Here is a 57,671-nt window from a genome sequence, read left to right as displayed (position 1 = left end):
CGGAGATCGCCAAGCGCACCGGCCTGTCCCATCCGATGGTCAACCGCCTCGTCAAGGAAGGGCATGAGCGCGGCTATGTCAGGATCGAGGTGAAGTCGCCGCGCCAGGACCTGTTCGAGCTCGAACAGGCCTTGGCCGAGGCGAGCGGCCTCGCTGAGGCGATCGTAGTGCCCTCCGCCTCCGACCAGGACGGCGTCAACCTCCAGGCCGCCGGGCGTTCGGTTGCCGACCACATCCTCACCGTGCTCCGGGACGGCGATACCATCTGTGTCTCCGGCGGGGTCGGCGTCAGCGCCGTGATCCAGGCCCTGGCGCCCACTCGCGCCTATGACGTCACCGTGGTGCCGGCCACCGGCGGCGTGCAGGGCAAGCATTTCGTCGACGTCAACCACCTCGCCGCCCAGCTCGCCTCCAAGCTGCAGGGACGCGCCTTCCAGATCCATGCGCCGATCTTCGCGGCCTCGCGCGCCGAGCGGGATGTGCTGATGTCGCTACAATCGGTCGGCGAAGTGCTGGACCGGGCGCGCGGCGCCCGCATCGCCTTGGTCGGCATCGGCTCGGTGCTGTCGGAAAGCTCGACCTATTTCAGCCTGCATGCCCCGGGCGCCGATGGGCTCGACGGCCTCAGGCAGAGCCGGGCGGCCGGGGAGCTGATCGCCCATCTCATCGATGCCGACGGCCGCCCCTGCCACTACCCCCTCAACGAGCGCGTCGTCGCGCTCAGCCCCGAGGAACTCAGGGCCATCCCGATGACCATCGGCATCGCCACCGGCGCGCACAAGGCCGAGCCGATCGCCGGCATCCTGCGCGGCGGCTATCTCGACATCCTCGCCACCGACGAAGCCACCGGCACCCACGTACTCGACATTCTCAAGAGGCCGACATGACCCCTCCGATTCCCTTGCGCCCACTCGGCCATTCCGACATCGCAGCCAGCGCCATCGCACTCGGCACCTGGGCCATGGGCGGCTGGATGTGGGGCGGCCATGACGACGAGTCCTCGATCGCCGCGATCCGCGCCTCCATCGACAAGGGCGTCACGCTGATCGACACCGCCCCGGCCTATGGGCTCGGCCGGGCCGAGGCGCTGGTCGGGCAGGCCGTCAAGGGCCGCCGCCACGAAGTCGTCATCGCCACCAAATGCGGGCTCAACTGGCATCACAGTAAGGGCAATCACTTCTTCGACGAGATGGACCACAAGGTGCATCGCTATCTCGGACGCGACGGCATCCTGCACGAGATCGAGCAGAGCCTGACGCGCCTCCAGACCGACTATATCGACCTCTACATCACCCATTGGCAGGACCCGACTACTCCGATCGCCGAGACCATGGACACGCTGCTCGAGCTGAAGCGCGCCGGCAAGATCCGCGCCATCGGCGTCAGCAACGTCAGCGCCGACGACCTCACGGCCTATCTCGCCGCCGGGCCGGTCGATGCCATCCAGGAACGCTATTCGATGCTCGACCGCGAGATCGAAACCAGCCTCCTGCCTGTCAGCACGGCCCACGGCGTCTCCACGCTCAGCTATTCCTCGCTGGCGCTGGGCCTGCTCACCGGCAAGATCGGGCCGGAGCGTGACTTCGCCGGCGATGACCTGCGTAAGGACAATCCGCGCTTTTCGCGCGACAACCGCGCCCGCGTCGCCGATTTCGCCGCCGCGGTGGCCCCGATCGCCTCCACCCACGGCGCGACGATCGCCCAGCTCGTGATCGCCTGGACCATCGCCCAGCCAGGCATCACCTATGCCCTGTGCGGCGCACGCGACGAAAAGCAGGCCAGCGAGAATGCCGCGGCCGGACGGCTCGCTTTGTCGGCCGACGACCTCGCCGCCATCGACCGCGCCATCGCGGCGCATCTCGCCGCCGTCACGGCCTGACAGGGTGGAGTTGGTGGCATGACGCCTAAACCAGGCCATGGCGACGCCAGCTGGCGAGGCTCTTCGGGGGGCGGGTCTTCAGACCCGGCTGCAAACACCACGCTCGCAGGCGGGTCTGAAGACCCGCCCCCCAGGGTCGGTACGAGCCGGGCGGAACGGCTCGACAGGCTGCGCGCGAAAGGCCGCATTGCGGTCCTCGTGGTCGGCGGCGGCATCAACGGCATCAGCACCTTTCGCGAACTCGCTTTGCAGGGGATCGACGTCGTGCTCGTCGAGCGCGGGGATTTCATGAGCGGGGCCAGCGCAGCGCCATCCCGCATGATCCATGGCGGGCTGCGCTACCTGGAGAATGGCGAGTTCGGACTGGTGAAGGAGTCCCTGCTGGAGCGCAACCGCCTCCTGCGCAACGCGCCCCATTACGTCAGCGCGCTGCCGACCCTGATCCCGCTGGCCGATCGTTTCTCCGGCACGCTGTCGGCGGCGCGCCGCTTTCTCGGCGGGCGGCCGAAGCCGGGACCGCGCGGCGCCCTGATCGTGCGGCTGGGGCTCGCCCTCTACGATTTCTATGCCCGCCGCGAACGCCAATTGCCGAAGAGCCGTTTCTTCGGCCGCCGCGCCACCCGCTTTAACTGGCCCGACTTCCATCCCTACATCAACTATGCCGCCCTTTATCACGATGCCAAGATCAGCCGGCCGGAGCAGCTCGGCCTCGAACTGATCGCCGATGCCGAGTCGGCCTGCCCCCAGGCGCTGGCGCTCAACCATCTCGGCCTCGCCAGGCTGGACGGCACCATCGCCGAACTCACCGACAGCCTGACCGGCGAGCGCATCACCCTCACCGCCGAGGTGATCGTCAATGCCAGCGGGGCCTGGATCGACCAGACCAACGCCCTGATCTCAGGCCGGCAGACCGTGCTGATAGGCGGCACCAAGGGCTCCCATCTCGTCCTCGACAGCCCCGCCCTCCTCGAGGCCATCGGCGAGCGCATGGTCTATTTCGCCAATCGCGAAGGGCGCGTGTGCATCCTGTTCGCCCATTTCGGCCATATCCTCGCCGGCTCGACCGACATCCGCGTCGACACGCCCGATGGCGTGCGCTGCGAGGCCAGCGAAGCCGCCTATATCCTGGAGTCGATCCGCGAGGTCTTCCCCGGCATCGCTTTGTCGGAAGTCGACATCCTGTTCCGCTTCGCCGGCGTGCGTCCTTTGCCGCGGGCCGATGCGAATGTGAATGCCGAGATCTCGCGCGATCATAGCTGCGAATGGTCGACGCCTCCCGGGCCGGTTCCCGTCCTCAACCTCGTCGGCGGCAAGTGGACGACCTTCCGTGCCTTCGGTGCCCAGGCCGCGGATACGGTGCTGGCCCGCCTCGGGACAGACCGCACGCGTTCGAGCGAGGCCCTGGCGATCGGCGGCGGCAAGGGCTTCCCGCAAGGCGAGGCCGAACGCCGGGACTGGCTGCGCCAGGTTGCCACCTCGACAGGGACTTCGGAAGAGCGCTGCGCCGCCTTGTTCGAGCGCTACGGCACGCGCATGCTCGATTTCATGCCCGGCGCCGACGATGCCCTCCTCGCCTCGCTACCAAGCTACAGCCGCGACGAGGTCCGTTGGATCCTCGCCACCGGTCAGGTCGCCACCCTGGCCGACCTGGTGCTGCGGCGCATGACCATCGCCTTCAGCGGCGAGCTGTCGCTCGACACCATCCACGAATTGGCCGCGCTGGCGGCTTCCCCTCTGGGCTGGAGCCAGGCGCAGACCCAAGCCGAGATCGACCGGCTGCTCACCCATCTCGATCACCATCACGGCCTCGCGGCGACGACGCTCGTGGCCCGCAACTCTTCACTTCCGGCCCCTCTTTTACCCTCCCCTGTAGGGGGAGGGTCGACGCGAAGCGTCGGGGTGGGGTGATTTCTTGGCGAGGAAGTTTCTCCTCCCTGCCCCTTTGCCGATTCCACCCCACCCCGGCCCTATGGGCCGACCCTCCCCCTCCAGGAGAGGGTAAAGAAAACCACAGGGAAGGCCCATGTATCTCACCAAGAAAGTCCGGATGAACCGCCTGTTCGGCGCCGGCAAATGTCTTGACGTCGCCATCGACCACGGCGTGTGCAATGAGCCGTCCTTCCTCGACGGGCTGGAGGACATGGACAAGGTCGTGCGCATGCTGGCCGATGCCGGCCCCGATGCCATCCAGATGAATTACGGCCAGGCCGACCTGCTGCAGGAGATCCCGGGCAAGCACAAGCCTGCTTTGGTGATGCGCATCGACATGGGCAATCCCTATAACCGCCAGCGCCATCGCGAGATGTGGGCCCTCTTGCAGAACGCGCAGGATCCGATCGCCCCGGCGCTGCGCATGGATGCGGCCTGCGTGGTGGTCAATCTCTTCATGCTGCCGGACGAGCCCGGCCTGTTCCGGCAATGCATCGAGAACATTTCGCGCGTGGCCCAGGATTGCGAGAAATACGGCATGCCGCTGATGATCGAGCCTTTGGTCATGCAGCCTGCCAGCGAACGCGGTGGCTATCTCGTCGATGGCGACGCCGAAAAGATCGTGACATTGGTGCGCCTTGCCCGCGAACTCGGCGCCGATATCGTCAAGGCCGACCCGACCAGCGATCCCGCCGATTTCCATCGCGTGGTCGAGGCCGCCCGCTGCCCCGTGCTGGTGCGCGGCGGCGGCAAGGCGGATCTACGCCAGGTCTTCGCCAATTCCCACGCTTTGATGCGCCAGGGCGCGCATGGCATGGTCTATGGCCGCAACATCTACCAGCACGACAACCCGGCCCGCGTGGTCAAGGCCCTGATGGCGATGATCCATCAGGGCGCCGACGATGGTGAGGCCTGGGCCATCTACGAGGCCGCAGCGTGACGCGCCATCTCCTCGGCATCGATGCCGGCAATACCGTGGTCAAGGCCGTCCTGTTCGACCTCGAAGGGCGTGTTCTGGCGCGGGCAGCGCTCGACGGCCAGTCGCGACAGCCCCAGCCCGGCTATGTCGAGCGCGACGTCACCGAACTCTGGGCCAATGCCGCCACGGTGATCCGGCGCTGCCTCGAGGAGGCCGGCGTCGAGGGCAGGGACGTCATCGGCATCGGCACGGCCGGCCACGGCAACGGCCTTTATCTCATCGACCGGGACGACCAGCCCCTCATCGGCATCCAGTCGATCGACAACCGGGCTGCCAGCCTCGCCGCCGAACTGCGCGCCTCGCCGGCTGCCGACGCCCTCTATCCGCTCTGCCTGCAGCGGCCCTGGCCGGCGCAGACGGCGACACTGTTGCTCTGGCTGAAGCAGAACCGCCCCGATCTCTATGCCCGGGCCGGCACCGCCTTCCTGTGCAAGGATGCGCTGACGCTGCTGCTCACCGGCAGGCGCAGCTCCGATTTTTCGGATATGAGCGGCGCGGGTCTGCTGCGGCTGCCCGAGCGGCGCTATGACGAAGCCCTGCTCGCGGCCTATGGCCTCGGCGATGCCGCCGGACTGCTGCCGGAGCTTGTCGAATCCGAAGCCTCGGCCGGCGGCGTCACCGCCAGCGCCGCGGCGGCCACCGGGCTCGCCGAGGGAACGCCGGTCGCCGCCGGCTTCTTCGACATCATCGCCTCGATGATCGGCTCCGGCGTCAACACGCCCGGCGAGGCGGCGATCGTGGCCGGCACCTGGAGCATCAACCAGGTGGTGCGCGAGACGCCGCTGATCGACAACACCATCTTCCACGCCTCGACCTGGCGCCCGGACCGCTATGTCGCGGTCGAATCCAGCGCCACCTCGGCCGTCAATCTCGAATGGTTCGTGCGCGAGTTCGGCGGCGGGCACGGCCCGGCCGCGTTCGAGGACTGCAATGGGCTGGTGGCATCGGTTGCCCCGCATCCGGAGCTGCCGCTGTTCCTGCCCTTCCTGTTCGGCGCGTCCACCCATCCCGACGCGCGCGGCGCCTTCATCGGCCTCGCCGGCTGGCACGGCAAAGCGGAGATGCTCCACGCGCTCTATGAGGGCGTGGTGTTCGAACATCGCCGCCATATCGAGCGCCTGCGCCGCGCCGGTGCCGAAATCACCCGCGCCTCGCTATCCGGCGGCGGCTCGCGCAGTCCCGTCTGGTGCCAGATGTTTGCCGACATCCTCGACCTGCCCGTTACCGTGGCCGAGTGCCAGGAAACCGGTGCCTTGGGGGCAGCGATCGCGGCGGGCGTCGCAGCCGGAACCTTTGCGACGCTCGAAGACGGCATCGCCGCCATGGTGCGCCAGGCCGCGCAGTACCAGCCCCGTACTTCGGACAGGGCGCTGGTGGAGGCGCGCTACCGCCTCTATTGCGGCCTCGCGGAGACCATGCCCGAACACTGGAAACGCTATCGCGAGGGCGCATGAACGAACGTCACGATAGCGAACGTATCGATCTCGGTGCCTATGACTATGTCGTCGTCGGCGCCGGCTCCGGCGGCTGCGTGCTGGCCAACCGGCTCTCCGCCGATCCCAAGGTCCGGGTGCTGCTGCTCGAAGCAGGCGGCTCGGACCGCTATCACTGGATCCATATCCCGGTCGGCTATCTCTATTGCATGGGCAATCCCCGCACCGACTGGGGCTACAGGACCGTGGCCGAACCGGGCCTGAACGGGCGCTCACTCGCCTATCCGCGCGGGCGGGTGATGGGCGGCTGCTCCTCGATCAACGGCATGATCTATATGCGCGGCCAGGCCGCCGACTATGACCAATGGCAGCAGCTCGGCAATGCCGGCTGGGGCTGGGACGACGTGCTGCCGCTGTTCCGGCGCTCGGAGAACCACCATGCCGGGAGCACACCCTTCCATGGCACAGATGGCGAACTGCGCGTCGAGCGCCAGCGCCTGTCCTGGCCGATCCTGGACTCGGTGCGCGAGGCGGCCGAGGAACTCGGCGTGCCCCAGATCGACGACTTCAATGCCGGCGACAACACCGGCTCGGCCTATTTCGAGGTCAACCAGAAGGCCGGCTTTCGCTTCAATGCCGTGAGGGCCTTCATCAATCCCGTCCGGCATCGCAAGAACCTCACCATCCTCACCGAGGCGATGGCCGAGCGCATCCGCTTCGCGAACGGACGTGCCGAGGGCCTCGAATTGAGGCTTGATGGCAAGCCCGCCCACGTCTCGATCAGGCGCGAGCTGGTGCTGGCGGCCGGCGCCATCGGCACGCCGCAGCTCCTGCAGCTTTCCGGCGTCGGCCCGGCGGCGCTGCTGGCCAGGCACGGCATCCCGCTCGTGCTGGAGGCGCCCGGGGTCGGCGAGAACCTGCAGGACCATCTGCAGATCCGCACCGTGTTCAGGATCAGCGGCGCACACACCTTGAACGAATGGCAGGCCTCGCTGCTGGGCAAGGCCGAGATCGCCCTCACCTATGCGCTCAAACGCTCCGGACCGATGGCGATGGCGCCGAGCCAGCTCGGCATCTTCATGAAGTCTGATGCGCGCTTTGCCAGCGCCAATATCGAGTTTCACGTCCAGCCCCTGTCGCTCGACGCCTTCGGTTCGCCGCTGCATCCTTTTCCGGCCATCACCGTCTCGGTCTGCAATCTCCGGCCGGAGGCACGCGGCCATGTCCGCATCGTCTCGCCGGATGCCCGGACCCATCCCGAAATCGCCCCGAACTACCTCTCCACCGAGGGGGACCGCGCCGTCGCGGCCGATTCGATCCGCGCAGCCCGCCGCCTGATGGCGACGAAGCGTATGCAGGCCTTCCGGCCGGAAGAACTGAAGCCCGGGCCGGCGATCCAATCGGCCGAGGATCTCGCCAAGGCCGCCGGCGACATCGCCACCACCATCTTCCATCCAGTCGGCACGGCCCGGATGGGCAGCGATGCGGCGGCCGTGGTCGATCCCGAGCTGCGCCTGCGCGGTATGTCCGGCCTGCGCATCGCCGATGCCTCTGTTATGCCGACCATCGTCTCCGGCAACACCCACGCACCCGTGGTGATGATCGCCGAGAAGGCCTCCGAAATGATCGCGGCGGCCTGGCGGGGGTGATCCAGCATAGATATGACGTCCGCGCTCCCAGGGAGAGCCGAACTTAATGCAGCTAGCAGGACTCTGACGGGACAAGCTTGGTCAGGAGGCCACGTTCAATCGACCAGGCAGCATTTCTTGAATTTCTTGCCGCTGCCGCAAGGGCAAGGATCGTTGCGACCGACATGACGGAAGGGATTGTTAGCCGACTCGAAAGGCGGAAATTCTGCGAACTCGCGAGACATTTCGTCGTCGGCCTCTTCGTGTGACCATCCGCTCAGCTCATCGAGCACGTCTTCGATATAGCCGAGACCGAATTTCTTGAAGCGCGCGGCATCGTCGGGCGCCTTTTCGGCAGCTCGCAGATCCTCTTGGAAATGCTTATAGGACAGGAAAGTGTTATCGAGCAGCTTGCGATCCCACAGCGACTTGGCGAGCGGCGCCATCTCGCTGAGACCGAGCAACGCAACGGCCTGTTGCCAGGAAACCCAGAGAATCGTGCGGGCCGGAGCAGCTTCTTCGTCATAGAAGCGCTGCAGCAGACCGCGCATGTCCACCAGGGGGATGCGCCCCTGTGACGTCAAAAAGACGGCGGCATCCAACAAAGCGTCGCGCACGAATTCACCGATGGAATCGTCGCGGATCGCCTCAAACAAGCTGGCCTGATCGCCATCGAAACAGCCCGCCACGATGCGCTGCAGCGTCTCCGTCACGGCATCTCCAAGAAGCCGCTCAATTTCCTCGGGTGGCAGGCGCAGCAGTCGCAACAAGGGCGCAAAGGCACGTTCCTCGCGGGCGCCGCCAAGGATATGCAGGCCGCGAAACAGCAGAAGGTCGTCTTGTTCAGATAGAGTCTCACCTGCCGCAGCACGCTCGACCAGATTGATCAGGATGGGGGCAACATCGTCGATGCGCACCACGCAGGCGCCTACCGCGACAGCGGGCAGAGTTCTTTCGGTCGCGATCCGGTGCAGCCAAGGCTCCACGGGCAGATTCGCAATCCCCAGCGCTTCGGCAGCCTCGATGTGTCGGGATCCCGTCATGTCATCCTCCTCATCGATGTGCGTCGCACGATAGCCGCCGTTCCGGCTAAGGCAAGCGCCAGGCCAGGGATGGCGCAATTATCCCTGGACCTTGCCGGCATCAACATCTAACCTTGGAATCGTTCCGAGGGGTGTCCTGCGCAAGCGGGGCTGAGATGGCCTAGAGCCGAACCCTTCGAACCTGATCCGGGTCATGCCGGCGAAGGGACGGGAACAGGGCTTTGGCGCTAGAAATTGGCTCCAGATCCCGGAATTGGCTGAGATGCCGGTTCTGCCCAGACAATCGTCGCCCCGGATCTCCATGACTCGCAACGAGGAGGAGATCCATGAATATCCAAAACCCAAAGAACAAGATCGCCGCGCCGCAAAGCGTGACCACGGGGCCGATCGCCGGCTCCCGCAAGGTCTATGCTGCCCCCGCTTCGCATCCTGAGATGCGGGTGCCCTTCCGCGAGATCGCGCTGAGCGACGCTTCGCTCGCCCCCATCCGCGTCTACGATCCGTCCGGCCCCTATACCGAGGACGGCGCCAGCATCGATCTGAAGCAGGGCCTGCCGACCCTGCGCGAGGACTGGATCGCCGGCCGCGGCTTCGCTGCGATCGAGGGTCGTACCGTTAGACCTGAGGACAATGGCAATGTCTCCGCCGACCGGCTGGTGGCGCCCTGCCCCGCCGAACGCAAGCTGCGTCGCGGCGCCGACGGCCAGCTTGTCACCCAATATGAGTTCGCCAAGGCCGGCATCGTCACGCAGGAGATGGTCTACGCCGCCTTCCGCGAGAACCTCGCCCGCGAGAAGGCCCTCGAAGGCGCGGCCGGGCGCCGGGCAGACGGCGAGGATTTCGGTGCGGCCATTCCCGAGTTCGTCACGCCGGAATTCGTGCGCGACGAAATCGCCCTGGGCCGGGCCATCCTACCCGCCAACATCAACCATCTCGAACTCGAGCCGATGGTGATCGGCCGCAACTTCCTGGTGAAGGTCAACGCCAATATCGGCAACTCGGCCGTCACCTCCGGCGCCGCCGAGGAAGTGGAGAAGCTGGTCTGGGCCACGCGCTGGGGCGCCGATACGGTGATGGACCTCTCCACCGGACGCAACATCCACAACATCCGCTCCTGGATCCTGCGCAACTCGCCGGTGCCGATCGGCACGGTGCCGATCTACCAGGCGCTGGAGAAGGTCGACGGCGATCCCTTGAAGCTCGACTGGGAAGTCTTCAAGGATACGCTGATCGAGCAGGCCGAGCAGGGCGTCGACTATTTCACCATCCATGCCGGCGTTCGCCTCGCCCATGTGCCGCTCACCGCCAGCCGCGTCACCGGCATCGTCTCGCGCGGCGGCTCGATCATGGCGCGCTGGTGCCTGGCCGGGCATCGCGAGAGCTTCCTCTATGAGCATTTCGGCGACATCTGCGACATCATGCGCCGCTATGACGTCTCCTTCTCGCTCGGCGACGGCTTGCGTCCCGGCTCGATCGCCGATGCCAACGACGCCGCCCAGTTCGCCGAACTGGAGACGCTGGGCGAACTGACCAAGATCGCCTGGGACAGGGGCTGCCAGGTGATGATCGAGGGGCCGGGCCATGTGCCTATGCACAAGATCAAGCAGAACATGGACAAGCAGCTTGCCGCCTGCGGCGAGGCTCCCTTCTACACGCTCGGGCCGCTGACGACCGACATTGCGCCGGGCTATGATCACATCACCTCCGGCATCGGCGCGGCGATGATCGGCTGGTTCGGCACGGCGATGCTCTGCTACGTCACGCCCAAGGAGCATCTCGGCCTGCCCAACCGCGACGACGTCAAGACCGGCGTGATCACCTATCGCATCGCCGCCCATGCCGCCGATCTCGCCAAGGGCCATCCCGCCGCCAAGGTCCGCGACGACGCCCTGTCGCAGGCCCGCTTCGACTTCCGCTGGGAGGACCAGTTCAACCTCTCCCTCGATCCGGATACGGCGCGCGCCTATCACGACGAGACCTTGCCCAAGGATGTGCACAAGGTCGCGCATTTCTGCTCGATGTGCGGGCCGAAATTCTGCTCGATGAAGATCACGCAGGATCTTCGCGACGAGGTGCGGGCGATGGAGGAAGCCGCGCGGCAGGGCATGGCGGAAAAATCGCGCGAATTCCTCGAACAGGGCGGGGCCCTCTATGTCCCGGCCGAATGACGTCAAGCGCGTCACCGTGGTGGGGGCCGGCGTCGCCGGCCTCGTCACGGCGATGGAATGCGCGGCGCGAGGCGCCGAGGTCGAGATCCTGGAGCGCAGCGAGGTCCTGGGTGTCCAGGCCTGTTCCTGGCTGGCCGGCGGTATGCTGGCGCCCTGGTGCGAACGAGAAAGCGCCGAGATCGAGGTCGAGCGGCGCGGCGAACTCGCGCTCGCCTGGTGGCCGCGCCATGTGCGGGAAACCGTGCAGCGCGGCACGCTGGTGGTCGCTCCCGCCCGCGACGGCAGCGAGATTGCCCGTTTCGCCCGCCGTACGAAGGCGCATGTCCCGGTAGACGTATCAGGCATCGCCACGCTCGAGCCGGACCTTGCCGGCCGCTTCCACCAGGGCCTGTTCTTTCCGCGCGAAGCCCATCTCGACCCGAGACGGGCGCTGCAGGTGCTGGCCGGGCGCCTCGCCGACCTCGGCGTCGCCATCCGCTTCGGGATCGAAGCCGAGCCGCACGCCCTCGATGCGGATGCCGTGATCGACTGCCGCGGCTTTGCTGCGCGCGCCGAACTGCCCGATCTGCGCGGTGTCCGGGGCGAGGCCATCGTGGTCCACGCGCCGGGCGTCACCCTCTCCCGGCCCGTGCGTTTCCTGCACCCGCGTTTTCCGCTCTATATCGTGCCGCGCGCCGACCATCGCTTCATGATCGGCGCCACCATGATCGAGAGCGAGCATAGGGGGCCGCCGACCCTGCGCTCGACCATGGAACTGATTGCAGCCGCCTTCAGCCTGCATCCGGCCTTCGGCGAGGCCGAAATCCTCGAGCTCGAAGCCGGACTGCGCCCCGCCTTTCCCGACAATCTGCCGCGCCTCACCGTGGTCGGGCGCGTCATCTCGCTCAACGGCCTGTTCCGCCACGGTTTCCTGCTCTCGCCGGCCCTGGCCCAGGAAGCCGCCGACCGAATCCTGCCCGTGCGGACAGCCCAGCAAGGAGTTTGCGCATGACCTTGACCGTCAACGGCGAACGCCAGGAAACCGAGGCCGCCACCCTCGCCCGCCTGCTCGAGGCGCTCGAACTCGGCGACAGCGTGGTGGCCACCGCCCTGAATGGCCGCTTCGTCAGGGCCGTCGATCGCGATCGGACCGCCCTCAAGGACGGCGATGCAGTCGAGATTCTCGCGCCCCGGCAGGGAGGGTGACGGAGCGCGGACATCACAGCGACATGCAGACATGTCGCGATGTCCGCTCTTCCCTTTTCACGACGCGTTGCGGTTCAAGAGCGGACGAGACGTCCGCGCACCCGGAAATGACACCATGACCGACACCCTCATTTTCTACGACACCCCCTTCACCTCCCGCCTGCTGCTCGGCACGGCGCAATATCCCTCGCCCGCCATTCTCGCCGAGGCCGTGCGCGCGTCCGGGGCCGGCATCGTCACCGTCTCGTTGCGCCGGGAGTCCGGCGGGGAGCGCAGCGGCCAGAGCTTCTGGGGCCTGATCCGCGAGCTCGGCGTCAAGGTGCTGCCCAACACCGCCGGCTGCCATAGCGTGAAGGAAGCGGTGACGACGGCGCAGATGGCACGCGAAGTCTTCGGCACGAGCTGGATCAAGCTGGAGGTGATCGGCGACGCCGATACCTTGCAGCCCGATGTCTTCGGCCTGGTGGAGGCGGCCCGCATCCTCGTCTCCGAAGGCTTCGAGGTATTCCCCTACACCACCGAGGACCTGGTGGTGGCCGAACGCCTGGTCGACGCCGGCTGCCGGGTGCTGATGCCCTGGGGCGCACCGATCGGCTCGGGGCGCGGTCTCAACAATGTCTATGGGCTGCGCAGCATGCGGGCGCATTTCCCCGGCATTCCGCTGGTGGTCGATGCCGGCATCGGCACGCCATCGCACGCGGCGCATGCCATGGAACTCGGCTATGACGCGGTGCTGCTCAACACCGCCGTCGCCAAGGCGGGCGATCCCGCCGGCATGGCGCGGGCCTTTGCGCTGGGCATCGAGGCCGGGCGCCTCGCCTTCCTTGCCGACCCCATGTTGCCGCGCGACATGGCAGCCCCCTCGACACCAGTCTTCGGCCAGGCAAATCTGGATTCGGCGGTGCTGGCATGAGCATCATCGACACTATCTGGCGGCTCGATCCCTTCTATCCCGTGGTCGACAGCGTCGACTGGGTCGAGCGACTGGTAAAGCAGGGCACGAAACTGGTGCAGCTGCGCATCAAGGATCGCGACGACGAGACTGTTATGCCCGAGATCCGCGCAGCCTTGACGGTCTGCCGCGCCTATGGCGCCGATCTGGTGGTCAACGATTATTGGCGGGCGGCCATCGCGGCCGGTGCCGATTTCCTCCATCTCGGCCAGGGCGACCTCGACACTGCCGACCTCGCCGCCATCCGCGCTGCAGGGCTGAAGCTCGGCATCTCGACGCATGACCACGCCGAGCTCGCGCGCGCGCTCGCGCGCGATCCTGATTATGTGGCGCTGGGGCCGATCTATCCCACCACGCTCAAGGTGATGCCTTTCGCTCCGCAGGGGCTGGAGCGCATCGGCGAATGGAAAAAGCTGATCGGCGACCTGCCGCTGGTCGCCATCGGCGGCATCACCCTCGAACGGGCGCCGGCCTGCCTCGCCGCCGGGGCCGACGTCATCGCCATGGTCAGCGACGTTGTCAGGCATCCCGATCCGGACGCTCGTACCCAAGCCTGGTTGGCCGCGACCCGGCCGGCTTCGGTCAGGACATGACGGCAATCGCGCTCAGCATTGCCGGTTCCGATTCGGGCGGCGGAGCCGGTATCCAGGCCGACCTTGCCGCCTTTCGCGCCTTCGGCGTGTTCGGCACCACTGTTATCACCGCCGTGACGGCGCAGAACACCCGCGGCATCAGCGCCATCCATGCAGTCCCGCCGGACGTGCTCGCAGCGCAGCTCGATGCCGTGCTCGACGATTTCGAGGTCAGAGCCATCAAGATCGGCATGGTGCCGAGCGCCGGGCACGCGCGCGCCATCGCCGAAAGGCTGACAGGCTTGGGATTGCCCATCGTGCTCGATCCGGTGATGTCGGCGAGCACCGGCCGGCTGCTGGGCGAGACGGGGACGCTCGCGGCCCTCAAGGCCGATCTCCTGCCGCTCGCCACCTGCCTGACGCCAAATCTGCCGGAAGCGGCAATCCTGTTGAACGAGGCATTGGCGGAGAGCGAAGCGCAAATGATCGAGCAAGCCCAGGCCCTTCTCGAGTTCGGTCCGCGGGCAGTCCTGCTGAAGGGGGGACATGGCCATCTCGGCGAGGCGGTCGACATTCTCGCTACCCGCGATGATACCCGGCGCTTTGCCGGAGCCTGGGTCAGAACCCCAAACCTGCATGGGACGGGCTGCGCGCTCTCTTCGGCCATTGCCGCCAACCTCGCGGGCGGCCGCACACTCGCCGCCTCGGTTGGACGCGCCAAGGAATGGCTGGCGGATTGCCTGAAAGCCGGAATCAAGCTCCAAATCGGGTGTGGCTGTGGCCCTGCCGTGCCTTTTTGAGAGAAAATCGAGCAGCCATGCAAAAGATGCAGTCCTGCCCCCTCATTGCAGCAAAGCAATCCCACGCCACATTCCGCCCCACAATGTGGCGCAAATGGGGCAGGTTCTTTGCACAATTGCCAAGCGGCTCGACTTGGTCCGGACCGTGCTGCAGAGCAGCATGAAGCGTCTCACAAGCATAGATCCCCCCTCATCGCCACCGACAGCGGTGATACCCTACGGCTAATTCGCTGACGTTCAATTCAAACAACACGTATAGTTCTTGGAATTTTTATTAATTACCCCGAAACTCAAATTCTATTGGGAAAACTTTTGCGACCGCGAAAGTCATTTAATTGCATTTTAACTGTATGATGCCATCGCATCTGTCTTATTTTTGCCTTGAAATCTGCGCGGGCCTGTCACCAGTTCGAAGGCCGGTGTGGCGAAAACGCTACAGACTCCGTCAACGCTTTCTGCTTATATCCAGCCACTGTGATTTTCCGGTTTTTGGAGTATCGAACTATGAAAATGCGTTTGGCCCTCGCGGCTCTCCTCCTCACCTCGACCTCGGCTTTCGCTGCCGACCTGGCTCCCCAGGCTGTCGAGCCGGTCGCTCCGGTCGTCGCTCCCGTCTACAACTGGACCGGCTTCTACGCTGGTATCCATGCTGGCGCTGCCATCGGCCAGGGCAAGATTGACCACGCCAAGCTCAATGGCACCGGTTTCCTCGGCGGCGTGCATGCCGGCTACAATGCCCAGTTCGACGGCGGCTGGGTCGTTGGTCTCGAGACCGACATCGACTATTCGAGCGTCAAGAAGTCCAAGGCTGTCACCGATGGCGACATCGTCACTCGCGCCACCCTCAAGAACGAGTGGCAGGGTTCGACCCGCGCTCGCTTCGGCTATGCCTTCGACAACATCCTGCCCTACGTGACGGGCGGTGTTGCCTACGGCAACGTCAAGACCAGCATTGCCGGCGTTGGTTCCAAGACCGACACCCGCGTGGGTTGGACCGCTGGCGCTGGCGTCGAATACGCCATCGACCAGAACTGGATCGTTCGCGGCGAAGCCCGCTATGTCGACCTCGGAGACAAGAGCAGCACCTTCGGCGGCACTCGCCACAAGGTGAAGTTCAACTCCACCGACCTGACCCTCGGCGTGAGCTACAAGTTCTGATCCGCGTATCTGGATCATTGCGTAAGGAAGAGCCCGGCGGAAGCCGGGCTTTTTCTTTTGCCGGTATCGGGTTGCAAAACAGCCACGCCGAAACGCTGGCTATCGTTATGGCACGGCGCCGCACGCCACGGTCAGCTCCCAGGGCGGCTCGAAGCAAGTTCCGGGACAAAATTCGTTCTGACCGAGCCATTCCTTCGACTGCGCTCGCCGCTCACCAGAACATTTTGCGATTCCTGGCGATTCGTTCCGTTCCGACCGTGGGACGTTCCAGTTCCCTCTCGCCCCTACGCCGGGGTGTACTGGTGCCGAACCAACCTTCGGCAAGACCGGCCTCTGTCGCGCAACGGCCGATGCAAAGCACAACTCGACACTATACTTGGCTTGAAGATGGCACAATTGTCACGGATCGGCGCCACCCCATTGCAACGCGGCCGTACATCTGAATTTAATTTCAAATTTCTTCGAATTTAATTATTACATTCATAAATCTAATACAATTTTAACCTTATCTCAATGGGTCCGTTTTTGGATTTTCGAAACAAGCACGACTCCAGCTTCGTTCGTTTGTCTAGCACTGTGACCGGAATGCTACAGACTCCCAGGACGGTTTCTGTTTATATGCTCCCACACTGAATTTCCGGCCCTGGAGTCCTAGTAATGAAAATGCGTTTGGCCCTCGCGGCTCTCCTCCTCACCTCGACCTCGGCTTTCGCTGCCGACCTGGCTCCCCAGGCTGTCGAGCCGGTCGCTCCGGTCGTCGCTCCCGTCTACAACTGGACCGGCTTCTACGCTGGTGTCCACGCCGGTGCACTGATCGGCCAGGGCAAGGTTGACCATGCCAAGTTCGACGGTGCAGGCTTCCTCGGCGGCGTGCATGCCGGCTATAATGCGCAGTTCGACGGCGGCTGGGTCGTTGGTCTTGAGACCGACATCGACTATTCGAGCTTCAAGAAGTCGAAGTCGATCACCGATGGCGAAGTCGTTGCCCGCGGCACCCTCAAGAACGAGTGGATGGGCTCGACCCGCGCTCGCTTCGGCTATGCCTTCGACAATATCCTGCCCTACGTGACGGGCGGTGTTGCTTACGGCAACGTCAAGACCAGCATTGCCGGCGTGGGTTCCAAGACCGACACCCGCGTGGGTTGGACCGCTGGCGCCGGCGTCGAATACGCCATCGACCCGAACTGGATCGTTCGTGGCGAAGCCCGCTATATCGACCTCGGCGACAAGAGCGTCACCATTGCCGGCGACCGCACGAAGGTGAAGTTCGACGCCGTCGACCTGAATCTCGGCGTGAGCTACAAGTTCTGATCCGCGTATCTGGATCAATGTGCAGGAAAAGCCCGGCGAAAGCCGGGCTTTTTCTTTTCCGGACCATGAACCGAATATCGCCACATGTCTGGGTACAGCTGGCGGGAATATTGGCAAGGACATCTCCTGCGGCGACCTCGCTTCGATGCCTAGTCCTGCAGTCATTATTTTCTTCGTCTCATCAAGTCATATTGAAAGCCCTTCATGTCCGCCGTTCAGGACACGCCCTCCCTTCTTCGCCATAGCGACTTCGGACTGTTCTGGACAGCCCGCGTGTTTTCCACCGGCTGTTTCCAGATCATCTCCGTGGTGATCGGCTGGCAGATCTATGATCTCACCCGTTCAGCCCTTCATCTCGGCCTCGTCGGCCTCTGCCAATTCCTGCCGATGCTGGTGCTGTTCATTCCAGCCGGCCATATCGCAGACCGCTTCGACCGTCGTACCGTCGTGCGTTGCTGCCAGATGGTGGCGGGATTGACGGGGGCAGGACTCGCTTTTGCTTCCTGGCAAGGCATGATCAGCCCAGCGATCATTTTCGCCGCCGCCGTCGTGATCGGCGCCTGTCGCACTTTCGAGATGCCGACGACGGCCGCCCTGCTCCCGATGATCGTCAGCCCCCGCCAATTGCCGCGCGCGCTGGCCCTGTCGGCCTCAGCCATTCAGACCGCCACCATCATCGGTCCCGCTTTGGGAGGCCTGCTCTACATCGTCGGCCCCGGCCCAGCCTATCTTTTCGTCGCGTGCTTCTACGGCTTGGCCTCGATCCTGGTTTCACGGCTCCGGATCCTCGTGCCGCCCGCCGCACGCGAACCGGCGACCCTCAAATCGGTGTTTTCGGGCTTCTCCTTCATCAGGAGCCGGCCGATCATCCTTGGAGCGATCTCGCTCGACATGGTCGCGGTGCTGCTCGGTGGCGCCACGGCCCTGCTGCCGATCTATGCCCGCGACATTCTCCACACCAATGCCTTCGGTCTCGGCGTGCTCAGGGCATCCCCGGCCCTCGGCGCCCTGTCCATGTCCCTGATCCTGGCGCGTTGGCCGCTGGAGCGGCGGGTTGGCCTGAAGATGTTCGGGGCCGTCGCGGTGTTCGGCCTCGCCACCATCGTCTTCGGCCTGTCGTCCTGGTTTGCACTTTCGCTGCCGGCGCTGGTGGTGATGGGTGCCGCCGACGTCGTCAGCGTGGTGGTGCGTTCAACCCTGGTCCAGCTCGGCACGCCCGACGCAATGCGGGGGCGGGTCAGTGCCGTCAACGCCATGTTCGTCGGCACCTCCAACCAGTTGGGAGAGTTCGAATCGGGCCTTACCGCTGCCCTGTTCGGCCCGGTGGAGGCCGTGGTGCTCGGCGGCCTGGGCACGATCCTCGTTGCCCTGGCCTGGTCGCGCCTGTTCAAGTCGCTGCGCGATGCCGATCGTTTCCCAAGCAGGAGTGCGTGAAGGGGAGGCTCTCCCCTCCTCCACGATCGGCGCAAGCACCTCACACGACATGCCTCGACAAGTCGCCCCGGCCTGCCCATGGTGCTGGCATGCGCACGTCCTCCTTCAAACGCGATTCGAAGCCGACTCCTCCCGGTGAAGTGCCTCCGGATCTGACGATCTCCGGCATTATCGACCGGGTGACCTATCACAATGCCGAAAACGGCTTCGCCGTGCTCCGCGTCAAGGTGAAGGGGCGCAAGGACCTGGCCACCGTGATCGGTCGCACCGCGGCCATCGCTCCCGGCGAAAAACTCGAGGCGGAAGGGCGCTGGAGCGTCGATCCCGAGCGAGGCCTGCAGTTCCGTGCCGATGTCATCCGCACCACGCCGCCCGGCTCCGCATCCGGTATCGAGCGCTACCTTGCCTCCGGCCTGGTCCGCGGCATCGGCCAGGAAACCGCCAAGAAGCTGGTGACAGCCTTCGGCAAGGACACGCTCAAGGTCCTCGACAGCGAACCGGACCGGCTGAGCGAGGTGGCGGGCCTGTCGCCCCAGCGCATCCGCCTGATCCGAGAAGGCTGGAGCGCCCAGCAGGAGTTCCGTGACGTCCTGGTCTTTCTTACCGAGCACGGGCTCGGGGCGACGCGTGCCGCCAGCGTGCAGAAGGCGCTCGGCACCAATGCGGTCGAACTGATCAAGGCCGATCCCTACCGGCTGTCACGCGAAGTCAAGGGGTTCGACTTCCGCACCGCCGACCAGTTTGCCCTCAGTCTCGGGCATGAACGCGAGGATCCCTCGCGCCTCACCGCCGGCCTGCTCTGGGCGCTGGGCGAGGGCGCCACCAACGGCCATTGCGGCGTACCGCGCGAAGCCCTGTTCGAACGGGCCGGCCGTGTGCTGGAGGTGGACGACTATCTCTTCAACGATGCCGCCACCCGCCTGCTGCAGACCCGCTTGATCATCGGCGACACCATCGAGGGGGCCCCGTCCTACTTCCTGCCGGCGCTGTGGAACGCCGAGGAGGCCGTTGCCACCAGGCTGAAGCAGATGGCCGGCGGCAGCCCGCCCTGGCGTCAGGAGGGCCTGCACCAGGCGGTGCTGGATACCGAAGCTCGCACCCGCAAGCGTCTCGCCCCCGCCCAGGCGCTCGCGGTGGAGACGGCCCTCGCTTCCAAGCTGCTGGTGATCACTGGTGGCCCGGGCGTCGGCAAGACCACCATCATCGACACCATCATCAAGGCGCTCGAGCGCAAGGATGTGACGATCGCCCTGTGCGCGCCGACCGGCCGCGCCGCCAAGCGCATGGCCGAAAGCACCGGCCAGGAGGCCAAGACCATCCATCGCCTGCTGGAAATCGATCCGGTCTCGGGCACGTTCCGCCGACAGCGGGCCTATCCGCTCGATGCCGACCTCGTCATCGCCGACGAGGCCAGCATGATCGACATCGAGCTGATGCGCGCCTTGCTCGATGCCCTTTCACCGCGTGCCGCGCTGGTTCTGGTGGGCGATGCCGACCAGTTGCCCTCGGTCGGCCCCGGCCAGGTTCTGGCCGATATCATCGCCTCCCAAGTCATTCCCGTGGTGCGGCTCACCGAAGTGTTCCGCCAGGCCGAAACCAGCCGCATCATTGCCGCGGCCCATGCCGTCAATCACGGCGAGGTGCCGGAAGGCGCCAAAAGTCCCGATGACGGCGATTTCTTCGTCGTCGACATGGCGACGGCTGAGGATGGCGCCAACAAGGTGATCGACATCGTCACCAACCGCCTGCCGCGCCGCTTTGGCCTCGATCCTGTCAGGGACATCCATGTGCTGACACCGATGAACAAGGGGCCACTGGGTTCGCAGACGCTGACGCAAGCGCTGCGCGAGGTCCTCAATCCGGCCCGCGAAGGCGCGATCGTGCGCGAATTCGGTACCTTCGCCCCGCATGACAAGGTCATGCAGATCGACAATGACTATGATCGTGAAATCTTCAACGGCGATATCGGCTTCGTCACCCGCACGGATGTGAAGGCGGGGCAGCTCACCGTCACCTTCGACGGACGCGACGTCCACTACACCACCGCGCAGCTCGACAGCCTGGTGCCGGCCTATGCCACCACCATCCACAAGGCCCAGGGCTCGGAATATCCGGCGGTGGTGGTGGTGATCTCCAACGCCCATTATCCGATGCTGGCGCGCAACCTGCTCTATACGGCGATTACCCGCGGCAAGCGGCTGGTGGTGGTGGTCGCCGAAAGACGCGCCCTGAGGCTGGCGGCGGAAAATGCCATGGGGCGTCGGCGCTGGACCCGGCTCCGCGAAAAATTGGCTGCGCCCGCGCCGGATGTTTCCTGAAGAACCCTTGCCGTCATGGTACGGCGCTATACAAACATCTTGCAGAGATCGGCAAAGATGGGGGCGGGAATGTTGCGGCGAGCCATGATTGGCGCCTGGGTGCTGGCGGCTTCGGCCGTTCCGATCGGTTCGGCTTCCGCCCAGACGAAACCGGCGCCCGCCGCGCCGGCACCGGCCGCTCCCCTCGATGCCGCTTTCGAAGCTGCCAAGGCGGCGGCTGCAGCGATGGGAGCGGGAGATTTCGCCTCCATCCAGCAGGACCTGATCTGGACCGGCGATCTCAACTCCCTGCCATCGGGCGAGATGGGCAAGCGCAGCTATGAGGCGATCCGCGCCTTCCAGAAGCGCATCAAGGCCAAGGAAACCGGCATATTCACGCCGCCCCAACGCATCACCCTCGCCCAGCACGCCGCCAAATTCACGGCGCGCTACGGCTTTACGACAATCACCGAACGCGGCATCACCCTGGGCTATCCGGCCAAGCTCACCACCGAGCGCACGGAAGGCAAGAACGGCCCCCATTTCGCCACCCCCAAGAACGACACCAAGGGGAACGACGTCACCCTCGACATCCTCGCCATCCCGGCCGAGAAGGAGAGCTTCGAGGCCCTGTTCACCCGCCTCAAGACGGAGCGGCCCGGGCGCAAGGTGACCTATTCGCTGCTGCGCCCGGATTTCCTGGTGGTCGCCGGCAGCAATGACGGCAAGAGCTTCTATCTGCGTTTCGTCAAGACCGACACCGATTCACGCGGCTTCGCCCTCGGCTGGGACCCGGCGCTTTCACCCGGCTTCGATCGGGTTTCCATTGCAATGGCCTCTTCGATGAAATTGGCCGATGGCGGCAAGCCGGCTGCAGTGGCTCCGCCGATCTTCAAGCCCGCCGACAAGCCGGCTCCCCCACCCGAACCGCCGAAGCCGACCGGTCCGCCTGTGCCCTTGCCATCAGGCGCCTCGACGGCGGCCAAAACCGGCCCGGGCACGCTTGTGTCGCCGAACGGCGATATCCTGACCTATGCCGGCCTGGTGGCGGGATGCGAAACGGTGACGCTGCAGGGCGGCGCCCCGGCCAAGGTGGTCGCCGGCGATCTCGGCAATGACGTCGCGCTGGTCCGGGCCAACCCAGCTCCAGGCCCGGCACCGCTCGCCTGGCGGCAGCCGGCGCTGGCGCAAGGTGATGCTGTCGCCCTGCTGTCCGGCTCCGCGCCGGTCGCCACCACCATCACGGCACTGGTTGGCAGCAATGACGACAGTCGCCGCGTATCGCTCGCAACGGGCGCCCCCGGCGCCTTGATCGACAAGGATGGCGCCTTGGCAGGCCTTGCCGCCGCCAATGGCGACCCGACAGCCTTGAAGGGCCTGTTCGTCACCGCCTTCCTGCGCGCCAGCGGCGTCACGCCTCCCGAGCGCGGCGGCGACCCGAGCAAAGCCACCGTCACGCTGACCTGCACGCCGAAGCCATAGAGCAAGGGGGTGCCTACAGGCCGGTGCGTTACTTGCGTATCTCTCCCTCCGCGCCGCGATGGTAAGAAAAGACCGCCACCCTTCTTGGCAAACTTCGGCACTTCGCTACGACAGGTCCCGGTGCATCGTCACTTGCACTTTTCATTATTGCCAAACGCCAATCCATTGTAACAAATGATCCAGAGTTCGGCCTCGCCTCCAAACCTGTCGACGAAGGTCCCTGCGGGCGGATCTCGGCGGGCAAGGGTCTCGAGGGAAACGGCCGGCTTGCTGTTCGGGCTGAGGTAAAACCTAAAATGTTTCGACTGAAAGCGATCGCCGCTTCCCTCGGAAGAGTTTCCCGGCGTGGCCCATCGGGGGGGCTCGGCAGGAAACTCTGCCTGGCTGTGGTCCTTGCCTTGGCCGCGCCCCATGCTGCGCAAAGCCAGGAAGCCACCTTCCCCTCCGCCCAGGCGGCGGCCAATCAGTTGAGCGCCCAGCAGATCGCCAATCTGCAGGAAGACCTGGCCTGGGCCGGCATGTTTTCGGAAGAGAACTCTCCGCCGGTTTCGGGGATTTTCTACAACGCCACCTACCAGGCCATCCGCCAATATCAACGCAGCAACAACCTGCCTGAAACGGGGGCGCCCAGTGCGGCCCTGGTCAGCGAACTGGACGGCCGGGTTGCTTCGATCCGGCGGACGGCCAACCTCAAAACCCTGGAAAATGGCGTCCTGAAGATCAGCTATCCAGCCGGCGTGCTGACCAAACAGCAGACGGTCAAAGGAGAGACGCGCTACACGACGCCCTCGGGCGACGCGCTGGTCCAATTGATCAATATGACGGGATCGCGCGAACGGCTCGACCAGATGTTCGCCGACATGAAGAAGGCCGCCGGCAAGGTCAAATATTCCGTCATGCTCGATGATCAGGGCGAAGGACAGCCTACCCGTTTCGTGATCGTCGGCGGCGACGCCAAATTCACCATCTATACGAGTATCGCACAGAAGGATGATGCGATCGTCGGCTTCATCGCCAGCTGGGACCGCAAGAAACGGCCGGATTTTCGCAACAGCGCCATCGTCATGGGCCTCTCGATCCGGCCGAAGACCGTTGCCAATCCCTATACCGCCGCAGCGGCGGGACAGAACCCGAAGGGCACCATCGCGATGCCCACTGCCGAGCTGAACCGGCAACTCGACATCTGCGCCAAAGCGAAGGACGCTGCCGAGATCGTCACCGCCTGCACGGCGGCACTGTCGGCCAGCACGCTGCTGGCGGCCAACCGGCCGACCGTCCTCTACAATCGCTCCGTCGGATACAACAGGCAGAACAAGGCCGATCTGGCTCTCGCCGATCTCGACCAGGCCATCGCCCTCGATCCGGACCAGGCGAGTTATTACACGCAGCGCGGGCATGTCCGCTACGGCCAGTCGAAATATGATGCCGCGGCGGCAGATTATAGCCAGGCCCTTGCCAAGAAAACGCCGGCGGCGGCCGACTATACCAATCGCGGCAACAGCTATTATGGCCTGGAGGATTACCAGAAAGCCGTCGCCGACTATGACGCATCGCTGCGCCTGGATCCGAACGATATCGACACTCACGCCCTTCGCGGCTCTGCGCTGCTGAGGCTGAGCCGGCCGGCAGAAGCCATGACCGATCTGAACTTCACTATCGAGCGGGGTGGCGACAAGGTCGGCGCCGGCGACTACAAGAATCGCGGAGAGGCGCTGGCCGAGCTTGGCCGCGCCGAAGAAGGCAGGCCTGATTTCGCCAAGGCAGAAGCCATCGCCACCGCGAAGATCGAGACGGACAATTACAATTTCGTCTATCGTGCCTTCGTTCGTGCCTTCACTGGCAATGCCGAGGGAGCCATTGCCGATGCAGACAAATATCTATCCATCGACCCTAAGGCCAGCGAAGCCCTTCATGCGCGCGCACTGGGCAATGTCGCCAAGCAAGATTTCACCAAGGCGCTCGCCGATTTCTCCCAGGCCATCAGCATGGGGCGCAAGCGTTTGTTCATCCAGCGCCAGCGCGGTGATGTCTATTTGACGACCGGCCAGCCCGAACAGGCGATCGCAGATTACCAGGCCCAACTCAATCTTACACCCGGCAACGCCCTCGCCATGGTCGGCCTCGAAAAGGCCAGGCAGGCGATGGCTGCCAAACTCCTGGCAACCGCAGGTACCCCGCAGGGCAACAATGCACCAGCCACGGCCGGTTCACCGCAGGTGGCTGCACTGGCCGCCCTGCAACCTCCGGCCAAAGCCGAGCTTGGTCGCCGGGTGGCCCTGGTGATCGGCAATTCCAACTACGCCAATGTCGCCGCCCTGCCGAACCCGAAGAACGACGCCGCCAAGGTCGCCGACACCCTGCGCAAGATCGGCTTTGCCGAGGTGACGCTGGCGGAGGACACCGATTTCCGCAGCCTCAACCGCGCCCTGCAGGATTTCGCCAGCCAGGCCGACGGGGCCGACTGGGCAGTGATCTACTATGCCGGCCATGGCATCGAGATCGCCAACACCAATTATCTGGTGCCGGTCGATGCCAAGCTCGCGTCCGATCGCGACGTCACCTTCGAGGCCGTGCCGCTCGATCGGGTGATGGCCGCCAGCGAAGGCGCCAAGGGCATGCGTCTGGTCATCCTCGATGCCTGCCGCAACAATCCCTTCCTGGCCAACATGACCCGCAAGACGGCAACGCGCGCCGTCTCGCGCGGCCTCAGTCGGGTCGAGCCGGATGGCGGCACGCTCGTCGTCTATGCCGCCAAGGCCGGCGAGGTCGCCCTCGACGGCAGCGGCGGCAACTCGCCCTTCGTCACCGCCCTCACCACCAACCTGCAGAAGCCCGGCATCGAGATCGGCAAGCTGTTCCGCCTGGTGCGCGACGATGTGATGAAGGCGACCGACCGCAAGCAGGAGCCCTTCACCTATGGCTCCCTGCCCGGCGAAGATTTCATCTTCAATCCGGGCTGAGGACAACAGGCATGAGTCGGAGTGAGAAACCGGAAACCGCCGCAATGCGTCGATTGAAACCGCCCATTCTCGGAACACTCCTTGCCGTGATCCTCGGCACGAGCTTGGCCGCCGCCACGACGGCCCAGGGGCAAACGAAACTCACGGCCACCGAGCTGCAGCGCTATATCGATATCTGCTTCAAGGCCAAGGATGGCAACGAAAACGTCGCAGCCTGCACGGCCGCCCTCTCCGCCGGCGAGAAGCAATTGTCGAAACCCAACCGCGCTATGGTGCTCTATAGCCGCGCGATCGGTTATACCAAGCTCCAGCAATTCGACCCGGCGGTTGCCGATGTCACCAAGGGGCTGGCTCTCACCCCTCAATCGGCGAAACACTATACGCTACGCGCACTCCTCTACAGAAAACAGGGCAAGAACGACTTGGCTCTCGCCGATTTCAAAGAGGCGGTCAATAAGGGAGCGAAGGGCGCAGGAGACTATGCCGACCGTGGCAGGAGTTATTTCGACGTCGGCGATTATGAAAAGGCACTTGGCGACTTCGATACCTCCCTGCGCACGGCACCCGACAATGCCATGGTTCACGGCTACCGTGGCGTGGCGCTGCTGAGATTGGGCCGGGTCAACGAGGCTGTCACCGACCTCACCTTTCAGATCGAGAAGGGAGGAAACAATGTCATCCCGGGCGATTACACCCATCGCGGCTTTGCTCTGATCGAACTGGGTAAAGCGGACGAAGCAAAGGCCGATTTCGCCAAGGCCGAAGCGCTTGCCACAGGAAAGATCGAAGGAACCAGTACGCCGGAGGCCTATTGGTATGTCGACCGCGCCTTCGCGCGGGCGCTCGGAGACAATCCGGACGGCGCCGTCGCCGATATCTCCCGCTATCTGTCGACCCAGGCCCAGACCGCCGATGCCTTTCAAGCCCGGGCCCTCGCCTATGCAGCCAAACGGAACTACCGGGATGCGTTGGCCGATTTTTCCCAGGCCATCAATCTGGATCGGAAGAAATTGTTCATCCTACGCCAGCGCGGCGATGTCTATCTGGCCGCTGGGCAGCCCGAACTGGCAATCGCCGACTATCAGGCCCAGCTGAGCCAGATAGCTGGGAACGCCCTGGCCATGACCGGGCTCGAAAAGGCCAAGCAGGCCATGGCCGCCAAGCTGCAGGCTTCCGCCACGCCGCCACAGAGTAACAGTGCCTCAACCACCGGCGGCGCCCCGCCATCCCAGGCCAAAGCCGAGCTCGGCCGCCGGGTGGCCCTGGTGATCGGCAATTCCAACTACGCCAATGTCGCCGCCCTGCCGAACCCGAAGAACGACGCCGCCAAGGTCGCCGACACCCTGCGCAAGATCGGCTTTGCCGAGGTGACGCTGGCGGAGGACACCGATTTCCGCAGCCTCAACCGCGCCCTGCAGGATTTCGCCAGCCAGGCCGACGGGGCCGACTGGGCAGTGATCTACTATGCCGGCCATGGCATCGAGATCGCCAACACCAATTATCTGGTGCCGGTCGATGCCAAGCTCGCGTCCGATCGCGACGTCACCTTCGAGGCCGTGCCGCTCGATCGGGTGATGGCCGCCAGCGAAGGCGCCAAGGGCATGCGTCTGGTCATCCTCGATGCCTGCCGCAACAATCCCTTCCTGGCCAACATGACCCGCAAGACGGCAACGCGCGCCGTCTCGCGCGGCCTCAGTCGGGTCGAGCCGGATGGCGGCACGCTCGTCGTCTATGCCGCCAAGGCCGGCGAGGTCGCCCTCGACGGCAGCGGCGGCAACTCGCCCTTCGTCACCGCCCTCACCACCAACCTGCAGAAGCCCGGCATCGAAATCGGCAAGCTGTTTCGCCTGGTGCGCGACGACGTGATGAAGACGACCGACCGCAAGCAGGAGCCCTTCACCTATGGCTCCCTGCCCGGCGAAGACTTCATCTTCAATCCGGGCTGAGGGCTGGAGTGTGGACCATCCATGTTCTCCAGGGAACTGCAGCTTCCCGCAGTTATGGCGAGAAGCTCCAAGGTGCAGGAATGCGCCCAAGCTCAGGCCCCTGCGGCCTGACGATCAAAATCTTGGCCAAACCTATCGATCCGGGGTTCCCCAATGTTGCGCTTGAAGACGATCGCCGCCCTGATCGGGCTGACGCTGGCCATCGCCACTCCGGCCGCGGCGCAGATCATCGACTATGCCCGCTTCGAGAAAGCCAAGCGGATCGGCGATCAATTGAGCAGCACGCAACTGCGCCAGCTGCAATCCGACCTGTCGTGGAACACCGGCTACAACAGCCTTACCAATTTCCCCCTCTGGGGCAGTTTTGACGAAGCGACCTTCGTCGCGATCCGGAATTTCCAATCACACAATCTGAGAAGCCTGAACATCAAGCCGCTCGAGGAAAACAGCATCCCCTCGCCCGAGTTGATCAAGCTCGCCCGCACCAAGGCGGCCAAGCAGAAAGCTCTGCTCGACTTCAGGACCGCCAGTGCCCAGGGCATGACCATCGACTATCCGGCCTCGCTGCTGCCGGCCCGTGAGGAAACGCCGACGGGCCTGCGCCTGCGGGCGCCGCGCTGGGACATGAGCGTGGAACTACAGGCCTTTTCGGCAGGAGACATGCCATTCGAGGCGCGCTTCGAGGCTATGAAGGCCACGCCGGAGGTGACCCGAATCGTCCAGGCCAAGCTGTTCAAGGCACGGGCGGGGCGTAACCCGACCTATTTCGTGCTGTTCGGCACCAAGGACAGCCTGGGCTTTTATGCCCGCTTCATCAAGGGCGCCGACGGTTCGGCGCGGGGCATGATCATCCGCTGGAACGCCGACACCGGCAAGGACACCACACAGATGGTGGAGATGTTCGAGGCCTATGATGCCTTTGGGGTCATGATCGGCTCGCTGCGGCTGGATGACGACGACAGTGGCTCGGCAGCGGAGGCACCGCTTTCCGAGATCGCCGATCTCAGGGCCAATCGCCAGCTCTGCGGACAGGCCAAGGTGGCCGCCGACATCGTCAAAGCCTGCAGCGACGTGCTGGCGGTGGGTGATCTGCTCCTGCCCCAAACGCTGGCCGTCACCAATTCGAACCGGGGCTGGGGCTTCTACCTCAAGGGCGACTACGACAAGGCCATCGCCGATTACAACGAAGCCATCGCCCTGCGCCAGGATGACGATCTCTCCTTCTCGGGGCGTGGCTATGCCCGCTTCGCCAAGGGCGACAATGCCCAGGCCATTGCCGATTTCGACCAGGCCCTGCGCCTGAAACCCACTCGGACGGAACTGCTGAGCTACCGCGCCTCCGCCGCCCTCAGGCTCGGCCGTCTGCAGGAAAGCGTCGACAACATCACTTCGGTGGTCGCCGGCGGCAAGGCCGCCACCCCCGACTACCTCAATCGCGGCGTGGCGCTGCTCGAGCTCGGCCGCAAGGACGAGGCCGCATCGGATCTGAGCCGCGCCGTCGACTCCGCCAGCGATGAACTGACGGCCGATCCCGGCAAGAATGCCTATAGCCTGATGTACCGCGCCATGGCCAAGGCCTATGGCAACGACCCGGATGGTGCCATCGCCGATGCGACGCGCTTCCTGTCGACCACGCCGCAATCCCCCGAAGCTTTCCACGCACGCGGGCTGGCCCAGGCGGCAAAGCAGGACTATGCCGCAGCCATCGTCGACTATACCCAGGCCATCAGCCTCGGGCGCAAGAGCTTCATCCTGCGCCAGCGCGGCGATGCCTATCTCGCTGCCGGCCAGCCCGACCTCGCTGCCGCCGACTATCTGGCGATGCTGCGCCAGTTTCCCTCCAATCCGCTTGCAGCCGCCGGCCTGGAAAAGGCCAAGCAGGCGCTGGTGCAGAAGTTCGGGTCCGCCAATCCGCCGGCGGCCGAACAGGCCACGCCGGCAACTTCGACACCGGCCCAGGCACCGGTGTCGATGGGCAGGCGCATCGCCCTCATCATCGGCAATGGTGCCTATACCGGCACCAGCCCCCTGCCCAATCCCAAGCGTGACGCGGCGCGGTTGGCCGAGACCTTCCGCAGCATCGGCTTCAGCGACGTCACTTTGGTGGAGGACCTCGACGTCCAGGGCTTCAACCGCGCCCTGCAAGAATTCTCGGACAAGGCGGCGCAGGCCGACTGGGCCGTGGTCTATTATGCCGGCCACGGCATGGAGGTCGACAATGTCAATTACCTCATCCCGGTCGATGCCAAGCTCGAGAAGGAGCGCGACATCCTGTTCGAAGCCGTACCGCTAGACCGGGTGATGGCAGCGGGCGAAGGCGCCAAGTCGCTGCGCCTGGTCATCCTCGACGCTTGCCGCAACAATCCCTTCGAGGGCTCGATGGCCAAGAAGAGCGCGACGCGGGCCGTCACGCGCGGCCTCAGCCGCGTCGAGCCTGACGGCGCGAGCCTGGTTGTCTATGCCGCCAAGGCCGGCCAGGTGGCGCTGGACGGGGCGGATGGCAATTCGCCCTTCGTCACCGCGCTCGACACCAATCTGCGCAAGCCCAATGTCGAGATCGGCAAGCTCTTCCGCCTGGTGCGCGACGATGTGATGAAGGCGACCGAACGCCAGCAGGAGCCCTTCACCTACGGTTCCCTGCCAGGCGAGGACTTCTTCTTCAATCCGGGGAAGTAGGGAGTGGGAGTCCGCTTCGAGAGGTTGAGCATCTCCCCTCATCCGGTTGCCGCCACCTTCTCCCGCAAGGGGAGAAGGGAATCTACCCGGCTTGCGTGATGTTCGGCGACGGGAGCCGCAATCCGACCTCAATAGTATCCCTTCTCCCCTTGCGGGTGTCGTCAACTCTATCGAGTTGACTAGAGGTCCCGGCAGGGGGATGAGGGGGGCCGGCGCGCGCGCCCTCAGACCTCGAAACAGGCGACCAGGCGATCGTGCTTCAGCTCCAGGCCCGGTCGTTCGTCCCGGCAATGCGGCTTGACGATCGGGCAGCGTGGATTGAAGGCGCAGCCCGTCGGCGGGGCGAAGGGCGAGGGCAATTCGCCCTGCAGCACGATGCGCTCGCGCTTGCGGTCGGGATCGGCCTGCGGCGTCGCCGACATCAGTGCCCTGGTATAGGGGTGCTGCGGCGCCGAGAACAGGGCGTCGCGCGTGCCCATCTCAACCGCCCGTCCCAGATACATCACCATCACGTCGTCGGCGATGTGGCGCACCACCGACAGGTCGTGGCTGATGAAGATATAAGCGAGCTTGAACTCCTGCTGCAGTTCGGCGAGCAAGTTGAGCACCTGCGCGCGCACCGAGACGTCCAGGGCCGAGACCGGCTCGTCCAGCACCAGGATCTTCGGCCTGAGCATCAGGGCCCTGGCAATGGCGATGCGCTGGCGCTGGCCGCCCGAGAACATATGTGGATAGCGCAGCGCCTGCTCAGGGCGCAGGCCGACCCGCTTCATCATGGCAAGGGCAGCTTCGCGCCGTTCGCCCGAGCTCATCCTGGTGTTGACCAGCAGGGGCTCCTCCAGCGCCTGCGCGATGGTCTGGCGCGGATTGAGAGAGCCGAAGGGGTTCTGGAACACGATCTGGATTTCGCGGCGCAGGGTCTTGCGCTGCTCCGCCGTCGCCAGCTTCACATCGATGCCACCGATGGTCAGCGATCCCGCACTGGGCTGCTCGATCATGGTCAGCAAACGCGCGAGGGTCGACTTGCCGCAGCCGGACTCACCCACCACCGCCAGCGTCTTGCCGGCATCGAGCGTGAAGCTCACGCCGGCCAGCGCCTTGACGGTCGCCGTGCCGCCGAACATGCCGCGCTTGACTTCATAGGAGCGCGCGAGATCACGCGCTTCGACGAGGACTGCCATCACACGGCCTCCATGCGGGCCGCTTCGCCACCAGTCAGCGGGTGGATGCACAAGGCCTGGTTATAGTCCACGCCGGCCCGCTTGGGCGGTGCGGCGCGGCATTCATCGGTGGCATAGGAACAGCGCGGCGAGAACAGGCAACCGCGGGGGCGGTCATACTGGCCGGGCACCACGCCGGGGATCGACGGCAGGATCTGCGAGGTGGCCCGCTCCGGCAAGGCTGCCAGCAGGGCTGATGTATAGGGATGGCGCGGCGTGTGGAACAAAGGCCCCGTCTTAGCCATCTCGACCTGCTGGCCGGCATATTGCACGACCACGCGCTCGGCCGTTTCGGCGACGACCCCCATGTCATGGGTGATCAGCACCACGGCCATGCCGCGTTCCTCGCGCAGCTTGACCAGGAGATCGAGGATCTGCGCCTGGATGGTGACGTCGAGCGCCGTCGTCGGCTCGTCCGCAATCAGCAGCTTGGGATTGCAGGAGATCGCCATGGCGATCATCACGCGTTGGCTCATGCCGCCCGACATCTGATGCGGGAAGGCCGACAGGCGGCGCGCCGGATCGGTGATGCCGACAGCCTTCAGCAGTTCCACCGCCCGGTCCCGCGCCTCGCGCCGCGATATCGACAGGTGGGCACGTATGGCCTCGGTGAGCTGAAAGCCGACCGTGAAGCAGGGATTGAGCGAGGTCATCGGCTCCTGGAAGATCATCGCCATGTCGCGGCCGATGATCTTGCGCCGTTCGCGCGGCGTGATCTTTTGCAGGTCCAGCCCGTTGAAGGCCAGCTTGTCGGCGGTGATGCGGGCCGTCTTGGGCAAGAGGCCCATCAGCGCCAGCATGGCGACCGACTTGCCGGACCCGGACTCGCCGACGATGGAGACGATCTCGCCCGGATCGATCGCGAGCGAGACCCCGTCCACGGCCCGGAAGAAGCCGTGCTTGACCTGGAATTCGACGGTGAGATTGGAGATTTCGAGCAGCGCCATGTCTATTCTTGCCCCAACATGTCTACCCTCGCTTCAACTTGGGATCGAGCGCATCGCGCAGACCGTCGCCAAACAGGTTGATGGCGACCACGGTGACCAGAATGCAGATGCCGGGCGCGATGGCGAGCCAAGGCGCGCTCTGGATGTCCTGACGCACGTCGGAGAGCATGGCGCCCCATTCGGGGATGGGCGGCTGCGCGCCCATGCCGAGGAAGCCCAGCGCCGCCGCCTGCAGGATGGCATCGGAGACGCCGAGTGTCGCCTGCACGATCAGCGGTGCCATGCAATTGGGCAGGATGGTGCGGAACAGGAGACGGGGCGGCTTGACCCCCACGACCGTGGCGGCGGTGACATAGTCCTTCGACAATTCCCCGAGGGCGGCGGCCCTGACGATCCGCACATAGCGCGGCAGGAAGACGATGGTGATGGCCGCGACCGTCGGCACCAGGCCGGGCTGCAGGATGGCGACGATCACCATGGAAAGCACCAGGTCCGGGATGGACATGATCAGGTCCATCAGCCGCATCAGCACGAAGTCGAACCAGCCGCCGACATAGGCCGCGATCAGCCCCAGGATGACTCCGAGCAGCATCGAGACCGCCATCACGGTCAGGCCGATGCCGAGCGAGTAGCGCGCGCCATAGATCAGGCGCGAAAGCACGTCACGACCGCCGCTCTTGTCGGTGCCGAGGATGAACTCCCAACTGCCGCCCTCGACCCAGGCCGGGGGCTGGCCGACATGACCGGGATGGCCGGCGTCCGGCCAGCCCGCCGCATTATAGGGTGCGTAGGGAGCCAGGAAATCGGCAAAAACGGCAACGAGAACCACGAGGACGAGCACGACAAGGCCCGCGACGGCGCCCTTGTTCTGCTTGAGCGAGTCCCAGATCTCGGCGGTGGCGGAAGGCGGCTTGGCCGGGCGGATTGCCGCCGCGGCTTGCGTGTCAGCGGCCATGGCGAATCCTTGGATTAATGACGCCGTAGAGCAGATCGACGAAGAGATTGATGAAGGTGACGAGGATGGCGATGATCAGGATGCCGCCCTGGAGCGCGGGATAATCACGGCGCGAGAAGGAATCGATCAGCCACTTGCCGACGCCGGGCCAGGAGAACACCGATTCCGTCTGCACCGCGCCGGCGAACAGCATGCCGATCATCAGGCCGACCACGGTGACGATCGGGATCATGGCATTGCGCAGGGCATGCAGGCCGATCACCCGCAGCGGCGACAACCCCTTGGCCCGGGCGGTGCGGACATAGTCCTCGTTCAGCACTTCCAGCATGGCCGAGCGTGTGATGCGCATGATCACCGCCAGAGGGATGGTGCCGAGCACGATGGCGGGCAGGATGAGATGCTGCAGCGCAGACCAGACCGCGCCCTCCTGGTCGGACCAGAAGGCGTCCCAGAGCATGAAGCCGGTACTGGTTTCCTCGTCGAAATAGAACGCCGTGTCGATACGCCCGCCGACCGGCGTCAGATCGAGCTTGAGGGAAACCAGCAGGATCAGGAGGATGCCGAACCAGAAGATCGGCATGGAATTGCCGATCACGGCGAAGGCTGTGGCAATGTAGTCGGCGAACTTGCCGCGCTGCAGGGCGGCAAGGATTCCGAAGGGAATGCCGAGGCCGACGGCGAAGATCATGGCTGCGAAGGCCAGTTCCACCGTGGCAGGAAAGAGGGTGAAGAACTCGGTCAGCACCGGCCGTTGGGTGACGATGGAGGTGCCGAAATCACCATGCAGGAGTTGCCAGAGATAGCGGCCGAACTGCTCGTAGACAGGTTGGTCGAGACCGAGTTGGTGACGGAATTCGGCCAGGCGCTCGGGCGAAATACCTCTTTCGCCCACACGCACTTCGACCGGGTCGCCGGGAACCATTCGAATGGCGAAGAATGCCAAGGCGACCAGCGCGATGAAGGTCGGAACGGTCATGGCGACACGCTTGAGCAGGAAGGTCAGCATGGGCGCTCGCGGGTCAGCAGTAGAAAACAGGATACAAAAAGGCTGCCAGGCCGATGAAGACCTGGCAGCCTGAAAGCGTGATTACTTCTTCAGGTCGGTATCGAAGAACTCGAAGCGGCCGAGCGGCGAGGGCTTGAAGCCTTCGACGTTCTTGCGAACGGGCGTGTAGACCACCGTGTGGGCGATGTTCAGATAGGGAACCTCGTCATGGGCGATCTGCAGCATCTCCTGGTAGAGCTTGGTGCGCTCGGCCTTGTCGAAGCTGGCGCGGGCCTTCTCCAGGCGCTCCTGGTGGTCCTTGTTGCACCAGCGCGGATAGTTCTGGCTAACGGGCTTCTTCTTCTCGATGTCGCAGGCGAACAGGAAGAAGAAGTTGTCGGGATCGCCATTGTCGCCGGTCCAGCCCATCTGGGGCAGCGTAGCCTCACCGTTCTGCAGGCGCTTGCGGTAGTCACCCCACTCATAGGTGACGAGCTTGGCGTTGACGCCGATCTTGGCCAGATCGGCCTGCATCAGCTCGCCCATGCGCTTGCCGTTGGGATTATAGGGCCGGTAGACCGGCATGTACCACAGGTCGATGTCGATCGGGGTCTTTACCCCGGCGTCGGCCAGGAGCTTCTTTGAAGCTTCGGGGTCATAGCCGTATTCGGGGATCTTGTCGTTGTAGCCCAGCATGAAGGAGGGGATCAGCGTGGTCGAGGGCTTGCCGCTGCCTTCATAGACGTCCGAGAGGATCGCCTTCAGGTTGATCGCCTTGGCCAGGGCCAGGCGTACTTCCTTCTTGTCCAGCGGGGGCTTCTCCGTGTTGAAGGAGAAGTACATGTCGTTCAGGCCCTCATTGGTCAGGACCTTGATGTCCTTGTTGGCCTCCATCGACTTGAGGTCGGCGGGGTTGGGGCCGACCATGACCTGGCATTCGTTCTTCTGCAGCTTGGCATAGCGGGCGGCTGCATCCGGCGTGATCGCATAGACGAGCTGGTCGAGCTTGACCTTGCCGGCCCAATATTGCGGGAAGGCCTTGTAGCGGATCACCGCGTCCTTCTGATAGGCGACGAACTGGAAGGCGCCGGTACCGACGGGCTCCTGGTCGAACTTCTCGGGCGTGCCGGCCTTGAGCAGGTAGTCGGCATATTCGGCCGACTGGATGGTCGCGAAATCCATGCCGAGATTGGCCATGAAAGGCGCGTTCGGCTTGGTCAGGGTCATCTTGACGGTGTAGTCGTCGACCTTCTCGATCGACTTCAACAGGCTGGGCATGTCCATGTCGTTGAAGTAGTCGTACGAACCGCCCGAAACCTTGTGATAAGGATTGTCATCCTTCCACTGGCGATTGAAGGAGAACAGGACGTCGTCGGCGTTGAAGTCGCGCGTCGGCTTGAAGCCCTTCCAGGAGTGGAACTTCACGCCCTTGCGCAGATGGAAGACGATCTCGGTGCCGTCCTTGGAAACGTCCCACTTCTCAGCGAGGCCAGGCCGGAGGTCGGTGGTGCCCGGCGTAAATTCCACGAGCTGGTTGTAGACCGGCCGGGCGGCGTCAAGCGAGGTGCCGGTGGTGTTCAGGGCCGGGGTGAAGTTCTCGGGGCTTCCCTCCGAGCAATAGACCAGCGTCTTGGTCGCGGCCATTGCCGTCGTTCCCAGCAACGCGGCAAAGCCGGCCGCCAGAAGGCCTGTCTTCAGCAGTTTTGACATTTGTTCCCCACTGTCATGGTGCATTGTTCCGTCCGCCTCCAAGCGAACGCAAACGCCGAACGGGCATTGAGGGCGCGCCGCCGGTCATCGTTTCAGGCCAGACAGAGGCGTTTCGAGCCGAGGAGAAGAGGTTCGAGGACGCAAGCCTTCCGACTTGTTACGCCCGCCACGGGCCAAACCCATGGCTGAAACGATCTGCTCATCGGCCAAAGCCACAGCGCCACCGAAGGCGGTGAGGCGATGAATGGCTTTCCGCAGCGCCGCTCCGCCTACCGGGATGCATGTCCCGACCGTGCCTGCGCCTCTCGTCCGGCCATTTTTGGCCTCATCTAGCTCCAAACCATACCCGACGTTACGCCCCTTGCCCAGTTGGCGCGTATGGAAGCCTTTTTATGCGTTTTCGGCAATCGGAATCTGACATTTTCGTGGCGTTTGTAATTTTTGTATCAGGAAGCGCCAACGAAAAACCCCGCGGCTATTCCACGGGGCTTTTCTGTAACATAAAGTTACCCGAGCGAGCGGCACGATGGACGCGCCGCGGCAAGAATCAGGCGGATTTCACAAAGAGGTCGAGCTTCTTGAAGTGCTCGGCGAGGAGATAATAGACCGTCACGCGCGACTTCGAATTGTCGGCCTTGAGCTTCTCGATCACTGCGGCAACGGCCGCGTCAAGCTTGTCGTCGGCATCCGTCAAGGCGAGCTTCTTCTTGAGGAAGCTGTCGCGGACACGAGCAAGTTCGGTAGGGTCCTTGCCGGCAACGAGCGAAGAATCACGATTACGCAGAGCAATGCCGAGATGCTTCACGATGCCGGCAGCAGCGGCTTCGTTCACACTGGACGTGTATTTCTTGATATCAGCGACGTAGGTAGCCAGATCAGACATCGGCGTGCATTCCTCCTGGATCACGATGCATCGGACACAGTTATTTGCTGGTCGAAACAACCGTGGAATATTAGGGCATGATTTGCCCGCAGGCGCCACCGCAAAGTGCGGCTTTCCCTACGGAAGCCGCACAGAAATGCACGCAAAAGACACTCAGCGGCGCTTTTCCTCGATCGCATCCCAGATCTGGGCGGCCAGATCCGGGCCACCGAGCCGCTTGATCGCCCGCAGGCCTGTCGGCGAAGTCACGTTGATCTCGGTGAGATGGCCGTCGATCACGTCGATTCCCGTGAACAGCAAGCCCTTGTCGCGCAGGGTCGGTCCGATTCGTTCGCAGATTTCCCGTTCACGCGGCGACAGGTCGGTCGGCTTGGCGGCGCCGCCGCGCACCATGTTGGAGCGAATGTCGCCCGGTTGCGGCACCCGATTGACGGCGCCGGCAGCGACACCGTCGACCAGGATGATGCGCTTGTCGCCCTCCGAGACCTTGGGCAGGAAATGCTGCACCACCCAGGGCTCGCGCGACAGAGAGGCGAAGAGATCGTAGAGCGAGCCGAAATTCGGATCCTGCCTGCTCACCTTGAACACGGCCGCACCGCCATTGCCATAGAGCGGCTTCATCACGACGTCGCCATGTTCGGCCCGGAAGGCTTCGATCTCGACGCGGTCGCGGGTAATCAGCGTGGCCGGCATCAGGTCCGGAAACTCGGTGACCAGGATCTTCTCCGGCGCGTTGCGCACGTGGAAGGGATCGTTCACCACCAATGTCTTGGGATGGATGCGCTCGAGCATGTGGGTGGTGGTGACATAGGCCATGTCGAAGGGCGGGTCCTGGCGCAGCAGCACCACGTCGAAGCCGGAAAGGTCGGTACGGCTTTCCGCGCCGGCCTTGACGTGATCGCCCTCGACATCCTGCACGGTGACCGGCCTGACCTGCGCGGAGACGATGCCGTCGCGCTGGGACAGGGTATCGGGCGTATAGACCGCCAGCGAATGGCCGCGCGCCTGGGCCTCCAGCATCAGGGCAAAAGTGGAATCCCCCTTGATGTTGATGCGCTCGATCGGGTCCATCTGCACGGCAACGTTGAGCTTCATCAGGCAGTTCCTCGGATTTCCAGGGTCTCGAAAAAGGACTGCTAGTTAGATAGCTGTCGACGCCGCGCCGCAACAGACGCCGGGACGGCTTACGACAAAAAGAATTTGATCGAGAGCGGGAGGCATTGACGAGGGTCGATCTCCAGAGCCTGACTCAATAATCGCGAACAGAGCCGAGAAAAGCTCAGTTTTGTCATGCCCGGGCTTGTCCCGGGCATCCAGATACCACCGCTTGTTGAGATTGCGGCGCTGGAGCCGGGACGAAGCCCGGCAATGGCAAAACGCGAGTTTTACAGATTTTCGGTCAGGCTCTCCGGATCGCCCCTCCAGGAACCTATTGCGCCTTGGATGCGTCGCCGACATAGCCGGCCATCAGGGTCTGGCCGCTCGCCTCGTCACGCAAGGCGAACAGGAAGGGCTTGTCGGCGACGAAGGCGAGCTCGGGCTTGTCGGCAAGGCTGCGGGAGGTGATGGCCGTGGCCGCCGCCGCTTCGGTTCCCTTCTCGTCGATGGCGATGGCGACCTTCTGGATGATCTCGTCGATCTTCTGCGGCTTGGCGGAGAACTGGCGCAGCGCGTCCGGCGCCCCCGCGGCCGGATCGAGCCCGAGGCCGTCCAGGCTGGCCCTGAGGTCGCCCCCGGCCTTGATGGTGAGGCGCGGCAGGGCGACGGTGCCGGTCGTCTCGGCGAACCCTTCCCCCGTCAGCCAGCCCGAAACATCCGAAAAATCGGCAAGGCCGGCCGGCTTGTCCGTTGTGGTGATCAGGATCAACGCGTAGCCCTTGGTGCGGTAGGGCAGGGAAACGCCGACGAAGCGCCCCTCCTGGCGGGCCAGCCGCGACGCCGAGCCCGAATGCATCATCGCCACCCTGGCCGGACCGCCATCGGCACGATGGAAATCGGCCTCGCCGGTCTGGGCGGGATCGAAGGCCATGCGCCACTCATCCTTGAAATGAAGGGCGTTGAGCAGGACGAGGCTGCCCCCATGCAAGGGATTGTCGATGAGGCTGGGAATGAGGCCGCGCGTGCGCTCCTTGACCAGGGCGTTGATGGCATCGCGCGTTGCCGGACTGGCGATATCGGTGACCTCCACCGTTGCGCCCGCCTGCTTCAGCTTCGCCAAAGCGGCCGGCTTGGGGGTGGCCTCCCGGTCGAAATAGACCGCGCCGATACCGGTCAGCGGGCTTTCGTCCTTGCCGCCCGCGATCAGGGGCGACAAGGCCTGGCGCAGTTTGGCGAAATCGCCGGCCTTGCCTTCGAGCCGCAGCGTCTTGAGCAGCGCGGCATGGAGCTTCGGGCTGGCCCCGAGATCGAGCAGCGCGAAGGCGGCGGCGAGGCTGGCCGGAGAAACCGCGAGATTGGGCTCGCCTGCCGCTGTCTTGCCCAGCGCAACGAGGAGGTCGAAGCCGAAGCGGGCGGAGGCCTGGGACACGGCGCTCGGAGCCGATTTCGCCTTCTCGGCCGGCTTCGCATCCGTCGATCTGGCGTCGCTCGATTTGGGCTTGGGCGCGGCCTCCGCCGGCAATGGCATGGCGGCGAGCAAGCCAAGGATCATCAAGGCTCTCCTCGATACTGCAAACTCAGCGCGGCGGCCCATGCCCCATCCTCCTCAACGGGCACCAATGCCCGGTCACTGCCCCAGTTAAGCATGATGCCATGGACGCGCTGTATCGCAGAGCACCTTTCTGCGTGAATGCACCGCACAATACGGGCTTTCCCCGCACCCGCCGCCCCGCTATAAGGCTGCCTCTCGGGGTGTGGCCGGACTCGACCTTCGAACCCGGCCCGCGCCCTCCTTGTCGTTGCATCGCCCATGCCGAAAGTCGCCAGCGCCTTCCGGCACAAGGTTCCAGCGGGGTCAGTCATGCGCAGCGCGTCGATCGAGCGCGTCACCAATGAAACGTCGGTGTCCGTGACCGTCAAACTCGACGGCACAGGCAAGCACGACATCGCCACCGGCGTCGGCTTCTTCGACCATATGCTCGACCAGCTCGCCCGCCATTCGCTGATCGACATCACTGTGCGCACCAAGGGCGACCTGCATATCGACGACCACCATGCCGTCGAGGATACCGGCATCGCCCTGGGGCAGGCCATCCGCAAGGCGCTGGGCGACCTCAAGGGCGTCACGCGCTATGCCGATGCCTATCTGCCGATGGACGAGACGCTGACACGCGCCGCCATCGACATCTCCGGCCGCCCCTTCCTGGTGTTCAAGGTCGATTTCCCGCGCGAGAAGATCGGCACCTTCGACACCGAACTGGTGCGCGAATGGTTCCAGGCCTTCGCCATGAATGCCGGCATCACGCTGCATGTCGAGACGCTCTATGGCTCGAATGCCCATCACATCGCCGAAAGCTGCTTCAAGGCGCTGGCCCGCGCCCTGAAGTCGGCTGTCGCCATCGACCCGCGCCTGGAAGGCCAATTGCCGACCACCAAGGGCAAGCTCGGAGGCTGAGACGATGCCGAGCTGGTTCGTTTTCGAGCCCGCCAAGACCGCTCCCGACACTCTGGAGGCCGCCGACAAGTCCGTCTTCGTCAAGGACGGCTTCAGCTTCGGCGCCTTTCTGGTCACGCCGGTCTGGCTGCTGTGGCGCAGGATGTGGCTGGTCTTCCTGGCCTGGCTGGGGCTGCAGGTGGCGCTCGCCGTGCTGACATCGGCGTTCTCCCTGGACCAGCGTGCCGCCGGAATCGTCTCCCTGCTGGTCAGCCTGTGCTTTGCCCTGGAGGCGAATGCCCTGCGCGCCTGGACCATGCGCCGCCAGGGCTGGCGCTTCAGCGGCATCGCCTCCGGCCATACCCTCGCGGAAGCCGAACAGCGCCATTTCGAAGGTCGTTCCCTCGCCGTTCCGGCTGCCCGGAACCCGCCGACGGCAGGCACGCACCCTCCCGGACAGGAATTCCCCGGCCCCTGGTCCTCGGCCCTGGGCCGGAACAGCGGCTCGCCGAACGTGCTCGGCGTCTTTCCCGAACCGCATGGAACAAAGCCTTGATCGCAACCATCATCGACTATGGCTCGGGCAATCTGCATTCCGCCCGCAAGGCCTTCGAACGCGCCGCAGCCGAAGCCGGCCTGCCCGTCGCCATCGAAGTGACCAGTGATCCCGAGCGGGTGGCCGGCGCCGATCATGTCGTGCTGCCGGGCGTGGGCGCCTATGCGGACTGCAAGCGCGGCCTGACTGCCGTATCCGGCATGATCGAGGCGCTCGGCCATGCCGTGACCGCCAAGGGACGCCCCTTCCTCGGCATCTGCGTCGGCATGCAGCTGATGGCCGAACGCGGTCTCGAATTCGAGACCACCGAAGGGCTCGGCTGGATCGGAGGCGACGTCAAGGCGATCCAGCCTGCGGATCCCGCTCTCAAAGTGCCGCATATGGGCTGGAACACGCTGTCCGCCAGGCGTGAGCACGCTCTCCTTGCCGGCATCCCGACCGGTCCGTCCGGCCTGCACGCCTATTTCGTCCATTCCTATCATCTGGCGGCTGCCGATCCGGCCGACGTGATTGCCGAGGCCGATTATGGCGGCCCGGTCACGGCCATGATCGGCCGCGCCAACATGGTGGGAACCCAGTTTCATCCCGAAAAGAGCCAGGCCCTCGGCCTGGCTCTGATCGCCAACTTCCTGCGGTGGCGCCCGTGATCCTCTTTCCTGCAATCGATCTCAAGGAAGGGCGCTGCGTGCGCCTCGTCCAGGGCGACATGGCCCAGGCCACCGTCTTCAACGACGATCCGGCCGAACAGGCTATCGCCTTCGAGGATATGGGCTTTTCCCACCTCCACGTCGTCGACCTCGACGGCGCCTTCGCCGGCAAGCCGATGAATTCGGCAGCCGTGGAGCGCATCCTTGCCGCCTGCACCATGAAGGTGCAGCTCGGCGGCGGCATCCGCGACTTCACGACCGTGGCCGCCTGGCTCGACAAGGGCATCGCGCGGGTGATCATCGGCACCGCCGCGGTACGCGATCCCGCCTTCGTCAAGGAAGCTGCCAAGGCCTTTCCGGGACAGATCGCCGTCGGTCTCGACGCGCGCGACGGCCTCGTCGCGGTCGAGGGCTGGGCCGAGGTCTCCACCGTGACCGCGGAGGAAATCGCCAAGCGCTTCGAGGATGCCGGCGTCTCCGCCATCATCTACACCAATATCGCGCGGGACGGCATGCTCAAGGGCATCGACTGGGACGGCACGCTGGCCCTGGCCCGGGCGGTCTCGATCCCGGTGATCGCCTCGGGCGGCCTGGCCTCGATCGCCGACGTCGAGCGCCTGGTGCAGCCCGATGCCGCCCTGCTCGAAGGCGCCATCGCCGGCCGCGCGCTCTATGACCGCCGCCTCGACCCGCATGAGGCTCTCGCCCTGTTGAGCAGGGTGGCCTGAGAGGGCGGGTCATCCCGTGCGCAGTGCAGCACGCAGTGATGCGCTGCAGACACGGGACAGCGTGCCGAATGAGTTTCATTCTGGAAACGGTCCCGTGTCTGCGCCGCAACATTTCATGTTGCATCGCGCACGGGATGACCATCCTCTCGTGATTTTCCTCTATAATTCTGTCATGGTGCCACCAACGGCCCGCAATCTCGGTCAAGAAGGTCGATGCTCAAAGCCCGCGTGATCCCCTGCCTCGACGTCAAGGACGGCCGTGTCGTCAAGGGCGTGAACTTCGTCGATCTCGTTGATGCCGGCGATCCGGTCGAGAGTGCGCGCGCCTATGATCAGGCCGGCGCCGACGAATTGTGCTTCCTCGACATCGCCGCCACCCATGAGAATCGCGGCCTGCTGCTCGACGTGATCAGCCGCACCGCCGAGGCCTGCTTCATGCCGCTCACCGTCGGCGGCGGCGTGCGGGCGGTGGAAGACATCCGCCAGCTCCTTCTCGCCGGCGCCGACAAGGTCTCGATCAATTCGGCCGCGGTCGCCGACAGGCAGTTCGTAGCCCGTGCAGCCGAGAAGTTCGGCCAGCAATGCATCGTCGTCGCCATCGACGCCAAGAGGGTCTCGACCGAAGGCGAGGCAGCCCGCTGGGAGATCTTCACCCATGGCGGGCGCCGCCCGACCGGCATCGACGCCATCGCCTTCGCCGAGGATGTCGTGCGGCTCGGTGCCGGCGAATTGCTGCTCACCTCCATGGACCGCGACGGCACCAAGATCGGCTTCGACCTCGATCTCACCCGTGCGATCGCCGACAGGGTCGGCGTGCCGGTGATCGCCTCGGGCGGCGTGGGCACGCTCGAACATCTGGTCGAGGGCGTGCGCGACGGCCATGCCAGCGCGGTTCTCGCCGCCTCGATCTTCCATTTCGGTACCTTCTCGATCCGGCAGGCCAAGACCTATATGGCCAAGGCGGGCCTGCCGATGCGTCTCGACGGATTGGCAGCATGAGCTTTTCCTTGACCGATCTCGAGGCTCGGGTGGCCGAGCGGGCCAAGGCGCCGCCGGAGCAGTCCTGGACGGCCAAGCTGCTGGCCGGCGGACCGCCACGTGCCGCCAAGAAGTTCGGGGAGGAGGCGGTGGAACTCGTCATCGCCCTCACCGAGGGCGAGGAAGGCCCGATCGTCGCCGAGGCCGCCGACGTGCTCTATCATTTGCTCGTCGGCCTCAAGGCGCGCGACATCCCGCTCGCTGCGGTCCTGCAGGAGCTCGAGCGGCGCACCGGCCAATCCGGCCTTGCCGAAAAAGCGTCCCGTCCTCGATGACGCCGACAGTTGAGGGGCAGGCAAACGCCATGGACCAGCTCGTGAAGTCGCCCGTGTCTCCCTATTCGGTGTTCACCCGCAGCGAATGGGCCAAGCTGAGGGCCGACACGCCGATGACCTTGACGGCGGCCGAGCTCGACCGCCTGCGCGCCCTCAACGACCCGGTCTCGCTGACCGATGTCGAAGAAATCTACCTGCCTCTGTCGCGCCTGCTTTCGCTCTATGTCGCGGCGACGCAGGGGCTGCACCGCGCCACCCAGCGCTTTCTCGGCACCAGCCAGGGCAAGGTGCCCTATCTCATCGGCGTGGCCGGTTCGGTGGCAGTGGGCAAATCGACCACCGCCCGCGTGCTGCGCCAATTGCTGACGCGCTGGCCCAACACGCCGAAGGTGGACCTGATCACCACCGACGGCTTCCTGTTCCCCAACGCCTTCCTGCGCGAACACGGCCTGATGGAACGCAAGGGCTTTCCGGAAAGCTACGACACCCAGCGCCTGCTGCGCTTCCTGGCCGACATCAAGGCCGGCCAGGGCAAGGTCACGGCGCCGGTCTACTCCCACCTCGTCTACGACGTGGTGCCGGGCGAGATCGTCACGGTGGACCAGCCCGACATCCTGATCGTCGAAGGGCTCAACGTGCTGCAGCCGGCCCGTCTGCCCCGCGACGGCAAGGCGATCCCCTTCACCTCGGACTTCTTCGACTTCGCCATCTATCTCGATGCCGAGGTGGCGCTGCTGAGGCGCTGGTATGTCGAGCGCTTCATGACCCTGCGCGAGACGGCCTTCCGTAATCCGCTCTCCTTCTTCCGCAAATATGCCGACCTCACCGAGGCCGAAGCGCTGGAGACCGCCCTTGGCCTGTGGAGCCGCATCAACCAGCCCAATCTGATCGAGAACATCCTGCCGACCCGCCCGCGTGCCGACCTGATCCTGCGCAAGGGCGACAGCCACGACATCGAGCAGGTCTCGCTCCGCAAGCTGTGACGGGCGGCAGAAGCGAGCCATTCAGCCTCGAGAGGCGCCGCCCCCGGCCTGCTCCGTGAGAAAGGTGACGAGGGCCGCGACGCCGAAGGCCGCGCCCACCGCGCATATACCTGGCCAGCCCGCATAGACCCAGGCAAAGCCCGACAGCCCCGCCCCTGTCGACGTCCCGATGAAAAACAGACCCGTGAACAGGCCGTTGACACGCCCGCGCGCCTCCGGCTGCAACAAATTGATGGCGCGCCGCCCCAGGGTCTGGTCGCCGACGACGCCAAGGTCGAGCAGAACCGCAGCGGCGACCAAGGTCGCAAGCGCGCCATGGAACGCTCCCGGCGATGCCCCGCGCGCCAGGAAGTCGCCGCCGATCTGGGCCAGGACCATGGCGCCGATCACGGCGAGATGAGCGAGCAGGGTGGCGCCGCGCGTCCTCCCCTTGTCTCCCGCACGTCCGGCGAGCGGCGCCACCACGGCACCCGCAGCACCGGCGAAGGCGAACAGGGCGATTCCGGTCTGGCCGAGACCAAAGGGGGCCTGAGCGAGACGAAGCGCCACAGACGTCCAGAACACGCCGAAGGCACCCATACATAGCGCCTGGTAGGCCGCACGCCGCCGCAATACCGGCTCCTGGCGCAGTATCGTCCACAGCGACCCGATCAGCCGCGCATAGCTCACGGTGCCCGCCGGCTGACGGCGTGGGATGACGAAGGCCAGGATCGCCGCGAGGACGGCGACGAGAACGGCAAGCCCGCCATAGAACCAGCGCCAGCCTGCGATCTCCGCCACAAGACTGGCGGCAGGCCGCGAGAGCAGAATGCCGATCATCAGGCCGCTCATTACATTGCCGACGACCCGACCGCGACAGGCGGGCGAACTCAACTGGGCAGCGGCCGGCACCATCATCTGGATGGCACTCGCCGCCAGGCCGCAGACATAGCAAGCAGCCAGGAACAAGGCTGGTGTCGGCGCACAGGCGACAGCCGCCAGGGCGACGGCCTCGACCGCCAGCGTCGCGACGATCAGGCTTCGATTTTCGACGATGTCGGCCAGAGGCACCAGGAGAAACAAACCGCTGGCGTAGCCGAGCAAGGTAAGCGTGGTGACGAACCCCGCTTCGCCGGCACTGAAATCGAAGGCAGGGCCAATCAGGCCGACGAGCGATTGCGACGCAAAAAGACCAAGCACGGCGATCGCGACGGAGACAGCGAACAGGAATGTGAGTCCGGCGGGCAGACCGGAAACCGGTTCGGCCGGCGTCGGTCCCGCCTCGGTGGTCGAGATGGAAGATGTCGAGATGGAAGACATGGCGCTGTTTCCCGATGCGAAGATCAGGCGCGATTTTGCATCCATCCTAAGGGAGTGATAATAGCTATTATTATTGAATAATTATTCCGAATTTTGTGATAATATGGCCAGCATCGAGCAATATGAAGCCTTCGTCGAGACGGTCGAACGCGGCAGCCTCACGGCCGCTGCCCATCATCTGAACCGATCCCTGCAGGCGGTCAGCCGGGCGATCGCGTCGCTCGAGGAGGAACTGGGTGTCGAACTCATCCGGCGAACGACGCGGCGCCTGCAGACGACGCCGACCGGGATGGTCCTGCGCGAGCGCTTGCGCGCCGCCCTGAAGGACATCGACGATGCCCGGTCGGAAGCCCGGCGCGAGGCGCAACGCATCGGCGGCCTGTTCCGTATCAGCGCCTCGATCCATTTTGCCTCTCGCTTCGTGGTGCCGACCGCGGTGGCATTCGCCCAGCGCTTTCCGGAAGTCGAGATCGATTTCGTGCTCGACGACGCCCTCTCCCACCTGATCGAGGAGCGCTTGGACGTCGCGATCCGGGTTGGCGATCTCGGCGCTTCCAGCCTGCGGTCCCGCCGAATCACGCAGCTTCGCCGTGTCATCGTGGCTGCCCCTGCCTATCTGATGCGGCACGGCTATCCGCGTACCCCCGCCGATCTCTCGACGCATCCATGCGTCATCCGCACCATCGGACCGGAGGGCGATGCCTGGCCCTTCCTGGTCGACGGCGGCCTTGTGCGCATCCCGGTCAAGGGCCCCTTGAAATGCAATGACGCCGCCGCCGCCAATGCCGCTGTCCTTCTCGGTGCCGGCATCGGCATCGCACCGCTCTGGCAGGTGCGCCAAGAGGTCGATGACGGCCAGCTGGAATTGCTTCTGACGGACTACGAGCCGCCACCGACCCCCGTGAATGCGGTCTGGCCCGCCAATGTCGGCACCCCGGCACGGACCCGTCTCTTCATCGAGATGCTCGCCCACCGGCTGACGGGCGAGCGGATCTGAAAAGACGTTCCCGGTGATGGGCCATGTCCCACTCACCGCTGCGGATGGACGAAGCGGCCCGGTTCCTCCATGATCCCTTGCACGCAATTCTGGGACCAACACCAGATTCCCGGCATGCATTGGGGAGCGCTTCATGGGGACCAGCACCGGCACGGCAGCCATTCATCGCCCGCTCGACCTCGATCCAAAGCGGGCGGGACGCCTCGATCGGGCCCATTACGGCATCATCGACATCGGCTCCAATTCGGTCCGCCTCGTGGTCTACGACCAGCTCGGCCGCGCCCCGCTGCCGCGTTTCAATGAAAAATCGCTCTGCCGTCTCGGCGAAGGCCTGGCGCAGACCGGCCTGATCTCCGTCGAGGGGTTCCGCCGGACGGTCGAGGCCGTGCGCCGTTTCCGCGCCGTGGCCGACGCCATGGGCGTTGCCCGTCTCGATGCCACCGCGACGGAGGCGGTGCGCCGGGCCGAGAACGGCAAGGATCTGGTCGAGGCCATCCGGACGGAGGCAGGGGTCGATGTCCGCATCCTGAGTGGCGCCGAAGAGGCGAGATTTGCGGCGCTCGGCGTGATCTCCGGCTTCCACCGTCCCGTCGGCATCGTCGGCGACATGGGCGGGGGCAGCCTGGAACTGGCCGCTGCCCTGGATGACCGGGTCGGCGAGGACTGGGTCAGCTTCCCCCTGGGAGCCCTGCCGGTCGAAGCGCTGATGCAGGGTCCGGACGATGCGAAGCGGCGGATCGATGCGCTGCTGAAGGAGAAGACGCCGACTTCCTTCCTGAAGCAGCCGATTTTCTTTGCGGTCGGCGGAGGCTGGCGGACCTTCGCCAAGGCCCATATGGCAACGCATGCCGCGCCGGTCCCGGTGGTGCATGGCTATCGCATCCCGGCGAGCGAGGCCCGCGCCTTTGCCAAGACATTGCTGCGCCTGCCCCTCGCCAAGATCGCCGAATTGCCGGGCATATCGCGCCGGCGCGCCCGCACCATGCCGGCCGCCGCCCTGGTGCTGGACCGCGTGCTCAAATATCTGGCGCCGGACGAGGTGGTGTTCTCCGCCCTCGGCCTGCGGGAAGGCTGGCTCTATTCGCAACTCGATGCCGAGGAGCGCTATCTCGATCCGCTGGTCGAGGGTGCCCAGTTGATCGGGCTGCCGGGTTCGCGCGTCCCCGACTTTCCGCCCGCTTTGGTTGCCTGGACCGAGGGTCTGTTCGCGGACGAAAGCCCGGCCGAAAAGCGCCTGCGCGTCACCTTGTGTGCGCTTTCGGATCTGGGCTGGCGCGACCATCCCGACATCCGGGCGGAGGAAAGCCACCGCCGCGTGCTGCAATTTCCCTTCATCGGCCTGGACCACCCGGAGCGAGCCTTCCTGGCCATCGCGCTCCACGCCCGCCACGCCGGACGGCTCGACGCCCCCTATCTCGCTGGGGCGCTGAAACTGCTGTCGCCGGCGGAACGCCGCCGCGCCGAGATCCTCGGACGGGCTCTGCTGGTGGCCTATCGCCTGTCCGGCGGCACGCCCGCCGTGCTGGCGAATTCGCGCCTGTCGATCGGCTCGAACCGCCTGCGGCTGGAGGTCGGCCGTTCGGCCCGCGTGCCGGACAGCGAGGCGGTAAGCGAGCGCCTGTCCCTGCTGGCCGCCGCGGCCGGGGTCAAGTTCTCGGAGATCACCGAGCTTGCCGAGGACGTCTGACTTTCGGAGAGCGCCGGCGACTGGCTCATCGGCCGTGATGTGCGGCGATAGCCCGGCATTGGAGGGGCGATCCCGTTCCATTTCGCGATCAGGCTGTGGCGATCGCCCCTCCTTGTGCCGTGCCTTTCGGCGTGGACACTTCAAGGACCTTGCTGTCATCCATCAGTTTTCTTGACTGGCACGCTCCGGACAGGCCGCGCTAGAAAGCGCTCGCCATGCTTGTCTTGTCGCACCGGCTGACTATAGTCGCGCGCGATTTTCGTCGCCGGGTTCTCCGCCCGGCGCCAATCCCAACCCGAAAGCTCTCTAGATGTCCAAATCCGTCAAGAAGGTGGTGCTCGCCTATTCCGGTGGCCTCGACACCTCGATCATCCTGAAATGGCTGCAGACCACCTATAATTGCGAGGTCGTCACCTTCACCGCCGATCTCGGCCAGGGCGAGGAATTGGAGCCGGCGCGCCAGAAGGCGTTGCTGCTCGGCATCAAGCCGGAAAACATCTACATCGAAGACCTGCGCGAGGAATTCGTGCGCGACTACGTCTTCCCGATGTTCCGCGCCAATGCCCAGTATGAGGGGGTCTACCTGCTCGGCACCTCGATCGCCCGCCCGCTGATCGCCAAAAAGCAGATCGAGATCGCCGAGAAGACCGGGGCCGACGCCGTCTGCCACGGCGCCACCGGCAAGGGCAACGACCAGGTGCGCTTCGAGCTCGGCTACTATGCCCTCAAGCCCGACGTCACCATCATCGCCCCCTGGCGCGAATGGGACCTGCGCTCGCGCGAAGCCCTGATCAAGTTCGCCGAGGAGCACCAGATCCCGATCGCCAAGGACAAGCGCGGCGAGGCTCCCTTCTCGGTCGACGCCAACCTGCTGCACTGCTCCTCCGAGGGCAAGGTGCTGGAGGATCCGGCGGTCGAAGTGCCCGATTACGTCTATTCGCGCACGGTCAATCCGGAAGATGCGCCGGATACCCCCACCGTCATCACCATCGACTTCGAGAAGGGCGACGCCGTCGCCATCGACGGCGTGAAGATGAGCCCGGCCACCCTGCTCGCCAAGCTCAACGAACTCGGCCGCATCAACGGCATCGGCCGCCTCGACCTGGTCGAGAACCGCTTCGTCGGCATGAAGTCGCGCGGCATGTACGAGACGCCCGGCGGCACCATCCTGCTGCCGGCCCATCGCGCCATCGAAAGCATCACGCTGGACCGCGGCGCCGCGCATCTCAAGGATGAGCTGATGCCGAAATATGCCGAGCTCATCTACAATGGCTTCTGGTTCTCGCCCGAGCGCGAAATGCTGCAGGCCCTGATCGACAAGAGCCAGGAAGCGGTGACCGGCTCGGTCCGCCTCAAGCTCTACAAGGGCGGCGTGCATGTCATCGGCCGCGAGAGCCCCAACTCGCTCTACAGCCAGGACCTCGTCACCTTCGAGGAAGGCGCCGTGGCCTATGACCACCGCGACGCCGCCGGCTTCATCAAGCTCAACGCCCTGCGCCTGCGCACCCTCGGCAGCCGCAAGCGCAAGCTGGGCGTCTGATGCGGTTCGCATCGAATTTGAAATTGATCACGGCCCTTCCCTCCCCAGGGAAGGGCTTTTTGTTTATCAAAGCGCTTCAGATCGGCAGCATTCAGGCCCAGCCGAACGATAGCGCGTTAACTTTGATGCATTGCAGCAAATAATTTCCGCATCGCAAGATAACCCTTTGAAGTAAAATAGAGCCGTTTCTTTGGATCACCCCAAAGAATGCTCTGCGATGATACGATCTCATATCAAAGATCGCATTGATTAATCGTAATACAATTGCAATGATTGTGCCCGTTGGTCCTCCAGAGACCCGGAACACGAGCAAGGCACTCCCATGATCAGGAAATTCGTCTTGGCTGTTGCCGGCGCGATAATGGCGCTGGCAGCCTCCCTCCCGATGGCGCAGGCCGCCCCGAAGACCTTCTACTGGATATCCCATGGCGGCCCGGCCGACCCGGTCTGGACCTATTTCCTGGCAGGCGCCAAGCAATGGGCCAGTGACACCGGCAACACGGTCAACACCTCCTTCCACAATGGCGACGTTGCCTCCCATCAGGAAGCGGTGCGCGCGGCGATCGCGGCGGGTGCCGCCGGCATCGTCACCACCAGCCCGGATCCTGGCAGCCTGATCAAGGTGGTCGAGGAAGCCAACGCCAAGAAGATCCCGATCATCAACTTCAACACGCCCGACCCGCAGGCCAAGTTCGGCGCCTATGTCGGCGGCGACAATGTCAAGTTCGGTGCGGCCTGGGCCCAATATCTGGTCGACAAGAAGCTGGTGAAGTCGGGCGATTTCGTCTGGATGCCGGTGGAAATCCCCGGTGCCACCTATGGCGTGCAGGAGGAACAGGGAATTTCCAGCGTGTTCAAGCCGCTCGGCATCACCTGGGAAGTCACCGAGGCCACGCTCGACCAGGCCGAGGTCATCTCGCGCATGACCGACTACCTCACCACCAACCGCAAGAAGATCAAGGCGATCATCGGCCTTGGCGACCTCGTCACCGGTTCGATCAAGCGGGTGTTCGACCAGGTCGGTGTCAAGCCCGGCGAAATCCCGGTCGTCGGCTGGGGCAATTCGCTCGACACCACCCAGGAAGTGCTGAACGGCTATGTCAACGCCGCGCAGTGGCAGGACCCGCAGGCGACCAGCTATATCGCCCTGTCGATGGCGGCCATGGCCTCCAGCGGCATCCGCCCCGGCTTCAACGTCATCACCGGCGCGCTCTATGAGAAGGATGCCGCCCAGCAATATGACGACATCCTGAGCGGCAAGAAATAGGGCATTCACAGGCGCGGACGGCCGGGAATGGCTGTCCAGCGCGGTGACCTCTTTTGATATCGTGGGAGACACCGACCGTTGTCATGCCCGGGCCTGCCCCGGGCATCCAGGCGGCCGGGACACCACCTGCGCGGCAGGCTGGATTGCCGGGTCAAGCCCGGCAATGACAAAAGTCGAGCCAATCTCAATATCGCCACACCGCCCCCGAAGCGCCCTTCCGCATCCGCCACCATCACCCGCCAAGGACTTCTCGTGGAACAACGCTCCCTGCTCCAGCGCGCGATCGCCCGGCCGGAATTCGGCCCCTTCGTGCTCCTGGTCGTCGAACTCGCCATCTTCGGCGGCATCAACCCCGATTTCCTCTCCGCGGACAATCTGAGCAACATCCTGGCCTTCACCGTCGAGCTCGGCCTGATCGCCCTGGCAATGACGCTCTTGATGACTTCGGGCGAATTCGATCTCTCGGTCGGCTCGCTCTTCGGCTTCTCGCCGGTGCTGATGTGGACGCTGTTCAACTCCGGCGCGACCCCGCTATGGGCCGCCTTCCTGGTCGCGCTCGTCGTCGCGGCGCTGATCGGCTGGGTAAACGGCCTCTTCGTCACCAGGCTGAAGATCCCGTCCTTCCTGGTGACGCTCGGCATGCTGCTGGTGGTGCGCGGCACGGCCCTCTTCGTCACCAACGGCTTTCCCCAGCGCACCTGGAACGCCGGCGACCAGCCGCTGGCCGAGATCCTGGTCGGCACCTTCTATGTCGGCAGCTTTCGCGTCTACATGTCCCTGCTCTGGTTCGCCATCGCCGCCATCGTGCTTGGCTATGTCCTGACCAAGACCAAGGCCGGCAACTGGATCCAGGCGGCCGGCGGCAATCCCAATGCGGCCCGTGCCCGCGGCGTCAATGTCGACGCCACCAAGGTCTGGCTCTTCATCCTGTGCTCCGCGCTTTCGACCCTGGCCGGCATCATCTCCTCCATCCGCACCTCCTCGGCCAATCCCAATTCGGGCACGGGCTATGAGCTGGAGGTGATCGCCATGGTGGTGATCGGGGGTACCGCGCTCACCGGCGGCCGAGGCACCATCATCGGCACGGTGCTCGGCATCTTCATCCTGCGGGTGATGCGCAACGGCATCGTGCTGATCGGCGTGCCGGGCCTGGCCTACAACATCTTCATCGGCGCGATCATCCTGGGCATGATGGCCCTGCATTCATGGCTCGACCGCCGGCATCAGGAAGGGAGGTGAGCGATGGCTGAGACCAGCGAACTCATCCGCATGCAGAACATCGCCAAGTCCTATGGCCGCATCCGCGCCATCGAGGATGTCACCCTCACGGTGAACCGGCGCGAGATCGTCGGGCTGCTCGGCGATAACGGGGCGGGCAAGTCGACCCTGATCAAGATCCTGTCGGGGGCGGTGGCGGCCACCTCGGGCGACATCTTCGTGCGCGGCAAGAAGGTGGAGATGCGCTCCACCACCGATGCGATCGCCCAGGGCATCGAGACGATCTACCAGGATTCGGCCCTGGTGCCGCAACTCTCGATCGCCCGCAACCTCTTCCTGGGACGCGAGCCGATCAAGGGACCACGCTTCCTCAACCGCCTCGACCAGGCCAAGATGAACGAGGTGGCGACCACGCTGCTGAAAAGGGTCGGCATCTCCAAGAACATCGCACCGACCACGCCGATCGGCTCGCTCTCCGGCGGCGAGCGCCAGGCGGTGGCCATCGCCCGCGCCATGCATTTCGACAGCGACCTGATCATTCTCGACGAGCCCACCAACAATCTGGGCGTGGCGGAGACGCAGGGCGTCCTGAATTTCGTGCGCAATGCCCGCAGTTCCGGCCATTCCTGCATCTTCATCGCCCACAACATCCACCATGTCTTCCAGGTGGTTGACCGTATCGTGGTCATGCGCCGCGGGCGCGTCGTCGCCGACGACATCGACCCCAAGCAGACCAGCGTGGAGGCGGTGGAGCGGGTGATCACCGGTATGGATCACTGAAGAGCGGCCGGCCCTCTTCCTGGGACCGCCGGCATCCTGCTGACTCTTCTTTCTGACGAACGCCCCGGCACCAAGGAGCCGGCAGGATGCTGGGGGCCCAGGGAAGGATGCATTATGGCGTCTGCCCCGAAAGGGTGAGCCCGACTGTACCATCGTAGAGTGGCGCATCCGGCCAACTCGTTTATAACGGCCGGACTCTTTCCTTCCCCAGGGACATCGAAGCTCTTCATGAAGAAACTCGTCATTTTCGATCTCGACGGCACGCTTGCCAAGAGCAAATCGGCCATCGATGCCGAGATGGCCGCCCTGCTGGGCCAGCTTCTCACCGTCGCCCAGGTCGCCGTGATCTCGGGCGGCGACTGGCCGCAATTCGAAAAGCAGTTCCTCGCCAATCTGCCCGCCGGTGATCGCTTCGACCGGCTGCATCTGCTGCCGACCTGCGGCACGAAATTCTTCCATTTCGACGGGGGAAACTGGGTCCCGGTCTATCGCGAGGACCTGTCGGCCGAGGACAAGCAGCGCATCGTCGCAGCACTGGAGGCGGCTTTCGAGCAGGCCGGCTTCAAGCCCGAGCGGATCTGGGGCGAGCGCATCGAGGATCGCGGCAGCCAGATCACCATGTCCGCGCTCGGCCAGGAAGCACCGCTCGAAGCCAAGCACAGCTGGGATCCCGATTTCAAGAAGCGCACCATCCTGAAAACCTATCTCGACAAGTCGATCCCGGATTTCTCGGTGCGCATGGGTGGCGCCACCTCGATCGACGTGACCCGGCAGGGCATCGACAAGGCCTATGGCATCGCCAAGCTGCGCGACCGGCTGGGCATTGCCATCGAGGAGATGATCTTCGCCGGCGACGCGCTGTTCCCGGGCGGCAACGACTATGCGGCCAAGGAGGCCGGCGTCGACTCGATCCGCGTCAGGGATCCGGAGGAGACCAAGCGGGTGATCGAGACGATCATCGCCTGCCTGGGGTAAGAAACTGAGGCGCTTCACAACGGCGAGCTCCTGCGCCTTGGTAAAGTACGCTCTATCGCCCTCGGCTATCTGCTTCGCATATCTCGGCCGAGCCGGACAAAACACAATAATCCTTCCCCGGTTTCGGGGAGGGATCTCTGCGCCATATCTTGGAACGCTGCGAGTCTACGGACAAGGCAAGCTCTTTCACCGAGCGATCGATCACCGCTCCTGCCACCCCGCGATATGTTTTTCCAGCGCCGCCGCGACCTTGCCGGCACCAAAGCAGCGGAAACGAAACGTGCCCTCGTCATGCTCGACGGCGACGATACCGGTGACCCAGCCGAATTCCCGCCAGGTCTTGCGGATGGCGGCCATCGGGATGTGGACAGGCTGCAGGCCGGTGTGAAAGGCCTTGTTCAGGCCATTGGCGGCGAAGGATAGCCCATCCGGCGTGATCTCGACGCGACCGCCGACCCACAGGCCTCCCGCCTTGCTGCTCACCCGCCTAGCCGCATCGACCGCGACGCCTGGCACCAAGCACGACGGCGTCGCATTGGGAATGAGGGCGTTGCAAAGCTTACGGATGTGAAGATCTGTCATGTTGTCTCTCTTGGAGGCTCGCCCTATCCGAAAATTCCGATTAGAGATATTTGTCAGACAACGGAAGCGCCGACCTGCCATGCGTAGCTTCGCCTGGCCGGGCCGGACTGCGCGTTGCAGCACAAATCGAATTGGAATCGGGAGGAACCCATGTCGGGTCAAGGAAAGATCGCCATCGTCACGGGCGCCGCCAGCGGCATCGGCAAGGCCGTCGCGCATGCCCTTTTGGCCGATGGCTGGTCCGTCGTGTTCACGGGGCGTCGCAAGGAGGCCCTGGAAGCGGCGATCGCCGAAAGCCCGCAGGTGGCCTCCGCCCGCGCCATCCCCTCCGACGTCACCGATCCCGCTTCGGTTGCGGCATTGTTCGATGCCACCGTCGCCGCCCTCGGCCGTGTCGATCTCGTCTTCAACAATGCCGGCACCATCGCTCCCGGCGTGCCGATCGAGGACCTGCCCTTCGAGCAGTGGAAGGCGGTGATCGATACCAACGTCACCGGCGTGTTCCTGTGCACCAAGGAGGCTTTCCGCGTGATGAAGGCGCAGCAACCGCGCGGCGGGCGCATCATCAACAATGGCTCGATCTCGGCCACCGCGCCGCGCCCGAATTCGGCGCCCTACACCGCTTCCAAGCATGCGGTGACCGGCCTCACCAAGTCGTCGTCGCTGGACGGGCGCAAATATGACATCGCCTGTGGCCAGATCGACATCGGCAACACGCTGACGCCGATGGCGTCCAAGATGCCGGGCGGCGTGCCGCAGGCGGACGGCTCGATCAAGCCCGAGCCGACCTTCGACGTGAAACATGTCGCCGATGCGGTGGTCTACATGGCCGGCCTGCCGCTCGAGGCCAATGTGCAGTTCATGACGGTGATGGCGACCAAGATGCCGCTGGTCGGGCGCGGGTAAGCGAAGATTCCGGGTGCGCGGGCATCACAGCGCGCATCTGGAAGCACCGTACATCCAGGATGGGAAGAGCGGGCATCGCGACACGCATGTCGCTGTGATGCCCGCGCACCCGGGAAACCGCCTTCAGGCTCCCGGCTTGCCATGATATTTGGCGGGCAGCCGGTCATCCGCAGCTGGCGCCTCGCCACCCTCGCGGCTGAGGAAAGCCAATGCCCAATCGATGTCACCATCGGCCCGTCGCTGTGCAAAGAACTCCGCTGCGGTCAGGGCCGAAAGCTTTTCGGCAACAGCCGACACGATGAACTGATTGATCGTGGTGCCGTCCTGCCGCGCGAACTCCTCGACGGCCTTCTTCAAGGAAGTCGGCATTCTCAAAGCATAGTTGCTGGAATGAGCCATGGTCACAACCTTTCGAGCACCTCGGCCGGTGCCTGGATTTCAAGTCCGAACCGCAACGCCTGGGGCAGGAAATCGCGCCTGTTGAAGGTCACGATCGCATCGACTCGCCCATTGACGGCCGCTTCCAACACCATGTCGTCATTTGGATCCCGTAAGATCGGACGCCACAGGAATCGGATGGTGACCGGCTCGATTACACCGGCCAAAGCCGCCAGAAACCGATCGACCTGACTGCTATCGATGCCACAGCCGACAAGATGCTCTGGCCGCTTCAGGACCGCCTCATATTCCAGGAATATCGGTATACTGGCAGCCATTGCCAATTGACCGCGAAGCACCAAACGAAGCACTTCGGCGGACGCGCCAGTGGGGCTTCGCAGAGCCGTTACCAGGACATTGGTATCCAGCACCAATTTCATATCGCATATGATATGAAATTATGTGCTTTTGTCAAGATCAGGCGCGGGACGGCCTACTATATTCAGGCCCCTCTCCTCGCCGCGGGCAGCACGCAGATCTCCTCGCCAGAGAAGGTACGCGAACGGGTGATGAAGCGTTTTTCCGTGCCGTTCTCCAGGGAGAACATGCCGCCGCGCCCCGGCACCACGTCGATGATCAGCTGGGTGTGGCTCCAGGCGGCGAATTGCGGCGCGCTGATATAGACGGGCGCCTCGCCGATACTGCCCAGCAGCACGTCCTGGTCCCCGATGATGAAGTCGCCCTGCGGATAGCACATCGGCGAGGAGCCGTCGCAGCACCCGCCCGACTGGTGGAACAACACGGGGCCGTAGCGGGCCTGGAGACTGGCGATCAGGGCGAGGGCGGCCGGTGTCGCCGTCACGCGCTCTATAGTGATGTCGTCCATGATGCTTCTCCCGTACCGAAATGCATCGCGCCCCTCGTCCTTGCGAACGCAGTAAAGCAATCCAGCCTTCGCCAGGTACCGCGTTGTGGCATCCGGATTGCCTCACTGTGTTCGCAATGACGATAGTCGGTTAGCTTCAGCAGCGCTGTCAAAAAGGCCGCCCGGCGTGAACCGGGCGGCCAAGGCGATCCCCGGAGCAAAGTGCTCCGGCACGGATCAGAAGAAGCCAAGCTTCTTGGGGGAGTAGCTGACCAGCATGTTCTTGGTCTGCTGGTAGTGATCGAGCATCTTCTTGTGGTTTTCGCGGCCGATACCGGACTGCTTGTAGCCGCCGAAGGCCGCATGAGCCGGATAGGCATGGTAGCAATTGGTCCAGACGCGACCGGCCTGGATGGCGCGGCCAAAGCGATAGGCGCGCGTGCCGTCACGCGTCCAGATACCGGCGCCAAGGCCGTAGAGCGTGTCATTGGCAATGGAGAGTGCTTCCTCGTCATCCTTGAAGGTGGTGACGGAGACCACGGGCCCAAAAATCTCCTCCTGGAAGATCCGCATCTTGTTGTGGCCCTTGAACACCGTCGGCTTGACGTAATAGCCGCCGGCGAGTTCGCCCGGCAGTTCGTTGCGCTCGCCGCCGATCAGCACTTCGGCGCCTTCCTGGCGGCCGATATCGAAATAGCTCAGGATCTTCTCGAGCTGTTCGGAGGAAGCCTGCGCACCGATCATGGTGGTCGGGTCGAGCGGGTCGCCCTGCTTGATGGCGGCGACGCGCTTCAGCGCCTTCTCGATGAAGCGGTCATAGATGCTTTCATGCACGAGCGCGCGGCTCGGGCAGGTGCAGACCTCGCCCTGGTTGAGGGCGAACATC

At 64.6% G+C, this 57,671-nt stretch carries 49 protein-coding genes, 1 pseudogene and 1 riboswitch (1 of these 51 running past the window's edge); of the genes and pseudogenes, 35 read left to right on the top strand and 15 right to left on the bottom strand.

The genetic code is table 11. The annotated features are described in order from the left end of the window. From QM672_RS10905 to QM672_RS10880, 6 genes are all read left to right on the top strand, one after another. Nucleotides 1-887 carry the 3' portion of a sugar-binding transcriptional regulator gene (locus tag QM672_RS10905; RefSeq protein WP_311939166.1) on the top strand. It extends 85 nt beyond the left edge of the window, so the window shows 887 of its 972 coding nt (coding positions 86-972); the start codon falls outside the window, past its left edge; it ends in the stop codon at nucleotides 885-887. Further along, nucleotides 884-1,879, top strand: coding sequence for an aldo/keto reductase (locus QM672_RS10900; protein ID WP_311939165.1), 996 nt, complete (start codon nucleotides 884-886; stop codon nucleotides 1,877-1,879). Before QM672_RS10905 ends, QM672_RS10900 begins: the two co-directional genes overlap by 4 nt. An 18-nt stretch (nucleotides 1,880-1,897) precedes the next feature. After that, the gene (locus tag QM672_RS10895) at nucleotides 1,898-3,787 is read left to right on the top strand and encodes a glycerol-3-phosphate dehydrogenase/oxidase (RefSeq protein WP_415082530.1); all 1,890 of its coding nucleotides are present in this window, start codon (nucleotides 1,898-1,900) and stop codon (nucleotides 3,785-3,787) included. A 115-nt stretch (nucleotides 3,788-3,902) separates the two neighbouring features. Continuing rightward, on the top strand, nucleotides 3,903-4,748 hold the full coding sequence (locus QM672_RS10890) for an aldolase (protein WP_311939161.1): 846 nt from the start codon (nucleotides 3,903-3,905) through the stop codon (nucleotides 4,746-4,748). Then, nucleotides 4,745-6,241 carry an FGGY-family carbohydrate kinase gene (locus tag QM672_RS10885; protein WP_415082528.1) on the top strand — a complete coding sequence of 499 codons (1,497 nt, stop codon included), beginning with the start codon at nucleotides 4,745-4,747 and terminating at the stop codon, nucleotides 6,239-6,241. The genes QM672_RS10890 and QM672_RS10885 overlap by 4 nt, the downstream gene beginning before the upstream one ends. After that, complete coding sequence (locus QM672_RS10880) at nucleotides 6,238-7,869, top strand: GMC family oxidoreductase (RefSeq protein ID WP_415082526.1); 1,632 nt, start codon at nucleotides 6,238-6,240, stop codon at nucleotides 7,867-7,869. The genes QM672_RS10885 and QM672_RS10880 overlap by 4 nt, the downstream gene beginning before the upstream one ends. 95 nt (nucleotides 7,870-7,964) lie before the next feature. On the opposite strand, the gene QM672_RS10875 is transcribed toward QM672_RS10880, so the two are convergent. Then, complete coding sequence (locus QM672_RS10875; protein ID WP_415082524.1) at nucleotides 7,965-8,891, bottom strand: DUF1186 domain-containing protein; 927 nt, start codon at nucleotides 8,889-8,891, stop codon at nucleotides 7,965-7,967. A 117-nt stretch (nucleotides 8,892-9,008) separates the two neighbouring features. Next, a riboswitch (TPP riboswitch) is annotated at nucleotides 9,009-9,116 on the top strand. Between the two features lie 101 nt (nucleotides 9,117-9,217). Between QM672_RS10875 and thiC the strand changes: the two genes are divergently transcribed. The 14 genes from thiC (at nucleotide 9,218) to QM672_RS10805 (ending at nucleotide 29,832) form a co-directional block, all read left to right on the top strand. Then, the gene (gene thiC / locus QM672_RS10870) at nucleotides 9,218-11,059 is read left to right on the top strand and encodes a phosphomethylpyrimidine synthase ThiC (RefSeq protein ID WP_415082522.1); all 1,842 of its coding nucleotides are present in this window, start codon (nucleotides 9,218-9,220) and stop codon (nucleotides 11,057-11,059) included. Beyond that, the gene (thiO, locus tag QM672_RS10865; RefSeq protein ID WP_311939153.1) at nucleotides 11,043-12,050 is read left to right on the top strand and encodes a glycine oxidase ThiO; all 1,008 of its coding nucleotides are present in this window, start codon (nucleotides 11,043-11,045) and stop codon (nucleotides 12,048-12,050) included. The genes thiC and thiO overlap by 17 nt, the downstream gene beginning before the upstream one ends. Then, nucleotides 12,047-12,244, top strand: coding sequence for a sulfur carrier protein ThiS (thiS, locus tag QM672_RS10860; RefSeq protein WP_311939151.1), 198 nt, complete (start codon nucleotides 12,047-12,049; stop codon nucleotides 12,242-12,244). Before thiO ends, thiS begins: the two co-directional genes overlap by 4 nt. A 115-nt stretch (nucleotides 12,245-12,359) precedes the next feature. Then, complete coding sequence (locus QM672_RS10855) at nucleotides 12,360-13,157, top strand: thiazole synthase (protein ID WP_415082519.1); 798 nt, start codon at nucleotides 12,360-12,362, stop codon at nucleotides 13,155-13,157. Then, nucleotides 13,154-13,789 carry a thiamine phosphate synthase gene (locus QM672_RS10850; RefSeq protein WP_415082517.1) on the top strand — a complete coding sequence of 212 codons (636 nt, stop codon included), beginning with the start codon at nucleotides 13,154-13,156 and terminating at the stop codon, nucleotides 13,787-13,789. Before QM672_RS10855 ends, QM672_RS10850 begins: the two co-directional genes overlap by 4 nt. Then, nucleotides 13,786-14,568, top strand: coding sequence for a bifunctional hydroxymethylpyrimidine kinase/phosphomethylpyrimidine kinase (thiD, locus tag QM672_RS10845; RefSeq protein WP_367623812.1), 783 nt, complete (start codon nucleotides 13,786-13,788; stop codon nucleotides 14,566-14,568). Before QM672_RS10850 ends, thiD begins: the two co-directional genes overlap by 4 nt. 504 nt (nucleotides 14,569-15,072) lie before the next feature. Then, the gene (locus QM672_RS10840; RefSeq protein ID WP_367623811.1) at nucleotides 15,073-15,726 is read left to right on the top strand and encodes an outer membrane protein; all 654 of its coding nucleotides are present in this window, start codon (nucleotides 15,073-15,075) and stop codon (nucleotides 15,724-15,726) included. A gap of 657 nt (nucleotides 15,727-16,383) precedes the next feature. Next, nucleotides 16,384-17,037 carry an outer membrane protein gene (locus QM672_RS10835; protein WP_415082514.1) on the top strand — a complete coding sequence of 218 codons (654 nt, stop codon included), beginning with the start codon at nucleotides 16,384-16,386 and terminating at the stop codon, nucleotides 17,035-17,037. Nucleotides 17,038-17,241: 204 nt separating this feature from the next. Beyond that, complete coding sequence (locus QM672_RS10830; RefSeq protein ID WP_415082512.1) at nucleotides 17,242-18,471, top strand: MFS transporter; 1,230 nt, start codon at nucleotides 17,242-17,244, stop codon at nucleotides 18,469-18,471. Nucleotides 18,472-18,560: 89 nt separating this feature from the next. After that, the gene (locus QM672_RS10825; protein ID WP_415082510.1) at nucleotides 18,561-20,789 is read left to right on the top strand and encodes an ATP-dependent RecD-like DNA helicase; all 2,229 of its coding nucleotides are present in this window, start codon (nucleotides 18,561-18,563) and stop codon (nucleotides 20,787-20,789) included. Between the two features lie 69 nt (nucleotides 20,790-20,858). After that, nucleotides 20,859-22,250, top strand: coding sequence for a hypothetical protein (locus QM672_RS10820; RefSeq protein ID WP_415082508.1), 1,392 nt, complete (start codon nucleotides 20,859-20,861; stop codon nucleotides 22,248-22,250). A 386-nt stretch (nucleotides 22,251-22,636) separates the two neighbouring features. Continuing rightward, the gene (locus QM672_RS10815) at nucleotides 22,637-25,210 is read left to right on the top strand and encodes a caspase family protein (protein ID WP_415082506.1); all 2,574 of its coding nucleotides are present in this window, start codon (nucleotides 22,637-22,639) and stop codon (nucleotides 25,208-25,210) included. Nucleotides 25,211-25,254: 44 nt separating this feature from the next. Then, nucleotides 25,255-27,156, top strand: coding sequence for a caspase family protein (locus QM672_RS10810; protein ID WP_415082504.1), 1,902 nt, complete (start codon nucleotides 25,255-25,257; stop codon nucleotides 27,154-27,156). A 153-nt stretch (nucleotides 27,157-27,309) separates the two neighbouring features. Beyond that, entirely contained in the window at nucleotides 27,310-29,832 is a 2,523-nt protein-coding gene (locus QM672_RS10805) for a caspase family protein (protein ID WP_415082502.1), read from the top strand. Between the two features lie 224 nt (nucleotides 29,833-30,056). Here the strand turns inward: QM672_RS10805 and QM672_RS10800 are convergent, their stop codons facing one another. The 8 genes from QM672_RS10800 to QM672_RS10765 form a co-directional block, all read right to left on the bottom strand. Beyond that, on the bottom strand, nucleotides 30,057-31,013 hold the full coding sequence (locus QM672_RS10800) for a dipeptide ABC transporter ATP-binding protein (protein WP_311939126.1): 957 nt from the start codon (nucleotides 31,011-31,013) through the stop codon (nucleotides 30,057-30,059). Then, entirely contained in the window at nucleotides 31,013-31,999 is a 987-nt protein-coding gene (locus tag QM672_RS10795) for an ABC transporter ATP-binding protein (RefSeq protein ID WP_311939124.1), read from the bottom strand. Before QM672_RS10795 ends, QM672_RS10800 begins: the two co-directional genes overlap by 1 nt. Before the next feature lie 22 nt (nucleotides 32,000-32,021). Next, complete coding sequence (locus QM672_RS10790; protein ID WP_415082499.1) at nucleotides 32,022-32,954, bottom strand: ABC transporter permease; 933 nt, start codon at nucleotides 32,952-32,954, stop codon at nucleotides 32,022-32,024. Then, nucleotides 32,944-33,960: an ABC transporter permease subunit gene (locus QM672_RS10785; protein ID WP_311939120.1), complete on the bottom strand. Its 1,017-nt coding sequence runs from the start codon at nucleotides 33,958-33,960 to the stop codon at nucleotides 32,944-32,946. The genes QM672_RS10790 and QM672_RS10785 overlap by 11 nt, the downstream gene beginning before the upstream one ends. 81 nt (nucleotides 33,961-34,041) lie before the next feature. Continuing rightward, a complete protein-coding gene (locus tag QM672_RS10780) occupies nucleotides 34,042-35,649 on the bottom strand; it encodes an ABC transporter substrate-binding protein (protein ID WP_068293074.1) in 1,608 nt (535 codons plus the stop codon). Nucleotides 35,650-36,196: 547 nt separating this feature from the next. Beyond that, nucleotides 36,197-36,523: a DUF2853 family protein gene (locus QM672_RS10775; RefSeq protein ID WP_311939179.1), complete on the bottom strand. Its 327-nt coding sequence runs from the start codon at nucleotides 36,521-36,523 to the stop codon at nucleotides 36,197-36,199. 162 nt (nucleotides 36,524-36,685) lie between these two features. Continuing rightward, on the bottom strand, nucleotides 36,686-37,627 hold the full coding sequence (gene gshB / locus QM672_RS10770; RefSeq protein ID WP_311939118.1) for a glutathione synthase: 942 nt from the start codon (nucleotides 37,625-37,627) through the stop codon (nucleotides 36,686-36,688). Between the two features lie 334 nt (nucleotides 37,628-37,961). Then, nucleotides 37,962-39,182 carry a serpin family protein gene (locus tag QM672_RS10765; RefSeq protein ID WP_415082496.1) on the bottom strand — a complete coding sequence of 407 codons (1,221 nt, stop codon included), beginning with the start codon at nucleotides 39,180-39,182 and terminating at the stop codon, nucleotides 37,962-37,964. A 309-nt stretch (nucleotides 39,183-39,491) separates the two neighbouring features. Between QM672_RS10765 and hisB the strand changes: the two genes are divergently transcribed. From hisB to coaA, 7 genes are all read left to right on the top strand, one after another. Next, nucleotides 39,492-40,085 (top strand): imidazoleglycerol-phosphate dehydratase HisB, encoded by a 594-nt coding sequence (gene hisB / locus QM672_RS10760; protein ID WP_415082494.1) that lies wholly within the window; start codon nucleotides 39,492-39,494, stop codon nucleotides 40,083-40,085. A gap of 4 nt (nucleotides 40,086-40,089) precedes the next feature. Further along, nucleotides 40,090-40,620 (top strand): DUF2628 domain-containing protein, encoded by a 531-nt coding sequence (locus tag QM672_RS10755; RefSeq protein WP_311939113.1) that lies wholly within the window; start codon nucleotides 40,090-40,092, stop codon nucleotides 40,618-40,620. After that, nucleotides 40,617-41,267, top strand: coding sequence for an imidazole glycerol phosphate synthase subunit HisH (gene hisH / locus QM672_RS10750; RefSeq protein ID WP_367623798.1), 651 nt, complete (start codon nucleotides 40,617-40,619; stop codon nucleotides 41,265-41,267). The genes QM672_RS10755 and hisH overlap by 4 nt, the downstream gene beginning before the upstream one ends. Then, a complete protein-coding gene (gene hisA / locus QM672_RS10745; RefSeq protein WP_367623797.1) occupies nucleotides 41,255-41,995 on the top strand; it encodes a 1-(5-phosphoribosyl)-5-[(5-phosphoribosylamino)methylideneamino]imidazole-4-carboxamide isomerase in 741 nt (246 codons plus the stop codon). Before hisH ends, hisA begins: the two co-directional genes overlap by 13 nt. A gap of 213 nt (nucleotides 41,996-42,208) precedes the next feature. Continuing rightward, nucleotides 42,209-42,994 (top strand): imidazole glycerol phosphate synthase subunit HisF, encoded by a 786-nt coding sequence (gene hisF, locus QM672_RS10740; protein ID WP_311939107.1) that lies wholly within the window; start codon nucleotides 42,209-42,211, stop codon nucleotides 42,992-42,994. Next, nucleotides 42,991-43,308, top strand: coding sequence for a phosphoribosyl-ATP diphosphatase (locus QM672_RS10735; RefSeq protein WP_311939105.1), 318 nt, complete (start codon nucleotides 42,991-42,993; stop codon nucleotides 43,306-43,308). Before hisF ends, QM672_RS10735 begins: the two co-directional genes overlap by 4 nt. A gap of 29 nt (nucleotides 43,309-43,337) precedes the next feature. Continuing rightward, nucleotides 43,338-44,291: a type I pantothenate kinase gene (gene coaA / locus QM672_RS10730; protein WP_082979986.1), complete on the top strand. Its 954-nt coding sequence runs from the start codon at nucleotides 43,338-43,340 to the stop codon at nucleotides 44,289-44,291. A gap of 21 nt (nucleotides 44,292-44,312) precedes the next feature. Here the strand turns inward: coaA and QM672_RS10725 are convergent, their stop codons facing one another. Continuing rightward, nucleotides 44,313-45,590, bottom strand: coding sequence for an MFS transporter (locus QM672_RS10725; RefSeq protein WP_415082490.1), 1,278 nt, complete (start codon nucleotides 45,588-45,590; stop codon nucleotides 44,313-44,315). Nucleotides 45,591-45,693: 103 nt separating this feature from the next. Here QM672_RS10725 and QM672_RS10720 point away from each other — a divergent pair, with 103 nt between their 5' ends. The 7 genes from QM672_RS10720 (at nucleotide 45,694) to QM672_RS10690 (ending at nucleotide 54,054) form a co-directional block, all read left to right on the top strand. Beyond that, entirely contained in the window at nucleotides 45,694-46,587 is an 894-nt protein-coding gene (locus tag QM672_RS10720; protein WP_415082488.1) for a LysR family transcriptional regulator, read from the top strand. Between the two features lie 133 nt (nucleotides 46,588-46,720). Next, nucleotides 46,721-48,274, top strand: a complete 1,554-nt coding sequence (locus QM672_RS10715; protein ID WP_311939098.1) for a Ppx/GppA family phosphatase — start codon at nucleotides 46,721-46,723, stop codon at nucleotides 48,272-48,274. Nucleotides 48,275-48,584: 310 nt separating this feature from the next. After that, entirely contained in the window at nucleotides 48,585-49,814 is a 1,230-nt protein-coding gene (locus QM672_RS10710) for an argininosuccinate synthase (protein WP_311939096.1), read from the top strand. Nucleotides 49,815-50,199: 385 nt separating this feature from the next. Further along, nucleotides 50,200-51,081 carry a substrate-binding domain-containing protein gene (locus QM672_RS10705; RefSeq protein WP_394312736.1) on the top strand — a complete coding sequence of 294 codons (882 nt, stop codon included), beginning with the start codon at nucleotides 50,200-50,202 and terminating at the stop codon, nucleotides 51,079-51,081. Between the two features lie 252 nt (nucleotides 51,082-51,333). Then, nucleotides 51,334-52,320, top strand: a complete 987-nt coding sequence (locus QM672_RS10700) for an ABC transporter permease (RefSeq protein WP_415082485.1) — start codon at nucleotides 51,334-51,336, stop codon at nucleotides 52,318-52,320. A 3-nt stretch (nucleotides 52,321-52,323) separates the two neighbouring features. Then, a complete protein-coding gene (locus tag QM672_RS10695; protein WP_149253257.1) occupies nucleotides 52,324-53,079 on the top strand; it encodes an ATP-binding cassette domain-containing protein in 756 nt (251 codons plus the stop codon). Nucleotides 53,080-53,307: 228 nt separating this feature from the next. Next, nucleotides 53,308-54,054, top strand: a complete 747-nt coding sequence (locus tag QM672_RS10690) for an HAD-IIB family hydrolase (RefSeq protein WP_311939090.1) — start codon at nucleotides 53,308-53,310, stop codon at nucleotides 54,052-54,054. A gap of 201 nt (nucleotides 54,055-54,255) precedes the next feature. Here the strand turns inward: QM672_RS10690 and QM672_RS10685 are convergent, their stop codons facing one another. Beyond that, nucleotides 54,256-54,636 (bottom strand): hypothetical protein, encoded by a 381-nt coding sequence (locus tag QM672_RS10685; RefSeq protein WP_415082482.1) that lies wholly within the window; start codon nucleotides 54,634-54,636, stop codon nucleotides 54,256-54,258. 150 nt (nucleotides 54,637-54,786) lie between these two features. Between QM672_RS10685 and QM672_RS10680 the strand changes: the two genes are divergently transcribed. After that, a complete protein-coding gene (locus QM672_RS10680; RefSeq protein ID WP_415082480.1) occupies nucleotides 54,787-55,542 on the top strand; it encodes an SDR family oxidoreductase in 756 nt (251 codons plus the stop codon). A 123-nt stretch (nucleotides 55,543-55,665) separates the two neighbouring features. Here the strand turns inward: QM672_RS10680 and QM672_RS10675 are convergent, their stop codons facing one another. The 4 genes and pseudogenes from QM672_RS10675 to adh form a co-directional block, all read right to left on the bottom strand. Further along, nucleotides 55,666-55,911: a toxin-antitoxin system HicB family antitoxin gene (locus QM672_RS10675; RefSeq protein WP_415082478.1), complete on the bottom strand. Its 246-nt coding sequence runs from the start codon at nucleotides 55,909-55,911 to the stop codon at nucleotides 55,666-55,668. Between the two features lie 32 nt (nucleotides 55,912-55,943). Further along, on the bottom strand, nucleotides 55,944-56,360 hold the full coding sequence (locus tag QM672_RS10670; protein ID WP_415082476.1) for a putative toxin-antitoxin system toxin component, PIN family: 417 nt from the start codon (nucleotides 56,358-56,360) through the stop codon (nucleotides 55,944-55,946). 62 nt (nucleotides 56,361-56,422) lie between these two features. Further along, on the bottom strand, nucleotides 56,423-56,806 hold the full coding sequence (locus tag QM672_RS10665) for a DUF779 domain-containing protein (RefSeq protein ID WP_367623787.1): 384 nt from the start codon (nucleotides 56,804-56,806) through the stop codon (nucleotides 56,423-56,425). Between the two features lie 216 nt (nucleotides 56,807-57,022). Then, nucleotides 57,023-57,671 (bottom strand): annotated as a pseudogene (gene adh, locus QM672_RS10660) (aldehyde dehydrogenase); the annotation flags it as partial.

The sequence above is a fragment of the Labrys sp. (in: a-proteobacteria) genome (assembly GCF_047605565.1).
In the GTDB taxonomy this organism is placed as follows: Bacteria; Pseudomonadota; Alphaproteobacteria; order Rhizobiales; family Labraceae; genus Labrys; species Labrys neptuniae.
Note: the sequence above shows the minus strand (reverse complement) of the source record. Positions and strands in the feature narration are given on the sequence as shown.

Bases quoted from the DNA above. Each gene is read 5' to 3' on its own strand.
- QM672_RS10900 (WP_311939165.1), top strand. From the start codon at position 884: ATGACCCCTCCGATTCCCTTGCGCCCACTCGGCCATTCCGACATCGCA.
- QM672_RS10895 (WP_415082530.1), top strand. From the start codon at position 1,898: ATGACGCCTAAACCAGGCCATGGCGACGCCAGCTGGCGAGGCTCTTCG.
- QM672_RS10890 (WP_311939161.1), top strand. From the start codon at position 3,903: ATGTATCTCACCAAGAAAGTCCGGATGAACCGCCTGTTCGGCGCCGGC.
- QM672_RS10880 (WP_415082526.1), top strand. From the start codon at position 6,238: ATGAACGAACGTCACGATAGCGAACGTATCGATCTCGGTGCCTATGAC.
- QM672_RS10875 (WP_415082524.1), bottom strand. From the start codon at position 8,891: ATGACGGGATCCCGACACATCGAGGCTGCCGAAGCGCTGGGGATTGCG.
- thiC (WP_415082522.1), top strand. From the start codon at position 9,218: ATGAATATCCAAAACCCAAAGAACAAGATCGCCGCGCCGCAAAGCGTG.
- thiO (WP_311939153.1), top strand. From the start codon at position 11,043: ATGTCCCGGCCGAATGACGTCAAGCGCGTCACCGTGGTGGGGGCCGGC.
- thiS (WP_311939151.1), top strand. From the start codon at position 12,047: ATGACCTTGACCGTCAACGGCGAACGCCAGGAAACCGAGGCCGCCACC.
- QM672_RS10855 (WP_415082519.1), top strand. From the start codon at position 12,360: ATGACCGACACCCTCATTTTCTACGACACCCCCTTCACCTCCCGCCTG.
- QM672_RS10850 (WP_415082517.1), top strand. From the start codon at position 13,154: ATGAGCATCATCGACACTATCTGGCGGCTCGATCCCTTCTATCCCGTG.
- thiD (WP_367623812.1), top strand. From the start codon at position 13,786: ATGACGGCAATCGCGCTCAGCATTGCCGGTTCCGATTCGGGCGGCGGA.
- QM672_RS10840 (WP_367623811.1), top strand. From the start codon at position 15,073: ATGAAAATGCGTTTGGCCCTCGCGGCTCTCCTCCTCACCTCGACCTCG.
- QM672_RS10835 (WP_415082514.1), top strand. From the start codon at position 16,384: ATGAAAATGCGTTTGGCCCTCGCGGCTCTCCTCCTCACCTCGACCTCG.
- QM672_RS10830 (WP_415082512.1), top strand. From the start codon at position 17,242: ATGTCCGCCGTTCAGGACACGCCCTCCCTTCTTCGCCATAGCGACTTC.
- QM672_RS10825 (WP_415082510.1), top strand. From the start codon at position 18,561: ATGCGCACGTCCTCCTTCAAACGCGATTCGAAGCCGACTCCTCCCGGT.
- QM672_RS10820 (WP_415082508.1), top strand. From the start codon at position 20,859: ATGTTGCGGCGAGCCATGATTGGCGCCTGGGTGCTGGCGGCTTCGGCC.
- QM672_RS10810 (WP_415082504.1), top strand. From the start codon at position 25,255: ATGCGTCGATTGAAACCGCCCATTCTCGGAACACTCCTTGCCGTGATC.
- QM672_RS10805 (WP_415082502.1), top strand. From the start codon at position 27,310: ATGTTGCGCTTGAAGACGATCGCCGCCCTGATCGGGCTGACGCTGGCC.
- QM672_RS10800 (WP_311939126.1), bottom strand. From the start codon at position 31,013: ATGGCAGTCCTCGTCGAAGCGCGTGATCTCGCGCGCTCCTATGAAGTC.
- QM672_RS10795 (WP_311939124.1), bottom strand. From the start codon at position 31,999: ATGGCGCTGCTCGAAATCTCCAATCTCACCGTCGAATTCCAGGTCAAG.
- QM672_RS10790 (WP_415082499.1), bottom strand. From the start codon at position 32,954: ATGGCCGCTGACACGCAAGCCGCGGCGGCAATCCGCCCGGCCAAGCCG.
- QM672_RS10785 (WP_311939120.1), bottom strand. From the start codon at position 33,960: ATGCTGACCTTCCTGCTCAAGCGTGTCGCCATGACCGTTCCGACCTTC.
- QM672_RS10780 (WP_068293074.1), bottom strand. From the start codon at position 35,649: ATGTCAAAACTGCTGAAGACAGGCCTTCTGGCGGCCGGCTTTGCCGCG.
- gshB (WP_311939118.1), bottom strand. From the start codon at position 37,627: ATGAAGCTCAACGTTGCCGTGCAGATGGACCCGATCGAGCGCATCAAC.
- QM672_RS10765 (WP_415082496.1), bottom strand. From the start codon at position 39,182: ATGATCCTTGGCTTGCTCGCCGCCATGCCATTGCCGGCGGAGGCCGCG.
- hisB (WP_415082494.1), top strand. From the start codon at position 39,492: ATGCGCAGCGCGTCGATCGAGCGCGTCACCAATGAAACGTCGGTGTCC.
- QM672_RS10755 (WP_311939113.1), top strand. From the start codon at position 40,090: ATGCCGAGCTGGTTCGTTTTCGAGCCCGCCAAGACCGCTCCCGACACT.
- hisF (WP_311939107.1), top strand. From the start codon at position 42,209: ATGCTCAAAGCCCGCGTGATCCCCTGCCTCGACGTCAAGGACGGCCGT.
- QM672_RS10735 (WP_311939105.1), top strand. From the start codon at position 42,991: ATGAGCTTTTCCTTGACCGATCTCGAGGCTCGGGTGGCCGAGCGGGCC.
- coaA (WP_082979986.1), top strand. From the start codon at position 43,338: ATGGACCAGCTCGTGAAGTCGCCCGTGTCTCCCTATTCGGTGTTCACC.
- QM672_RS10725 (WP_415082490.1), bottom strand. From the start codon at position 45,590: ATGTCTTCCATCTCGACATCTTCCATCTCGACCACCGAGGCGGGACCG.
- QM672_RS10720 (WP_415082488.1), top strand. From the start codon at position 45,694: ATGGCCAGCATCGAGCAATATGAAGCCTTCGTCGAGACGGTCGAACGC.
- QM672_RS10715 (WP_311939098.1), top strand. From the start codon at position 46,721: ATGGGGACCAGCACCGGCACGGCAGCCATTCATCGCCCGCTCGACCTC.
- QM672_RS10710 (WP_311939096.1), top strand. From the start codon at position 48,585: ATGTCCAAATCCGTCAAGAAGGTGGTGCTCGCCTATTCCGGTGGCCTC.
- QM672_RS10705 (WP_394312736.1), top strand. From the start codon at position 50,200: ATGGCGCAGGCCGCCCCGAAGACCTTCTACTGGATATCCCATGGCGGC.
- QM672_RS10695 (WP_149253257.1), top strand. From the start codon at position 52,324: ATGGCTGAGACCAGCGAACTCATCCGCATGCAGAACATCGCCAAGTCC.
- QM672_RS10690 (WP_311939090.1), top strand. From the start codon at position 53,308: ATGAAGAAACTCGTCATTTTCGATCTCGACGGCACGCTTGCCAAGAGC.
- QM672_RS10685 (WP_415082482.1), bottom strand. From the start codon at position 54,636: ATGACAGATCTTCACATCCGTAAGCTTTGCAACGCCCTCATTCCCAAT.
- QM672_RS10680 (WP_415082480.1), top strand. From the start codon at position 54,787: ATGTCGGGTCAAGGAAAGATCGCCATCGTCACGGGCGCCGCCAGCGGC.
- QM672_RS10675 (WP_415082478.1), bottom strand. From the start codon at position 55,911: ATGCCGACTTCCTTGAAGAAGGCCGTCGAGGAGTTCGCGCGGCAGGAC.
- QM672_RS10670 (WP_415082476.1), bottom strand. From the start codon at position 56,360: ATGAAATTGGTGCTGGATACCAATGTCCTGGTAACGGCTCTGCGAAGC.
- QM672_RS10665 (WP_367623787.1), bottom strand. From the start codon at position 56,806: ATGGACGACATCACTATAGAGCGCGTGACGGCGACACCGGCCGCCCTC.